Here is a 50,854-nt window from a genome sequence, read left to right as displayed (position 1 = left end):
GCATCCAACAACGACTCAAGGGCCTGACCCCGATGCAATATCGGAATCAGACCCTAGGACCCCTCACAGCCTAGAATTAAACCAGTCCAACTTTCGGGGGCCAGTTCAATCATGCGGAGGGGAACGGTTCTGGGGCAGCCCTTTTAGTGTGGCCTCTAGTGACCCTCAAAACGACGGCGGAAATTCTCTTCCATCCGGGAGCTCATGCCGTCACGGTTCAATTGCGGCCCAGCTTTTTGATTTCGCGTGGGAGCAACATCCGCAGCAGGGCCACGCAAGCTCCAAACGCCACCAATGAACATCACGACAAAGCCAACGATGCTCAGCGCGATGAACCACAGACTTTCTGATGCCAGCGCAACACCAGAAATAAGCAGCACCAGACCGAGCACGATAAGTGCCAGCGAGCGCATCGTCAGACGAAAACCAGAACCAGTCCCCTGCCCAGCGGATGGGGAAGCAACCGACGCCCCGAATTTCGGGTCGTCAGCCATCAGCGACTCCTCGATCTCGCGGAGCAACTTCTGTTCTTGCTCAGATAAAGCCACTTTCACTCCCAGCCTGGTTCTATCGCCATCTTCTCTGAACTATCAACGCTCAATGACAGTGAATTGTTCCCGCCATCATACCGTCAAAATCCAGCAGCCAAATAGCTTCAACAGACTATGCAGCGCTGAGCGTATCCTGCCCGCCCGACACCTCCAGGAAAAACTGCTCCGCAAAATCAATCAAACGCTCAACTTCCCGTTTGCTGGGCCGCAACTCGATCCCGGATGCGACACGACCACGCAAACGCGAAAAGCCGCTGAAGGTGTCCGCCCAATGAGCACCACGGGCACCAGTGAGAGAAAGCTTCTCCCAGGCACTCGATGGCAAACGCTTCCGCTTTGCCACCGCCGCGGATTGCGAAATTGAAGCACCTGCGGTGCGCAGTGCCGACCGGTAAGCACTTTCCAAAGCCAGATCAGCATCCCCCGCCTGAAACTGCTCTTGCGCATCCTCAAGCAAGACACGCGCCGACCCAATGAACTCCTCATGCTGCGATGATGTGGGCACCGCCCCGTACACAGCACCTGTCGTTGCCGAGATCACGCTTGCCATGTTTCGTCCCCTCCCCAAAGGGCTCGTGGTTGTTTTCTGTTTCACTTACTGGCTTTGAGCGTAGAAACCACCCTGGACACAACCCTTCAAAATTCGAACACTTGTTCGTACCTTCGTTCGAACGGAAAACTTACGCTCACTCGACCCGGAGAAATGCCCACGCGCTGTCACTGCACGTGGTTCGATAGAGGCCGTGTCCGTGACTATCCGCAAGCTCTCCCCGCATGAGTTCTCTGCCATGGCCCCAGAACTGGTGGACCTATATATCAAGGCCATGCGGTACCCACTGACGATCCGCGATGGCCGGGTCGCAGTATGGCGCAAAGACGCAATGGAGCAAGACTTCGCAGCAGTCGGCGCATTCAACAACGACTCACTCATCGGAATTGCGTACGGTTTTCGCGGCAACCCGCGGCGGTGGTGGGACCAGCAGTTACGCCGGGGCTTAGTGCATAGCCACGCAATGACACCAGAGATGATCAGTCTCCTAGGCAACTACTTCGAGCTGGCAGAAATCCATGTCTCTCCCCACATCCAAAGCCGCGGGATCGGGCGAGCTTTGCTCGAGCAGCTCTTTACAGAAGTGCCGCAGCCCTATGTTCTGCTTTCAACGCCTGAAGTACCGCGAGAAAACAACGCCGCTTTCGGCCTTTACCGCTCGATCGGCTTTAGGGATGTACTCCGTAGTTTCTACTACGACGGGGACGCACGCCCCTTCGCTATTCTCGGCCGGAGTCTGCCTCTGTAGAGTGAGTTCTAATTGTGTTCCCCACTGCTGCTAGAAGGAGCATTCACTCTTGAGCGAGCGCACATACGACCTTTCCATTGCTGACGTACCGTCCACTGTGGAAAAAGAGCTGCAGGAATTCATCGACGATAATGCGGCGCGAATCAATGACATCGGTGCGCCGGTAGCTGAGGCAGTTGGGCATCTCCGTGATTTTGTTCTCGGTGGCGGAAAGCGAATTCGGCCAACCTATGGCTGGGTCGGCTTCACGGCTGCTTCAGGTGCCGCGAATGCTGCCGAAAACACTGAAGATCCGCACGCAGTCCTCCGCGCTGTAAGTGCTCTTGAGCTGATCCAGGCATGTGCGCTCGTGCATGACGACATCATCGATGCTTCTGATACCCGGCGCGGCCGGCCGACGGTTCATCGCGCAATTGCTGCACATCACGCAGAGCACGGCTGGCGGGGAGATGCTGACACCTATGGCCAGAATGTCGCCATTCTGATCGGCGATCTTGCGCTGGCATGGGCAGATGACATGTGGCGCTATTCCGGCGTGAGCGATGCTGCACTGCTGCGCGCCGCCGAACCGTGGCGTGGTATGCGCTCCGAGGTTATTGCCGGGCAGATCTTGGACATCACGCTCGAGGCGTCGGGAAGCGAAAGCGTGGAGATGGCTGGCGCGGTCAACCGCTACAAAACCGCTGCTTACACGGCCGAGCGTCCGCTCCATCTGGGTGCCGCGTTGGCCGGTGCGAGCGAGAAGACCATCGAAGCACTACGCGGTTATGGCCGCGATATCGGTATCGCGTACCAGCTACGCGACGACCTGCTGGGGGTCTTCGGCGACCCAGCTATCACGGGCAAGCCGGCAGGCGATGATCTCCGCGAAGGCAAGCGCACGGTGCTCTACGCCGTTGCTCTCCAAGCCGCGGATGAAAATGATCCGGAGGCAGCGGAAAAGCTGCGCTCAGGAATTGGCACCGCCACTGATCCAGCGGAAATCGCTGAGCTCAGCCACATCATTGAGGTAAGTGGCGCCGTGGAGGATGCAGAGGCCCGGATTGAGCGTCTGACGCAGTCGGGTTTGAAGCACTTGGAAAACGCAGACATCACCGACGAGGCTGTTGAAACACTCACCGCGTTGGCGATCAAGTCCACGGCTCGTCGTAAATAAAGTGCCTTTAAGCTCCATGTCACGCAAACTTTCACCTCAAACCGCGCTTTGTCTCGGCACCGCCGGCGCGGCATTGATGTTCCTTGGTTCTTTCGGCGCGGGTGCCACTCGTAACCGCGGCGGGGTACTCGACTATTTCGGGCTTTCTTTCCTTTCATACGGGCACGCCCGCGGGCTTCTCGACGTCGCGTTGACCCTCGGGCTTTTCCTTTTAGTCCTCGGTTGGATCACTGCCGGCTGGCACATCTTGTCGCAGCATTCCGCAGTGAAGAATCGGTTTGAGTTCGCGCGGGCCTCGTTGTGGTCCGCCACTGCCCCGCTGCTTTTGGCCGCACCACTCATGTCGCGTGACGTGTATTCATATCTGATGCAGGGCGCCATGGTGCGAGACGGATTTGATCCGTATTCCGAAGGTGCCGCGATCAACCCTGGTCCCTACCTGCTCGAGGTGTCGCATGACTGGCGGAACACCACGACGCCGTACGGTCCGCTGCACCTGTGGATTGGCAATGGTGTGACCACTGCTGTCGGTGACAATGTGATGGCCGGCATCATCATCTACAAATTCATCTCGCTCGCTGGCTTCGCGGCAATCGCCTGGGCGATCCCCCGCATCGCACGTCGCTTGGGCGGCGATCCTGCCCTTGCCTTGTGGCTCGGCGTGGGCAACCCCGTGATGCTCATTCACATGGTCGGGGGGATGCACAACGAGTCCGTGATGGTCGGTCTGGTCAGCCTTGGCCTCGTGGCATGTTTGTCGCGCCGTTTCTTGCTGGGCACTGCTCTCGTGGGCATCGCAGTGTCGTTGAAGGCTACCGCAGCCGTCACGCTGCCGTTCATCGTGTGGTTGGTCGTCCACCACTACGCACCGGAGAAAGCTCAGCTGCCTAAGCGCGTGGGCGTTCTCCTGCTTGGTGGCCTTTCGGTTGTGGCTGTGTCCGTCGCGGTCGTTGCTGGCGTGACGGTGGCGTCAGGCACATCCTGGGGTTGGTTGACGCAGATTTCCGGCAATTCGAAGGTGGTCAATCCCCTTTCCGGGGCGACCCTTGCGGCTGATGCAATCACGCCGTTCCTTCAGCTCTTTGATGAGGAATTCCCGTACAACACCGTGCTGGATGCGACCCGCACGGCCGGTTCGATTCTCATGCTGCTGGGCCTTGTCGCCGTGTGGTGGATCTTCCGACAATCGGAACGCCGCGCGGTGATGGGCATGGCGCTGGCGTACATGGTGGCGTTCCTCTTCAATGCGGTCACCTTGCCGTGGTACTTCGCCTCGTCTATTTCCGTTGCTGGAACATTCACGCCACGCCGTTGGCTGACCCGTCTGATCATCGGGGCATCAGTCGTTGTCGCACTCGCATTCAGCGGTAGCGGCAACCACCGTTTCTACGATGGATTCTGGATGTTGCTTGTGCTCATCATCGCGTGGTTCACCACTGCGTATGTTCTGCCGCGCTCGTCCACGAGTCCTGTCGTGGCTCGCGAGCCGGAAGGCACAAGGTCAACTAAACCACCGAGAGCCTGGCATCTAGAGAGATTCCAGGTACTTAGAACGCCATTGCTTGGGCGCGACGGATGACCTCACGTGCGCCATGGCCGTGCAGGGCATCGATCGGGCGGCCTGGCAGGCTCTCGTCCTCGGTGAAGAGATACGCCAAGATCTCATCCTGGTTAAAACCACCGTCGAGCATTACGGTGATCGCCCCAGCAATGAACTTGGAAAGCTCATTGCCATTTTCCAACATCAATTCGGGGATGTATTTCTTGCCGGCTTTTTTATAAGAGACGAGCTTGCCCGCGTTGACATAATCATGGACCTTGGTCACTGGAACGTCGATACGCTCTGCTACCTCGGGGAAACTCAGTAGCGTCTCGCCAGCGAGCAGGGCGTCGAGGTCGTGGTTATTGGGGTCATGCTCAGAAAAACTCACGCCAACTACTCTACGCACCACACACCCACTACCGTTTGCAGCCCGCGTTGCACCATACTGGGGTGCATGACCCACCTTGTATCCGGCGATGAACTTGAAGGCAGGTACGTCGTTGACCGCCCAATTGCCCGTGGCGGCATGTCCACGGTGTACCGCTGCCTGGATACACGGTTGGGACGCGAAGTCGCAGCCAAAGTCATGGACGGCCGGTATGTGAATGATCAGGTCTTCCTTGAGCGCTTCTCCCGTGAAGCCCGTGCGATGGCGCAGCTGAGCCATCCGAATTTGGTCAATGTTTATGATTTCTCCGCTGCTGGTGAGGATGTTTTTCTCATCATGGAGCTCATCACCGGTGGAACATTGCGGGAGCTTTTGGCCGAACGCGGCCCAATGCCGCCTCATGCAGCTACCGCAGTCATGCGGGCTGTCCTCACTGGCCTTGATGTCGCGCACCGCCGTGGTCTCGTGCACCGCGATATCAAGCCGGACAATGTGCTCATCAATGGTGATAGCACGGTGAAACTCGCTGATTTCGGGCTTGTTCGCGCTGCCAGCGAGTCCCGCCATTCCACTGACCAGATCGTGGGCACCGTCGCTTATCTCTCCCCAGAGCAGGTCGACGGAACCGAGATCACCCAAGCATCAGACGTGTATTCCGCAGGCATCGTCCTCTTTGAACTCCTCACCGGCACCGTCCCCTTCGATGGGGATAGTTCCCTGGCTCACGCGATGGCACGGCTGCGGCTGGACGTACCGGCACCGTCGTCACGCATGCGTGGCATCCCAATGCTTTTCGACGAGCTCGTTGCCACCGCCACCGCCCGCGACCCCCGCGAGCGATTCGCGGATGCCGGTGAATTCCTCGATGCCCTCGACGATGTCGCTGCTGAGCTGAGCTTGCCAGAATTCACTGTGCCAGTTCCAACGCAATCGGCGGCAAACCGTGTTGCTGCGATCCCGACCAGCATCACAAAGGTGGCAGAACCTGAACCCGCACCGGAAACTGCTTATGATCCGGCACCAGCCCCTGATGTGCCGCCACTCGCTCCCCCGGCTTATGCGCAGCCGGCTCCCGCATTTCCTGCCGTGCAGCCCCAAGGATTCCACGAGCCGTATGAGCCGCATGTTCCCCCGCTCGAGCGGGTGGAAGCACCCGTCGAGAGGCAGGAGCCTGAAATCCCTCCGGCAGAGACGAACCGCTCCCGAATCGCGACCGCTGTTGTTTTGCTCATCATGACAGCAGCCACCGCAGCTATCGCTGTCGGTGGCTGGTGGTTTGGCTCCGGATCCTACGGGGAGATCCCACAGATCATCCGGATGCCTGAAGCTCCGTACACCGGGTATTAGCCCGACGTACGAAACGAAGCATTAGTTGCGCAGCATCTCCGCAACCAGGAAAGCGAGCTCCAATGCCTGCTGGGTGTTCAGGCGCGGATCACATGCGGACTCGTAGCGGCCCGGCAGATCAATATCCGTGATGTCCTGTGCACCGCCGAGGCACTCGGTGACGTGCTCACCAGTCAGCTCGATGTGAATACCGCCCGGGTGGGTACCCAAGTGACGGTGCACCTCGAAGAAGCCCTGAACCTCATCAATGATCTTGTCAAAGTGGCGGGTCTTGTAACCATTCGATGCGGTGAACGTGTTGCCGTGCATCGGATCCGACTGCCAGATCACCTTGTGGCCGGAACGCTCAACAGCATCAACGATGCCCGGGAGAACATCGCGGACCTTGTCGTGGCCCATACGCGCAACCATGGTCAGGCGCCCCGGAACACGGTTCGGGTCCAGCTTCTCCGCGTAAGCAACAGCCTCTTCCGGTGTCACGGACGGGCCGAGCTTCAGACCGATCGGGTTATCAATCAGCGCGGCGAAGTTGACGTGGAAGTCCTCCATGCCACGGGTGCGCTCACCGATCCACAGCTGGTGTGCGGACAGGTCGTAGAGCTTGGTCTCGCCATTCTCGTCCTCGGCGAGACGGAGCATTGCACGCTCGTAATCAACGAGCAGGGCCTCGTGGGAAGCGTAAATATCAGAGGTGCGCAGCTCACGGTCGTTGACACCACAGGCATCCATGAAGTGCAACGAACGAGAAATCTCGCGCGACAGTGCCTCATAGCGCGCACCAGCAGCGGAATTAGCCACGAACTCGCGGTTCCATGCCTCAACGCGGTACAGGTCAGCCGTACCAGAACTGGTCAGTGCACGAACAAGGTTCATTGCTGCCGACGAGTTCGCGTACGCACGGATCATACGAGCCGGGTCATGGCGTCGGGATTCCTCAGTCGGCTCCACACCATTGACAATGTCGCCACGGTAATTCGGCAGACCGTTGCCATCCAAATCGGAGGAGCGCGGCTTCGCGTACTGGCCAGCAATGCGCGCCAGCTTCACCACTGGGGTGGACGCGCCGTAAGTGAGCACCACTGCCATCTGCAGCAGAGTCTTAATATTGGCACGAATGTGCGGCTCCGTGTTGGACTCGAAAGTCTCAGCGCAATCGCCACCCTGCAGCAGAAAAGCCTTGCCATTGGCAACATCAGCCAGCTGGCTTTTCAGCTTATGAATCTCAGGTGCAACGACGACCGGCGGGACCGATTCAAGAATTTTGCGTACATATAGAGACGCGTTTTCATCCCACTTCGGCTGCTGCTTCGCATCACGGTTGACGACGTCCATAAACGCCTCATTGATGTCACCGGGAAGCGGCGGCAGATCTGGCAATACTTCTTTAGGGATGTCTACTGTCCAACTCACCCCTTTACTTTTAGCACGTTAGCCAAGGAATTTGTGTTGGATGGTAGAAATGCGCAGAGCTAGTCCGCCTTCGCGGTGGCGTGACCGCGACGATCGAGTGGCAAGGCCCGGGAGCAAATCTTGAATTTAAGAAGATTATGCCGTGCATCGACTAGCGCATCGTGGTTGCCTTTGGGCGCTGGCGGCAACGTCGGCCGCCCCGCCATGTCCCAGTACTGGCGCAATTCGCGCGTGTAGCGCGGCATCTCTTTCGGCAACTTGGCCATGTCGCCCCACAGCTGTGCGAGGACCACATGGTCATAGGCACCGACCCACGCCCACAGTTCCGGTTTCGAGTCTGTCGCGGTGAGGAATGCAAAGACCTCTTCCCGGATCTTTCGCTTCGGCTTCCACTCGGAGCGCTGCGGATTAGGGAGCTTTTCCAGGACATTTTCACGCACCCACGGGTTCGCGCGAGATGCGTCAAAATCGGTGGACACGGCGTAATACTCGCGTCCATCTTCGGCGACGATGCCGATTGAGATCAGCTCAATCGTCGTGCCGTCCTCGATGAATTCGGTGTCGTAGAAGTACCTCACTGCATGCTCTGCCAGTCAGGCTCCGTGCCCTCCGGGTAGCCGTTGCCCGCTTCAAGCGACTTCTTCACATCAGCGGCGTACGCATCGACGTAGTCGTAGCCCGTCAGCTCAACGAGCTGCTGCGTGAAGAAGTCGGTGAATGGGCGCCACACAGCTGAATCATTCGGGTCATAGCCGTTGTCACGAGCCCACTGATGCGGGTCAACCGGCTTGCCGATCTTCACGCGCACCTTCTTCGGCCGCGGAATCCACGAACCGATCGGGTTCGCTTCACGCGTACCGATCATGCCGACAGGAATGCACGGCACACCAGATTCCATCGCGATGCGCGCCATGCCAGTCTTGCCTTTATAAATACGACCGTCCGGTGAACGAGTTCCCTCCGGATAGATGCAGAACAGGTCGCCATTATCAAAGACTTCTTGTGTGACTTTGAGCAGGTTCGCACCCGCGTCCTTCGACTCACGGTCAATGGGAACCTGCCCCACCGCCGTCATGAAGAATTTCTGCACCGCACCAGAAAAACCAGGGGAGGTGAAGTATTCCTTCTTCGCCGGGTGGACCAGCTGACGCGGACATACGAGCGGGAAATAGAACGAGTCCATCACCGCTTGGTGGTTGGACACCATGAGAGCCGGGGTGCCCTCAGGCGGAATATGGTCCAACCCTTCCGTTTCGGGGCGGTTCCAGATCCGCAGCCAGGGCCCGATCAGGATGTACTTGAAAAACTTGTACCACTTGTTGTTCATGTGTCCTCTACATCAGGTGTCGAGCCAAATCAGCAACGCCAATCATACCTGCCTGCGCGCCGAGCTCAGCCGTTTCCAGTCGCGGCGTGGGACGAAATCCCGCACCAACGACCCCAGCTTCCATTCCTTCGCGCGCAGCATCGATGAACAAGTCCGCGTCCCGGCTCACTCCCCCACCGAGCACGATCAGCTCAGGGTCCAGCACATCGCACACAATGGAAAGACCCTGGCCAAGCCATTGAGCGAAATGCTTCATCGTGGCAATTCCAAGCTCATCGCCCTTGCGCGCCGCAGCCACAACATCAGTACCAGAAGCACGCTTATCGACGACCCGTCGGTACAGCCCGCAGTCCCTAAAACCACCGCGCTCCGCGATTTCTACCGCGGTGTCGACCAGTGCTGTGCCCGATGCGTAGCGCTCCAAACAGCCGCGCTTCCCACACGAGCATGCACGCCCACCAGGAACGACGGTCAAGTGACCGAATTCCGGCGCAGTACCGAATGAGCCACGGTAGATCTCGCCGTGGTGCATCAGAGTCGCACCAATACCGGTTCCTACTGCGAAAAGCACCCAAGTCTCCGCATCCTTCGCCGCACCGAAGCGGTATTCGCCCCATGCTGCGGAATTCGCATCGTGTTCAAGCCGTACAGGCAGGCCAAGCGCATCCTGCAAGACATCTCGGACTGGTTCATTGTCCTTCCACGGAAGGTGCGGGGCGAAACGCACAACTTCACATGCCGGATCGAGGAATCCAGCGATGGCCAGGCCAACGGCATCCACCTCGTGGTGGCTACGAAGCTGACCCACCAAGTCGACGATGGCGCGAGTCAAGCCTTCTTCGTCTTCTGGTGTCCGTGTTGCCACGGTATCCACTACAACGCCGTCAGCATCTACTACTCCCGCCCGAGTATTCGTTCCACCGATATCGAACCCGATGGTCAACGGGGAGGTGCTTTCGTGCGTAGGCATGGCTCAATATTCTAGCCCCGCACCGAAAAGAACCGAATCCCGGCTAGTACCCGCCAGTGCGCATGGTGAGCGAGCTACGGACCCTACAGGGTTTCTACAAGGCGGTCACCGAGCCTCGACCAGGAGAACTTATCGGTAACCAGCCGTCGTCCAGCCGCCCCCATGCCGTCTCGTCGTTGCGGGTCTGCCAAAAGCTCAATCACCGCGTCCGCGACCTCGTCGACGTTTCTTCCTTCAACGACGAGACCGGTATCTGCCGCTACGGTTTCTGGCGCCCCACCGGAGTTGCCCGCGATGACGGGCACACCGCAGGCTTGTGCTTCGAGGTAAACAATGCCCAGGCCTTCGACATCCAACCCACCTGCTCGCGTACGCGCTGGCATAGCCATGATGTCCGCAGCCGCTACAAAATCCCGCATCTCCTCGCGAGGAATACGGCCCAAAAACCTCACCGCAGTTTCAACCTGATGATGCGTAGTCATTTTCTTCAGCCGTTGCTCATAGCTTCCTTCACCGATGACGGCGAGGCGAGCATCCGGAAACGCACTCTGCACCCGCGGCCACGCACGAATGAGCGTGTCTTGCCCTTTGCGCGGTACAAGACGCGACGCCACGACCACCAATGGTTCTTCGCCCAGCCCATAGCGGTCACGCGTCAATGTTCTCTGCGCTGAAGAAGCAGGCCGGAAATAATCGGTGTCCACGCCCGAAGGCAGATGAACGTACTCGGGGTGCGAACCGAACGCTGTGCGGAAGCGGTTCAGCGTGTAGTCCGAAATGAATGTGACCACATCAGAGGCATTACCGATTCGCCGCAAAATCTGGCGCGCTCCCGGCAGCATCGACCAACCGACCTCATGCCCATGGGTCGTGGACACGATCCGTGTTGCTCCTGCCTTACGCGCGGCTGGCGCCATCGCGGCCAAAGGAGCTGCCGCACCAAACCAGACCGTGCTGATCTGATGGTGTGCAATCAATTCCCCCATCCGACGCACCGTGGCCGGAGTTGGGAGCATCACGCGCGCGGGCCAACGGTGCACGGCGTAGGGCAACGTGTCGTCGAAAAGCGCTGCCTCTTTCGCATCCTGTGTGGACGCAAAAACCACGAGCGAATCCGCTCCCCGCCTGTCCACGAGTTCAGCAGTGAAATCACGCAAATACGACTGAATCCCGCCAACCGTGGGCGGGAAATCATTCGTGACAAGCAGAGTGGTCATGCGCGCTTAGTAGCGGACCGCTCCTTGCACCGGCATAGAATTCAGCGGCACGACCTGAACAGGAATGCCGTAATCAGATGCGTGAACAACCTGACCATTGCCCACATACATGCCAACGTGGGTAACGCCCGGGTAATAACCAATGATGTCGCCCGGCTGCAGCTCCGACATCGAGACCGGAGTACCACCAGCGAGCTGTGCCTGCGAGGTACGTGGAATCGACTTACCGTTCTGCGCGTAGGCCCAGAACATCAGACCAGAGCAGTCGAACTGGCTCGGGCCGGCAGCGCCCCAACCGTACGGAGAACCGATCTTCGACAGTGCGGCACCGGCAACGCCATCAGCGCTTGCCGACGGCGGCACGTTCAGCGCCACCGGACCGTTTTTCGCCTCCCAACGAGTGCGCTCCTCTGGCGTGAACGCATTGACACGGTTCTCAACTTCCTTGACCTGATCTTCAAGCTCACGACGCTCACGATCGAGCTTCTTGCGCTTCGCTTCCAGTTCAACCTGACGGTAATTGGCAACTGCAACAGCGATATTCGCATCAGTTGCGCGCTGTGCGGCCTTGCGGTTCAGTTCCTGCGACTCGCCCAAGGTGCGCTGCGCGGAGCGCGACAGCGACCCCAAGTAGGCAGCGCGGTCAATGGCTTCTTGTGGGTTGGCCGACTCAAGCGCATTCACATTCGCGTCATTAGACAGGTTTCGATACTGCGCACGTGCGTGACTATCCACCTCGCCCTGAGCACCAGACTGAGCATTCGCGGCCTTGCGTGCATCATCCTGCGCGACCTTCGCCGTCTTCTTCAGGGAAGCGACCTCGCGCTCGCCCTTCTTGATCTCGTCCTCGATCTCCTTGACCTCTTCGACCTTCGCGGTCGCCTTGTCAGAGATATCACTCATCTGCTTGATCAGATCATCAATCTCATCGGCCTGGGCCGGAACGGCACTCCCAGCGAAAACCATCAACGCAGCGACGCCCGCGACCGAACCAGCCTTGAAGGAAGCAATACGAGATGGAGCACGATGCTTGGCCACTATGAAACCTCTTTCAGAGAACAACACACAAACGCCCTCGAAGGAGCGCGGGGAGTTGAAGAAGATGGATTACAAACTTGTAACAAAACTAATCGCTCTAAGATCGCTGGTCAAACACACTAAAGCAACCAAAAGAACGCAGTTACACGCAAGTGAATGGTGTGAAGAGAGCGACCAAAGAAAAACGGCCACACCCCGTCCACAATGACAGGATGCGACCGATCACAAGCTAGCGCTTGATCGCCTCTGAGATTAGAAGCGGACAGCCGAGTGAATCGGCATGTAGTTCAGCGGACGGTAGCCCACCGGGGTACCAGAGTTTAGAGCATCGATGATCTGACCATTGCCAGCGTAGATACCAACGTGGGATGCGCCGCCGTAGTAGACAACGATGTCGCCCGGCTGCAGGTCGGAGATAGCGACGTTACGGCCAGCGGAAGCCTGTGCACCAGAGGTACGCGGGATCTGCTTACCAGCCTGAGCGTAAACCCAGGAGGTGAAGCCGGAGCAGTCGAAAGCGTTCGGGCCAGCAGCGCCGTAGACGTACGGGGAGCCGATCTTGGACTTAGCGATGGACACAATGCGCTCACCCTGGGTGCGCTTCGGCTGCGGAGCCGGAGCTGCCTTCTTAGCAGTGGCCTTGTACTGCGCCGGAGCCGGAGCAGCGGCGTACTTCTTCTCAACGCCCTTGATCCACTCGTTGAAACCCGGAACGTTGTTGATGCCCGGAACATTCTTCACGGTTGCGATAGCTGCGCGGACGTCAGCGTTCTTGTCAGCCTTGCCCTTCAGGGAAGGAATCCACTGATCGATACCCGGGACGTTAGCAATACCCGGAACGTTCTCGATGCCCGGAACCTCAGCGGTGATGCCGCTGTTCGGAACGGTCACCTGAGCGGCATTAGCGGTAGCGGGCGCAAACAGGGCTGCGCCGGCGACGATGGCAGAGGCAGTAGCGATGCTTCGCTTAGCGGTCGCGGTCTGACGGCGGTGCTTAGCCATTGACAATCTCCAATATCTTCCAGTGACGCCTACCGGGTTAGCTGTCGGGTTTGGTGCGGGAATTCACCTAGAGGAGCTCCAGCGCCTTTCACAGCGCCCCTTGCCCTCATTCACCCCAGGAACGTTTATGGTTCCCCGGCTTCCATCCACTCATTTCTTTTCCAGAATGGAATTCGGCTAGTTGTTCAGATGTCTTATCGCTTGAGCCTCTTGGCTTCAAGGTCTCAAGTAGGTTACGAAACGGAAACGGATCTTGTCTAACGACGCGCCCGTTATTATTTCGTAATTTTTGACTATGTATGACTACAGCCACTTTAGAAGTCTCAACACAAAGTTGAACAATCGACTAGCCCGCCTTGCGAAACGCACACTCATCAGGGAAAACGTGGCTAAAAAGAAGGCCTATGCAAACAAGACTTAAAGCCAATAAATAGCTAAGAATCTTTGTGTGATCCTCATCACACCGTTATCAAAACGCTATAAAACAAGGAAGCCCCCTCTCCTCCTCGCTTGATTGCGATGTTGGAGAGGGGGCTTATTTAAGCCGTGGAGGCTAACTACTTGCGCTTGCGCTCGATTGCGCCTGCATCACGATCGGAAGCGTCCTTCTCAGCCTCGAGGGCACGGAGGGTCTCAATTTCCTCGTGGTGGTTAGCGCGCTTGATCTCATTGCGCTTAGCGGTGATCGCAGGATCATCCGGCGAGAAGATGCCAGAGGTCTCCGAGTCAGCGTAGCCGAGCTCGTTGAGCTGCTTCGGCACGCGAGCACCTGCGTACTCCAGCGGGATCTGGTGACCATGCTCGTCGACCGGGCCAAGCGGCTGGTGGACACCAACGAAGGCACCGTTCGGGAGCTTCTGGATGATGCCGGTGACCAGACCGTGCTCCAGCACCTCGCGGTCGCTGCGCTGCAGACCAACGCAGATGCGGTAGGTGGTGAAGTATGCGATCGGAGGCAGAACGATCAGACCGATACGACCGATCCAGGTCATTGCGTTCAGCGAGATCTGGAAGTGGTACGCGAAAAGGTCGTTACCGCCAGACAGCGTCAGCAGCAGGAAGAAAACCAGAGCCATGACACCGATACCGGTACGAACCGGAACGTCGCGCGGGCGCTGCAACAGGTTGTGGTGTGCATCGTCGCCGGTGACCTTCTTCTCAATGAACGGGTAGGTCAGCAGCAGGACGACCATGATGCCTGCCATGAGCGCGACCCAGAAGACGCCCGGGATGGTGTAGTTGCCCAAGTAGAGCTCCCATGCCGGCATGACACGAGCAGCACCGTCAGTCCACAGCATGTAGATATCCGGCTGGGAACCAGCAGAGACCTGCGACGGGTTGTACGGGCCAATATTCCAAATTGCGTTAATGGTGGTGACACCAGCCATCAGCGCGAGGATGCCGAAGACCAGCATGCCGAAGCCAATAGCCTTGACAGCGAAGACCGGCATGATTCGGATACCCACGACGTTGTTCTCAGAACGACCCGGTCCAGGGAACTGGGTGTGCTTCTGGAACCAGACGAGCAGCAGGTGTGCTGCGATCAGCGCGAGGATGATGCCCGGCAGGATCAGCACGTGGAGGATGTAGAAACGATCCAGCATCAGATCCGACGGGAAGTCGCCGCCGAACATTGCCCAGTGCAGCCATGTACCGATGATCGGCAGGCCGACGATGATGGCGGACATGATTCGGAGACCAACACCGGAGAGCAGGTCGTCCGGCAGGGAGTAACCCATGAAGCCTTCAGCCATGCCCAGCAGGATCAGGGTGACACCGATGATCCAGTTGGCCTCACGCGGGCGACGGAATGCACCCGTGAAGAAGATGCGCAGCATGTGGGCGAACATCGCCATCATGAACATCAGGGCGGCCCAGTGGTGCATCTGGCGGACAAAGAGACCGCCACGGACCTCAAAGGAGATGTCCAGTGCCGTTGCGTATGCGCGGGACATTTCGACACCGTTGAGCGGCAGGTATCCGCCGTCGTAGATCACCTTGGTGATCGACGGGTCGAAGAACAGCGCCAGGTAAACACCGGTCAGCAGCAGGATGATGAAGCTGTACAGCGCCATCTCACCCAGCATGAACGACCAGTGGGTCGGGAAGACCTTATTCAGCTGCGGGCGGAGAACACCCGCGATTGTGAACCGCGAGTCAACATTATCCGCGGCTTGTTCCAGTTTCGTGCTCATTATGACTTACGCTCCCAGAATGCCGGGCCGACGGGCTCAATGAAGTCCCCGCGGGCGATGAGGTAACCATCTTCGTCAATTTCGATAGGCAGCTGCGGCAGTGCGCGGGCTGCTGGGCCGAAGACCGGCTTACCGTGCTCCAGAGCATCGAACTGCGACTGGTGGCACGGGCACAGGATGCGGTTGGTCTGTGCCTCGTAGAGAGAGGTCGGGCAACCGATGTGCGTGCAGATCTTGGAGTACGCGTAGTAATCGCCGTAGTGGAAGTCCTCCTGGCCCTCACGCTCGATGACCTTCTCGGCATCGGAGGAGCGCAGGCGGATCAGCATGACAGCGTTACGCGGACCGTGGATGGAGTGCATGTGGTTTTCGTACACATCGCGCTCCGCGTCGTACTTATCGCCATCGTTGACGTCTTCCTCGAGAAGCGGGAAGACAGTCTCCATGGACGCTGCATCGAGATCCTCCGGGCGCATACGCACCAGGCGGGAAACGCCGGCGGTGCTGTAGTGCTTACCCGCATCGGTGTCGTGCAGCTCAGCGATAGCAGAGGTATCGCGACCCAGGTAGAGCTTCTTGCCCTCGCGAGCAAGCGACCAACCCTGAGTCCACAGAGTGCCATCGCCGTTGTAGTTCATCTGGTGACGAACGCGCCACGGGTTCTTGATGATGCCACCCAGCGGGGCGATGATGACCAGACCAGCCATCAGACCTGCGCCACCAAGCAGACCCTTCATGACATTGCGGCGACCAAGGGTGGAGGTCTGCCATGCATCGTTCAGCAGTGCAGTCGTCGTGCGACGATCCAGCTCCGAAGAACGGCCATCGTGACGGCGCTGAACAGCGACCTCTTCCGGAATGAACTTCTTGACGTACTGGACGATTGCAACACCCAGTGCGACGAGAGAAAGACCAGAGGTCAGACCAAGCAGCGGGGTGTAGAAGCTGAACGTAAGCAGGCCTTCCTCACCGTGGAAGCGAGCTTCCCACGGCCAGAACAGGTACACACCCAAAAAGGCAAGACCCGCGATGATCGAGATAGCGAGCCAAATATTGATGCCAGTCTCAGCACGCTTTTCAGCCGGATCATTTTCGAGCGGGAAGCGTTCCTTGCGGTACGCCACCGTGACGTCGTCAAGCTCCGTGCCCAGTGCAGCGAGCTCAGCGTTGCTCATCTTGTCCAGCTCTTCACTGGTGTAATTCTTCTTTACTTCATTGCTCATGAGCGCGATCCAATCCACATTGCGGCTGCACCGACGAGGGTGACGCCAATGATCCACATAGCCAGACCCTCAGCAACCGGGCCGATACCGCCCAGCGACCAGCCACCCGGGCTCGGGGTCTCCTTGGAGGACTTGATGAAGGCGATGATGTCGCGCTTCTCATCTGCAGTCAGCTGACGTTCAGAGAACTTCGGCATGTTCTGCGGGCCGGTCAGCATCGCCTGGTAGATCTCCTGCTCATTAGCAGGGTCCAGAACCGGTGCGTACTTACCGGAAGACAGTGCGCCGCCACGGCCAGTGAAGTTGTGGCAGGAAGCACAGTTCAGACGGAAGAGCTCGGAGCCACGAGCAACGTCAGCGGCCTGAATGTCGCCGTCGAAGTTCTTGCCACGGAGCTCTTCCATAGCGATGGAGCCGTCCTCGTTGTAAACGAGCTCCGGGCCACCGCCGTTAGCTGCAACGTATGCGGCCATAGCCAGAGTCTGCGCCTCGGAGTAACGCGGCTTCTTACGCTCAGCCTGCGCATCGTTAGACATCATCGGCATACGACCAGAGTTCACCTGGAAGTAAACGGCACCTTCACCGGTACCGATCAGGGACGGACCGCGGTCCTTAACGCCCTGCAGGTTCGCGCCGTGGCACGTAATGCAGGCCTGTTCGTAGAGGTCTTTGCCCTCCTGGATCAGCGCTTGGTCATCGCGTTGGGCGGTGGCCACCTGCGCATCCGGAGTCAGGGCCGTTGCCAAAAGGCCGGCACCCGACAGACCGATGCCGAGCGCCAGAGCGCCAGCTGCGGTACGCCGCATCTTGCGGCGGTTCCGCGCCTTCTTTGGGGTGTTATCCATGTTGTTCCCTTAAGCGAAAATCAGTGGTTCTTGCAGTGTTTCCGTAACCGGAATGCGCTACTGAACCAGGTAGAGAGTAACGAACACGCCGATCCACACGACGTCGACGAAGTGCCAGTAGTACGAGGTCACCATGGCAGCTGTTGCCTGTGCCGGGGTGAACTTCGCCTTAGCAACGCGGAGCATCACCACAATGAAGGCGATGATGCCGGCAGTCACGTGAGCCATGTGGAAGCCGGTGATGATGTAGAACACCGAGCCGTACACGCTGGACTGCGGGGTGACTCCCGCCAAGACCATCTCAGTCCACTCAAACGCGACGAGACCCAAGAAGATCACGCCGAGGACGATGGTGACGGTAAACCACTTACGAAGACCAAAGACGTCACCCTTCTCAGCAGCGAACACACCGAGCTGCGAGGTGACAGAAGAGGTCACCAGCACAACGGTGATGATCGTGCCGAAGAGCACGTTGAGGTGGTCAGTCTGGTTAGACCAGTCACCGGCGGACATGCCGTTTGCGCGCGAGGTGAAGTACATCGCGAACAAGCCGGCAAAGAACATCAATTCTTGGGCGAGGAACACGATCGTGCCCACGCTGACCATATTTGGACGGTTCAGCACTGGGAGACGGTCGGGCGCTGTCGCCATACCTGGGTTACTTGTTGCAGTCGTCACGCGTATCAGTATCGCCTTTTTCAACCATAAAGTCACCTTGTTCACCCCCGAATTTTTCGTGTGAGCATGACAAGGACCTGCCAATACTTAAAGATTTTTTCGCGTGTCGGTACACATGAAATTCACGGGAACTATTTGGCACTGCTTTACGACGGTCATCGGTGCAGGTCATAGCAAAGACAAAAATCCCGTCACATTTTGGAGGCGATGGCACTGCAATTTCGTCGGGAGATTTTCTCGGTTCCTACGAAAGATAGATAGTTCCCTGATGTGACTGAACTCACACATATCTTTGGGGTGATCCTCTAGTTTCACCTACTTTCGTATGACCCCCGGATATCGCGACACTATCCCCTTCCCAGACATACCGGCCGGTAGAAAACGAAAACCCCGCTCCATTACGGAGCGGGGCTGGCGGGAAGCGGAAGGCTTTAGTGCTTCTCGCGCGGTGTTGCGTACTGAAGATTCAGCTTGGTGGTTGCCCAAATCAGGATGACGGCGCCAAGAGCCAGCAGCCACAGCTGCCAGAAGGCGATGCCGAATGCCATGAGGCAGATACCGCCGGTCATAGCGAGCGGCCAGATGGATCCCGGCGAGAAGAAGCCGAGGACACCAGCGCCATCTTCAACCTCTGCCTCTTCCCAATCCTCAGGAAGGACATCGCTGCGCTTTTCGGTGAAGTTGAGGTATCCACCGAGCATGAAGGAGAAGGCGGAGGCGAGGATCAGTGCAACGCCACCTGCCCACTCGTATCCGTAGAGGTAAGCGTCATCGCCGATGAAGTTCGTTGCGAAGGCGTAGATCACCGCCATGATGGTCATGAAGACCCCGTTGGCGTAGAAAACTTTTGCTCCAGCTCCCATTGGTTTTTCCTAGCCTTCCTTAGACGTTCTGCACGGCATTGTTGCCGTCGCGGGTTCCGGTTCGGTCAGAGTTGAACGGACGCGTGCTCGTTGCAAACGGCTCTTCACCGATGGAGGCGAGTGCCTCAGAGTTAGCTGCATCCGGGTTCTGCTCGCGGAAGCGCATGTAGTCACGGAACTTCTCCGGGGAGACCGCACGGATCTCGAAGTTCATCATGGCGTGGTAGGTACCGCACATCTCTGCACAGCGACCGACGAATGCGCCCTCCTCGGTGATCTCCTCGATCTGGAAGCGACGCTCCTGCTGGTTCGCCTCCGGGTGGGAGTAGACGTCACGCTTGAACAGGAATTCCGGAATCCAGAATGCGTGGGACACATCGCCAGATGCCAGACGGAACTCAATCGGGGTGTTGGTCGGGAGAACCAGAACCGGAACTTCCTCCGTGGTACCAACAGTCTCGATCTTGTTGAAGTTCAAGTAAGACTTGTCAGACATCGAGCGACCGTGAATCGGGTTCGCATTCTTGATGTCCTCGTCATCATGCTTGGACTGATCGTTGAGCTTCTGACGCTCCTCGTCAGTACCGTCGTAGTCCGAGCCAGTCGGGGAGAGATCTGCACCGACCTGTGCGTAGCCGAACTTCCAGTTCCACTGGAAACCGGTGACGTCAACGGTGACTTCCGGGTTCTTATCCAGAGCAACAACCTTGGTCTGCGCCTGAACGGTGAAGAAGAACAGCACCATAACGATGATGATCGGCACGATCGTGAGCACGAGCTCAAGCGGCACGTTGTACTGCAGCTGCTTCGGGAACTCGCCAGCACCCTTCTTCTCGCGGCGCTTTCCACCCCACGCGAAAATCGCGTAAAGGAAGAGGCCCCACATGATGATGCCGATGATCCAGGCCGCAAGCCAGACCCAGATCCAGAAGTTGTACATGCTTGCACCCTCAGGGGTGACTGGGTCCGGCCAGCCCATGTCGAGCAAATTCGACATTGCGCTCGGCGGTTCAGCCTCACAGCCGGCAAGACCGAAGCCGCTCAGCGCGAGAGCGCCTGCGACACCGATCTTCTTGGCCAGGCCACGGTTCTTTGCCGTATCCACGTGTGTCTGCCTTCCTGTCCACACAAACGAAAAAGCTGTGAATAATCTCCAATCCTCTCCCCCAGCTGTGCACCAGCCGGAGGTGAGCAGAGCAGAATATTCCTACCAAGTCAGAATAGATTATCTACGGGCCACACTTAACCTGCACTGAGGAACGGTTCCACGGCTCAAATCCAGCAATTTCCACACGCGAACCAAACCGCGTCGTTTACCCGCTGGTTACCGGCATCGTCGCTGAATTCTGACGATCACCTCGCCGCAAATATGTAATCGCCATCACATTCTATTCCAGATAAATCAACCGGAAGTTGCACCCCTATTGGGGACCGGCTAAAGGTTGGGCCACACCACCGAAGATTGTGTCGAGTTGGAATGCTCACAATGCCACGCGGGTGCGCGCTAATTCCGTTCACAGACTATCCGGCTTCTATTGTGGGTAGAGCTAAAACTCTTTTCCTTAAATGATGTTCTAAGGAGCCATTCCCATGTGCGGTCTTCTGGCCATGCTGACGAGTTCTTCTGATGCGTCCCGTTACGCCGAAGCAGCCGAGCGCGCTCTCCCCTGCTTCTATCACCGCGGTCCCGATGCTGCGGGCACGTGGCATGACGATGATGCCCTTTTCGGCTTCAATCGCCTCGCGATCATCGACCTCGAACACTCGCATCAGCCATTGCGTTGGGGCCCTGCCGAAAACCCGGAACGCTACGCGCTGACTTTCAATGGTGAGATCTACAACTATGTGGAGCTCCGCGAGGAACTCACCGCAGCTGGCCTGAGCTTCAATACTGAAGGCGATTCCGAAACGATCGTCGTGGGCTACCACCACTGGGGCGCAGATGTGGTCAAGCACCTTCGTGGCATGTTCGCGTTCGTCATTTGGGACACCGAGACCCGCACGATGTTCGCCGCACGCGACCAGTTCGGCATTAAGCCGCTGTACTACGCCACCACCGAGGCAGGTACTGTTTTCTCCTCTGAGAAGAAAGCCATCCTGGAGATGGCCCCGGAGCTCGGTCTAGACCTCAGCCTGGACCGCCGTGCCATCGAGCACTACGTCGACCTGCAGTACGTGCCAGAGCCGGAGTCGCTGCACACATCCATCCGTCGCCTGGAGTCGGGCTGCACCGCCACGCTGACCCCCGGCGGCAAAGTCGAAGCAAAGCGCTACTTCAATCCTCAGTTCAACGTCATTCCAGTCCCCAAGGACAAGGAAGACGAGCTCTTTACCAAGATCGCTGAGGCCCTGGAGGATTCCGTCGCTAAGCACATGCGTGCCGACGTCACCGTGGGCTCCTTCCTCTCTGGCGGCATTGACTCGACTGCGATTGCGACGCTTGCCAAGCGCCATAACCCGAACCTTTTGACGTTCACCACTGGCTTTGAACGCGAGGGCTATTCCGAGGTCGATGTCGCTGCAGAATCGGCTGCGGCGATCGGCGTCGAGCACATCGTGAAGGTCGTTTCCCCTGAGGAATACGCCTACGCGATCCCGAAGATCATGTGGTACCTCGACGATCCGGTCGCGGATCCATCTCTCGTGCCGCTGTACTTCGTTGCACAGGAGGCGCGAAAGCACGTCAAGGTCGTTCTTTCTGGCGAGGGCGCCGATGAGCTGTTTGGCGGTTACACCATTTATAAGGAGCCGCTTTCCCTCGCACCGTTTGAAAAAATGCCGGATCCGCTGCTTAAGGGCCTGAACAAGCTAGGTCAGATCCTCCCGGAGGGAATGCGCGGCAAGTCCTTGCTTGAGCGTGGCACCACCCCGATGGAGACCCGCTACTACGGCAATGCCCGCTCCTTCAATTACGACCAGCTGCGTCGCGTCCTGCCGTGGGCGAAGCCGGAATGGGATCACCGTGAGGTCACCGCTCCGATCTACGCACGCTCGCAAGACATGGATCCGGTGGCGCGTATGCAGCACCTCGACCTGTTCACGTGGATGCGCGGCGATATCTTGGTCAAGGCCGACAAGATCAATATGGCGCACTCCCTTGAGCTGCGTGTGCCGTTCTTGGATAAGGAGGTCTTCGCCGTCGCGGAGACCATCCCGCACGATCTGAAGATTGCAAACGGCACCACTAAGTACGCATTGCGTAAGGCAATGGAGAAGATCGTGCCGCCGCACGTGCTGCACCGCAAGAAGCTCGGCTTCCCGGTCCCCATGCGCCACTGGCTCGCAGGCGATGAACTCTACGGCTGGGCTGAGCAGACCATCCGCGAATCCCAGACCGACGAGATCTTCAATAAGCCGGAGGTTTTGGAGATGCTCAAGGAGCACCGTGACGGCGTCTCCGACCACTCCCGTCGCCTCTGGACCGTGCTCGCATTCATGATCTGGCACGGCATTTTCGTCGAGCACCGCATCGACCCGGGCATCGAGAAGCGCGAGTACCCAGTGAACCTCTAGGCGCTCTCGTCTAGCCCCTACCCCGCCACCTGGCTCAACACAGGCCAGTGCGCGGGGTAGTGCTGTCTCTACCTCTTTTTCATATAGAGGTCTACTGACTTCACGCACCGTTGTCGGTTCAATGTGAACCATGACGACAACACGCAAAGTACTGACCGCTATCGCAGCCACATTCAGTGTGATGCTAATAATCGCCGGCATCGCCGCCTACGTCTACGGGCCCACGCTGACCGCGATGACCACCGGCACCGCACGTTTCGCGGGCACGGACACACCGAAGCGCTACACAGCGACAGTGCTCGCGCTCGCCGAGCAGGGCATCTACGCCGATTCCGAGGAATTCACGTCCGCCTCCGAGCACGCCAAGGAAGTAGCAAAGCAAGCAGATTCGCTTGACGACGTCCGCCCCGCCCTCATCGACGCTGTCACCGCCGCCGGCGGAAAGCACTCCCGGCTGATTCCTCCAGATGAATCCGCGGGGCACACCGAAGAGGCTACCGATGACGCTGAAAACACCGATACCGCCACTGCCGCAGTCAATGTGAATGGTGGCATCGCACATGCAACGGTGCCGGGGGTTTCCAGAAAAGATGATGTCCAGAATTACGCCAATACCCTGTCAGATGGCCTGATCAGTGCGCGTGATGGCGGTGCGTGCGGCGCGATCGTCGATCTACGCGGCAACGATGGCGGCGATATGGGGCCAATGCTCGCAGGCCTATCCCCGATCCTCCCGGACGGAACCGCGCTCGAATTCGTTTATGCCGGAAACACCAGCGCCGTCACTGTTGAGGGCAATTCTGTCCAAGGCGGAGGCACTCCCCTAGAGACCTCCGGCGGCAAATGGGAAGTGCCCGTTGCAGTTCTTGTCGATGATCAGACAGCATCCTCCGGCGAAGCCACCATGCTCTCCTTCCGTGGCTTGGATAATTCCCGAAGCTTCGGCACACCTACTGCTGGTTTCGCCTCCGCGAACACTGTCTACGACTTCCCCGATGGCAGTGAACTGATGCTCACGATTGCGCAGAACCGCGACCGCACTGGCGAAACCTACACTGAAGATCCGGTTCAGCCCGACACAAAAACTGAATCAGGTGACGCTGCACTCGCCGAAGCACAGAAATGGCTACGAAACGCGCACGCCTGCCAGTAGCTGCACATTCGCAGGGCTGTGGCCAAAAGGCACTTTAGTCAGCACAACTAACAAAAATCACTAACAAAAATCGCGCCCCGTACAAACGGGACGCGATTCTTTTCGCTCAACAAGAGCGCGCCTGGCGAACTCTTAGTTGAAGGAGTCGCCACAAGCGCAGGAGCCGCCTGCGTTCGGGTTGTCGATGGTGAAGCCCTGCTGCTCAATCGTGTCAGCAAAGTCGATCTCCGCACCCATGAGGTACGGGACACTCATCTTGTCCACCACGAGGCGGACGCCACCGATGACATCGGACTTATCACCCTCGAGGTCACGGTCGTCGAAGTACAGCTGGTAGCGCAGACCAGCGCAACCACCCGGCTGAACGGCGATGCGCAGAGACAGGTCGTCGCGGCCTTCCTGATCCAGCAGCGCTTTCGCCTTGGCGGCGGCTGCCTCACTGAGCTTGACGCCAGTTGCGGAAGTCGGTGCAGTCATGAACGTTTCTCCTTGCCTACGTATCGTGTCGGGCACCGAGCCTACTCTGGGACGGGGCCCGGATGCTAGTACACCCTAACTTGTGCAGGTCACACCGGTTAGAGGCGAGACCTTGCATAGCTGTCTAAAACAACAACGCCAGCCACACCCATATTCCCACCAGGGCACAAGTGTTTTGTAGCCTAGAGTGCGTGAAACTTCCCTGGCAGAAATCCGATGCCCCTGCGGCCGACAACGCAGCCGCTAAGAGTGGCTCCACCAACCTCGACCTGGCCGATTCTTCTTCCGTGAAGAATTCCGCTGAAAAGACAGGTGAGAAACTGCCGAAGGGCTACACCCCGCCGAAGGGCCGCCCCACCCCAAAGCGCCATGACCAAGAGGTCAAGCGCGGTGTGGTGCGCGACCCGAATGCGATGTCTAAGGCGCAGGCCGCGCAGAAGCGCAAGGATCTCAAGTCCTCCATGTCCAAGGAGGAGTGGAAGGCGTATAAGAAGCGTGAGCGTGAAGAACGTCGCGCAAAGAACAAGGAAATCCAGGCGCGCATGGACGCAGGCGATGAGCGCTACCTAATGGATCGCGATAAGGGCGAGGTCCGCCGTTATGTACGTGATTGGGTGGATTCCCGCCGGTTCATTTCCAATTACATCCTGCCGGCCGCTTTCGTGCTGTTGCTGATCATGCTGCTGGGCAATTTCCTGCCCCGTGTGGCAGAGATCCTGTCGGTGGTTTCCATGGCATTCATCCTGGCGATGATCGTGGAAGCCTTCATCATCGGCCGCCGCGCGAATAATGCGGTGCGTGCGAAATTCCCGGACACCACTGACACTGGCTTTGGTTTGGGCATGTACGCCTACTCGCGTGCGTCCCAGCCGCGTGGTTGGCGCACACCAAAGCCGCAGGTGGAACTCGGTTCCAAGGTCTAGTTCACGGGAACACACAGCATGAGCGTGTCGCTGGAATTCGGTCCTATTCCCACCCCTGATGCTTCGGTGGAGTCAGCAGTCAAGGCTGCCATGACGCAAAATCCGCGCGGGGTGTCTTTCGGCCGGCTCGCTGCGCTCGGCGCATGGGTCGCCGGCCGGCAAAGTGAGGCTCCCCCACGGCCGATCACTCACCCTCGGGTAGTCGTTTTCGCTGGCGACCATGGTGTCGCAGCACGTGGAGTTTCTGCGTTCACCCCGGAAGCATCGGTGGTCCAGGCCGATGAGATTGATGCTGGTGCTGCTCCGGTAAACACTCTGGCTCGTCTCGCAGATGCCCCAGTTGAGCTGGTTCGAGTGAGCCTGAATGAACCTACTGCTCGGATTCGTTCTGGCGCAGGCGCGATTGATGTTGAAGACGCGATGAGTGAAGAGGAATTCCGTCAGGCGGCGGAACTCGGCATCACCACTGCGGATAAAGCGATTGATTCGGGCTGCGATTTCGCTGTTGTCGGCGATATTGGGGTTGGAAACACCACTGTCGGCGCGGCGATTCTAGGCGCACTCACATTCACTGAACCAGTCGCTGCGGTCGGTCGCGGCAGCGGAATCAATGATGAGACGTGGAAGGTCAAGGTCACGGCTGTGCGCGATGCGATGTTCCGCGTCCGCGATCTTCATGATGATGTGGCCGAGGTAATCAGGCGCATTTCGTCGCCCGATTTCGTTGCGCTCACCGCGTTCATCGCACAATGCGCCACGCGCAAAACGCCAGTGCTTATCGACGGCGCATTCCCCGCAACCGCCGCCTACGTCGCCGAGCGTCTTGCCCCCGGTGTGAAGGAATGGCTGGTCGCGGGCCAGCTCAGCAACGAGCCGTGCCACATTGTGTGCCTACAGGCTCTCGACCTGACCCCGGTGGCTGCTCTTGACATGACCACGGGACAGGGCGCAGGTGGTGCCGCTGTTCTGCCTCTGCTCACCGCGGCTGTTGATCTTGTGTCAGATGAAATGTGCTCTCAAGAACAAAACCCCGCAGGGCAGAACTAGGTCTGAGCTGCGGGGCCCACGTCGCTAATAAGCAATGCTTACCTACTAGTTAGCGGGAACCAGGGTGTGCAACCACCCGTGGGTGTCTTTGAATTCGCCGCGCTGGATCTGAGTCAGGCGCTCACGCAGCGCCATGGTGACCTCGCCGGCCTCATTGCCGTTGACGGTGAAGTCAATGTCATTGCCCACGACGTGACCAACCGGGGTGATAACAGCTGCGGTGCCACAAGCCAAGGATTCGGTCAGCTTGCCGTCGGCGACATCGTTCTTCCAATCGTCGACAGAAATGCGGACCTGCTCGGTGGCATAGCCCATGTCCTCAGCGACCTGCAGCAAAGATTCACGCGTGATGCCCGGCAGCAAGGAGCCGGACAGTGCCGGGGTGACAACCTTGATGTTGTTTGCATCCGAGCCGTAGACGAACATGAGGTTCATGCCACCCATCTCTTCGATGTAGGTGCGGTCGATCGCATCGAGCCACACAACCTGATCGCAGCCCTTTTCCTCTGCCTGAGCCTGTGCGAGGAGGGAAGCTGCGTAATTGCCCGCGAACTTCGCGGCACCGGTTCCGCCCGGCGCGGCACGGACATAGTCTTCCGAGATCCACACCTTGACCGGTTTGATGCCGCCTGCGAAGTAAGCGCCAGCGGGTGAAGCGATGAGATAGTAGGTATAGGTATGCGCTGGGTGAACGCCCAGGCCAACCTCAGTCGAGATCATAAATGGACGCAGGTACAGCGCTGCTTCGCCGCCTGCTTGCGGGACCCATGCCTGATCAATATCAACGAGCTGACGCAGGGACTCCAAGAAGAGGTCCTCCGGCAGCTGCGGCATGGCAAGACGCTCTGCGGAATTCTGCATACGGCGAGCGTTTTCCTCCGGGCGGAAGGTCGCGATCGAGCCATCCGGCTGGCGGTAGGCTTTCAGGCCCTCGAAGATTGCCTGGCCATAGTGGAAGACCATGGAAGCCGGGTCGAATTCGATGGTCGAGTACGGCTCCACGCGAGCGTTGTGCCAGCCCTTTTCTTCCGTCCAGTCAATGGCGACCATGTGGTCGGTGAATTTCTTGCCAAATTTTGGGTCAGCAAGAATTTCTGCGCGCTGTTGATCAGTCGCCGGGTTTTCGTTTTTCTGCACGGTGAATTCCAAATTCGTCATGCTGTCTAAGCATACGCCCGCACTCCGACGCCGCGGCCGGTTTGCTCCCCCGCTCACGTAGGATCGGCCCCGAATAACAGTCGCGTTGAACAAATTCGCAAAGGAGTATGTAGTCAATGCTTCCGCACACCACCGGTGTTCTTCCCTCCCACGGCTCATTGCCAAACGTGGAATTCGCTACTTCCGCTGATAGCACGCTTATCGACGGTGCAGCGCGCATCATCCCCATCGCCCAGGGCGACTCGCTGGAGCTGCCGGTATCGGTGCTCACTCCAAACGGTCTGCTCGAGGCCCTTGAAGCAGTTGGCGCGAAGGGCTCTCACGGTGAGCTCACCAAGGTAGCCGTGGACGGCGAGGTGTATCTCGCTATCGGTCTGGGCGAGGAGACAACAGCTACGTCGGTTCGTCGCGCACTAGGTGTTGCTTCACGCTCGCTGAAGGGCGTTGACCGCGCTGTCATCTCCGGCGAGTTTGGTGTCGGTGCCATTGTTGAGGGCCTTCTGCTTGGTGGCTATGTTTACTCCGGCCTAAAGAGCCGGGCTGACAGCGACGAGCAGGATGGACAGGAAACTACTGCTTCGACTGCCACGATCACCGTGATCGGCACCGAGGACGACCGTGAAGAATTTGAAACTGCAGCCACTCTTGGCCACGCAGTCGCACTTGCCCGTGACCTCGTGAATACCCCGTCGAATCTGCTTTACCCGGAGGTCTACGCCAACTACGCGGAACAGGTAGCAACCTCGGCTGGCCTGGACGTGGAAATTCTGGATGAAAATCAGCTGGCTGAGCAGGGCTTTGGTGGTATCACCGCTGTTGGCCAGGGCTCTGAGCACCCGCCGCGGTTGGTTCACCTTTCCTGGGCTCCAAAGACTGCCTCGGCGGATTCTTCTGTGGCGCTGGTGGGCAAGGGCATTACCTTCGACTCGGGTGGTATCTCCATCAAGCCGTCCTCCGGCATGGAACAGATGGTCATGGACATGGGTGGCTCTGCTGCGGTGCTCGCCACGGCGTGCGCTGTCGCTGCCCTCAACCTGCCGGTGCGCGTGGAGGCATGGATGCCGATGGCGGAGAACATGCCGTCTGGTTCCGCGCAGCGTCCGGGCGATGTGATCACTCACTACGGCGGAATCACCAGTGAGGTCATCAATACTGATGCGGAGGGCCGCCTCGTGCTTGCCGACGCGATTGCCCGCGCCTGCGAGAACTCTCCCACCCACCTCATTGAGACTTCTACGTTGACCGGCGCGCAGATGGTCGCACTGGGCAAGCGCACCTTCGGTGTGATGGGCAGCGATGAGCTACGCGATGCGATCGCTGCGACCGCCCGCGAGCTTGATGAGCCAGGTTGGGCAATGCCGCTGCTTGAAGAGCATGAAGAAGAAATCGCGTCAAAGGTTGCTGATTTGAAGAATGCCAACAGCGATCGCTTCGGGGGCATGGAATTCGCCGGCACCTACCTGTCCCGCTTCGTCGGCGAGGACATCGAATGGGCGCACGTAGATATCGCCAGCCCAGCCTGGAATAGCGGTGGCGCCTACGGCTTCACGCCTTCTCGTGCTACTGGTGTTCCGGTGCGAACGCTGGTGGAAACCATCCGTTCACTGCAGAATCCACAGAAGAACTAGAACTCTCTAGCCTTCTAAAGAACTAAAGGATCTCTCCCGCTTGAGATCTACTCGCCGCGCTCAAACCGGGCGCGGCGTTCTCTTTGTTCAGCACGCTTGCGCAGGATTCTCTCCTGCTCCATGCGTTTGCGCATGCGGTCGGGGTAACCGGTCTCCTCGACGTCGTAAAGCGAAATGCCCAATAGCTTGCTCACCGCATCAATGCCTTTGGGCCCGCCGATGCGACGGCGCGTGAATTCCCCGTTCTCGGCGACGAGCACGACGGACATCTCGTTGACCAGGGTCTCCGGCTCAACATAGCCCTCAACGAAGTCGTAGTTTGCTGCCCATTCCTTCAAATACTGGGCATCTTCAGGCCGCACGGTCTCGCCGGGGCCGCGTGGTGGCTTGATCGGCGAGTTCTTTTTGCGAGATCCGAAGAGATTGAACACGCACCACATCATATAAGGACCAGTAAGCGGTACTCCTATTCCAAATTCTTTTTCCACTCTCAGTGTGAGAGTGCCCACAACTAATGGCGAATAACCACCAACAAGGCATCACCGAAACGCGGATCTACGATCAAGCGGGTACGCTGGTGTCGAATTAACGTCTGCAAGTTTTAGAGGAGACTCAACAACCATGGCTCACTCTGTAGAGATGCCCGAGCTGGGCGAATCGGTCACCGAAGGCACAATCACGACGTGGCTGAAGGAAGTCGGCGACACCGTCGAGGTCGACGAACCCTTGCTCGAGGTCTCCACCGACAAGGTTGACACCGAGATCCCATCGCCCGTTTCGGGCGTTCTGCTGGAGATCAAGGCAGAGGAAGACGATACCGTCGAGGTCGGCGAAGTCATCGCCGTCGTTGGCGATGAGGGCGAGAAGCCGGCAGAGAGCGGCTCCGCTGATTCTGCCGAGGAAGCCCCGGCAGAGAAGGAAGAAAAGGCTGAAGCTGCCCCGGCGAAGAAGTCCGGTGGCTCGGGCTCCGCAACTGATGTGGAGATGCCGGAACTGGGTGAGTCCGTCACTGAGGGCACCATCACCACCTGGTTGAAGGAAGTCGGCGACGAGGTTGAGGTCGACGAGCCGTTGCTTGAGGTCTCCACCGACAAGGTCGACACCGAGATCCCGTCCCCGGTCGCAGGCACCCTGGTTGAAATCCTCGCCGAAGAAGACGACACCGTCGAGGTCGGCGAAGTCATCGCCCGCGTCGGTGACGCTGATGCTGTCGCATCCGGCTCCGCCGATTCTTCTGACGATGTTGAAGAGGAAAAGGCTGAGGCTCCGAAGCAGGAAGAGAAGCCTGCTTCCGCGCCGAAGAAGTCCGGAGGTTCTGCTGCAGGCACCAAGGTTGAGATGCCGGAGCTCGGCGAGTCTGTCACCGAGGGCACCATCACCACCTGGTTGAAGGAAGTCGGCGACACCGTCGCAGTCGACGAGCCACTGCTTGAGGTCTCCACCGACAAGGTCGACACCGAGATCCCGTCCCCGGTCGAGGGCACCATCATCGAGATCCTGGCTGAGGAAGACGACACCGTCGAGGTCGGTGAGGCCATCGTGATCATCGGCGACGCTGACGCAATCGTCGAGGAAGAGCCGGCAGAAGAGCCCAAGGAAGAGGAAGCTCCGGCACCGAAGCAGGAGGAGCAGAAGGAAGAGAAGAAGCCGGAGCCTGCTGCTCCGAAAGCTGAATCCACCTCCTCTGCTACTACCTCCACCAAGGTGAACAACGGCGGCAAGGTCCCGTACGTCACCCCGCTGGTGCGCAAGCTGGCTGACAAGCACGGTGTTGACCTGAACAGCGTGGAGGGCACCGGCGTCGGTGGCCGTATCCGCAAGCAGGATGTCCTCGCAGCTGCTGAGGGCGGCGCTGAAGCAGCAGACACCAAGGCTGCTGATGCTTCCGCTTCCGCAACCTCTGCACCGAAGGCATCTGGCCCGCGTGCACGTTGGTCCACCAAGGCTGTTGACCCGGCTAAGCAGGAGCTCATTGGCACCACGCAAAAGGTCAACCGCATCCGCGAGATCACCGCTGCGAAGATGGTCGAATCCCTGCAGACCTCTGCACAGCTCACCCACGTGCAGGAAGTTGATGTCACCCGCATCGCGGAGCTGCGCAAGCAGGTCAAGCCGGCGTTCGTCGATAAGCACGGCGCGAACATCACGTACCTGGCGTTCTTCGTCAAGGCTGTCGCTGAGGCACTGGTCTCCCACCCGAATGTGAACGCGTCCTACAACAAGGACACGAAGGAGATCACCTACCACGAGGACGTCAACATCGGTATCGCTGTTGATACCCCGATGGGTCTGCTCGTGCCGGTGCTGAAGAAGGCACAGGACATGTCCCTGGCTGACATCGCTAAGGGCATCGCTGATCTGGCTGCTCGCGCCCGTGACAAGAAGCTCCGTCCAGATGACCTGTCCGGTGCAACCTTCACGGTGACCAATATCGGTTCGGCTGGTGCCCTGATGGACACCCCGATCCTCACCCCGCCGCAGTCCGGCATCCTGGGTACCGGCGCTATTGTGAAGCGCCCGGTCATCGTCACCGAGGATGGCATTGACTCCATTGCTATCCGCCAGATGTGCTACCTGCCGTTCACCTACGACCACCAGATCGTGGATGGCGCGGACGCTGGCCGCTTCGTCACCACCATCAAGGATCGTGTCGAGGCAGCTGACTTCGAGGACGACATGGACCTCTAAAACCAGCGGAAACGCACAAAGTTTAACGGCCTCGCACTGACTTTCGCAGTTGGTGCGGGGTCGTTTTTCACTGGGTTGAAGCCCCAACGGCATTTCGGCCCAGTCGATACACTGGGCCCTATGTCGAAAGCTCCGAACGAAAGAACGAAAAGCGATCAAACATTCAAGTCTCTTCGAAATAACACCTCCGCCTTCATGGAGGAAGCGCTCGGTGGCTTAGTCGCTGCACATCCGCAGGCGACGTGGCACGATGGGGGCTTCATCGGGCTGTCACGCGAAACCGAAGACAACGCCCCCGCTGACCGGGTCGCCGTGATCTCCGGTGGTGGTTCCGGCCATGAACCGATGCACGCGGGATTCATTGGCGAAGGCATGCTTGATGCCGCCTGCCCTGGGTTGCTGTTCACCTCCCCCAATGCTGTCCAGATCACCGCTGCAACGAAGTGGGCTGATCGTGGTGCAGGTGTCGTCCATGTGGTGAAGAACTACACGGGTGACGTGATGAATTTCTCTGTGGCAGCCAACAGCGTTGATGGAGCCGTTGCCACTGTCACGGTCGCCGATGATGCGGCTACTGAGATCGATGACGATGATGACTCGCCAGGTCGCCGTGGAACTGGTGCGACGATCATCGTGGAAAAAATCGCCGGTGCGGCGGCTGCTCGCGGTGATGATCTGGAAAGTGTTGCGAAGACTGCCCAGCGCGCAGCGGATCAATCACGCAGCATGGCTGTAGCACTCATGCCTGGTCACCTGCCCACCAGTGACCGCCAGACTTTCGACCTTGAAGAGGGCGAAATCGAAATCGGTGTTGGCATCCATGGTGAGCCGGGTGTGGAGCGCCGTGATACGTCGACGGGCGAGCCACCGTCAGCCCGCGCACTCGTAGGTGAGCTGCTAGGCGGGATTGCGGAATCTTTGCAGAATGCTGATGTCAATCTGAAGGGCTCTGATGTTCTGCTGCTGGTCAACGGACTCGGTGGCACGAGCGAACTCGAACTTGATCTTGTATTTGGTGAAGCGCTGCGCCAGCTTGATGAGCTGGGTGTGACAGTACGTCGCGGGATCGTCGGCACGCTGGTCACTTCCCTGAATATGGCTGGTGTCTCTCTGACAGTCACGGTGGTTGATGATGAGCTGCTTGAACTCATCGATGCTGAGACGAATGCACCTGCCTGGCCCGCGGTTGTGGCTGATCCCTCCTATGCGGCCGCGCACATGGTCGATGATCAGGAAGCTCCTGATGAGGGCGCCGAGAATGAATGGCTCAGCGCTTTCGCCGACCGGCTTGGTACGTCCTATGACGATCTGACCGAATTGGACCGTATCGCGGGTGACGGAGACTTTGGGCAGAACCTGGAGGCGGCATTCGGCGATATTGAAACCCCGTTGAATGGCACAGACGCAGAGGTTCTCGAGTTCTTCGCCCACCGCATGCTGGTCCGCGCCGGCGGCACATCTGGTGCAGTGCTGGGCACGATGTTCCGTGAAATGGCAGGTGCTTTCGCCGAGGCACAGGTTGATTCGCGCGAGGCGACAGCCACTGATTTCGCAGCAGCCTTGGCCGCAGGTCTGAATAATGCCCTTAACGCGATCACTGATCTGGGCGGCGCAAAGGAAGGCGACAACACACTCGTTGATTCGCTCGCTCCGGCCGCACGTGAGGCGAAGAAACTCGCTGAGAGCACTGATTCTGATTCCATCGCGGGTGTACTGGAGGGGATTCATACCCCCGCTGTCGAAGGAGCCAAGTCGACCCGCGGTATGCAAGCAAAGAAGGGACGCGCCTCCTACCTGGGCGAATCCGCTGCTGATGTGCCGGACCCGGGTGCGATCGCACTGACGTGGCTATTCGGCGATGCAGCCGTTAGCGACTTCTAAAAAAGGTTTTTCTACACTCGTATGCGAATGTGACGCACCGAAAATTTAAGGAGCTAGTTGCCGTGGATTACATTTCCCGACACATCGGTCCGACGGATAGTGAGCGCAAGCAAATGCTGGATGCCGTCGGCTACGGTTCGATCGATCAGCTTGTCGCTGCCGCGATGCCGCAGGGCATCTTGGCCAAGGCACCGCTCGATCTGCCTGCACCGCTAACTGAGCACGAGGCGCAGAACCGTCTGCGCGAGTTGGCCGGGAAGAACACGGTACTCAAAGCTTTTTACGGCCAGGGCTACTCCTCCACCATCACCCCGCCGGTGATCCGTCGCGGCGTGGTCGAGGATGCTGGTTGGTACACCGCGTACACCCCGTACCAACCGGAGATCTCCCAGGGCCGCCTTGAGGCGCTGCTCAATTTCCAGACGATGGTGCAAGACCTCACAGGTCTGCCGATCGCGAATGCTTCGCTTCTCGACGAAGCATCGGCAGTCGCCGAGGCCATTGGCCTTATGTCCCGCGCGGTGAAGAAGGGCCGTCGCGTGCTTCTCGACGCACGACTGCACCCCCAGGTCATCGCCGTCGCCGCTGAGCGCGCACGTGCTTTGGACCTCGAGGTTGAGGTCACCGCATTGGATTCCAACCTCGTCGGCGAAGACTTCGTCGGTGTGGTCCTGGCGTACCCGGGCACGGAGGGCGATATCGTCGACCCGCGCCCGGTGATCGAGGCGATCCACTCCCGCGGTGGTCTTGCCACCATCGCTGCTGACCCGCTGTCTCTGCTGCTCCTTGAATCCCCGGGCGAGCTCGGCGCTGATATTGCAGTTGGCACCACTCAGCGCTTTGGTGTGCCACTGTTTTACGGTGGCCCGCATGCCGCGTACATGGCTGTGACGGAGAAGCTCAAGCGTCAGATTCCTGGTCGTATTGTCGGCGTCTCCGTCGACGCCGAGGGCTACCCGGCTTACCGCCTGTCACTGCAGACTCGTGAACAGCACATTCGCCGTGAGAAGGCGACGTCCAATATCTGTACTGCCCAGGCCCTGCTGGCTGTCACTGCATCTATGTATGCGGTGTACCACGGCCCGGCTGGCCTGAAGGAGATCGCGGAGCAGGCACACGAGTGGGCGGGGCGCTTCGCGGCGTCGATTAGCAATGCTGGCCTGAGTGTCAAGCACGAGAACTTCTTCGACACTGTTGCTGTCACTGTGCCGGGTCGTGCTCAGGGCATCGTAGACACCCTCGCGGAGACTGGTTACCTCGTGCGCGCTGTCGACGAGGACACCGTTGCTGTGAACTTCGGCGAAGACACCGAGGAAGCTGATCTTGCAGCACTGCTCAGCGGCTTCGGCATTATCAACGAGCCCGCAGCAAAGGCTGAAAGCCACCTGCCGGAGGCGCTGAAGCGTCAGACTGAGCTGCTCACCCACGAGGTGTTCAACACCCACCACTCCGAGACCATGATGATGCGCTACATCCGTGCTCTCGGCGACAAGGACCTCGCGCTGGACCGCACGATGATCCCGCTGGGGTCCTGCACGATGAAGCTGAACCCCACCGCTGGCCTGGAAGCCATCACGTGGCCTGGTTTTGCCAATGTTCACCCGTTCACCCCGGACAAGTACACCGAAGGCTGGCGTGAGCTGATCGCTGAGCTGACCGACTGGCTGGTGGAGATCACCGGCTACGACTCTGTCTCTGTCCAGCCGAACTCCGGCGCGACCGGTGAGTTGGCCGGCCTGCTGGCGATCCGCCGCTACCACGTGGCCAATGGCGACACCGAGCGCGATATCTGCCTCATCCCAGCTTCCGCTCACGGCACGAACGCCGCATCTGCCACCCTGGCTAACCTGCGCGTCGTCGTGGTCAAGACTGCTGATGACGGCTCCATCGACATGGCTGACCTGGAGGCCAAGCTGGAGCAGTACGGCGAGCACATCGCCGCCATCATGATCACCTACCCGTCCACCCACGGCGTGTACGAAGACACCGTCACCGATGTGGCCGACAAGGTCCACGCTGTCGGTGGCCAGGTCTACATCGATGGCGCCAACATGAACGCCCTGACTGGTCTTGCCCGCCCGGGTGATTTCGGTGGCGATGTCAGCCACCTGAACCTGCACAAGACCTTCACCATCCCGCACGGCGGTGGTGGCCCAGGTGTCGGCCCAATCGGTGTCGGCGCACACCTCACCCCGTTCCTCCCGGCTGACCCGCAGATCAGCGGTGAGGAAGCAGCGAAGGAAGCTAAGGAAGGCACCGGTGTGCCGATCGCGGCAACCACCTACGGTTCCGCAGGTGTCCTACCGATCTCCTGGTCCTACATCGCCATGTCCGGTGCTGCTGGCCTGGCCTCTGCCACCCGCAACGCCATCCTGGGCGCTAACTACGTCGCCCACGAACTCAATGACTCGTTCCCGGTGCTATACACCGGCAACGCTGGCCTGGTCGGACACGAGTGCATCATTGACCTGCGCGAGATCACCGATGCCTCTGGTGTCACCGCTGCTGATGTGGCCAAGCGTCTCGTCGACTACGGCTTCCACGCCCCGACCCTGGCATTCCCTGTCGCTGGCACGCTCATGATCGAACCGACCGAGTCCGAGGACCTGGCTGAGTTGCAGCGCTTCATCACCGCTATGCGCTCCATCCGCGCCGAGATCCAGGACATCATCGATGGCAAGGTCGCCTATGAGGATTCCGTGATCCACCACGCGCCGTACACCGCACGCAGCCTGGTCACCTCCAATTGGGATTACGCATTCACCCGCGAGGAAGCTGCTTACCCGGTCGATTCCCTCCGCACCGCGAAGTACTTCCCGCCGGTGCGCCGCATCGACGAGGCTTACGGTGACCGCAACCTCGTGTGTGCTTGCCCGCCGCCGGAAGCATTCGATCTTTCCGCTGACACCGAAGACAACAGCTAGTAAAGGAGCCCACACATGCCACAGACCCCGCTGCACAGCAAGCACGAGGAGCTCGGCGCATCGTTCACCGATTTCGGTGGCTGGACCATGCCACTGAAGTACGGCAGCGAGCTTGAGGAGCACCGCGCCGTGCGCAATGCCGTTGGCATCTTCGACCTCTCCCACATGGGCGAGATCGACGTCACCGGCCCGGATGCAGGCGCGTACCTCGACTACGTGCTCATCTCTAACCTGTCCAACCTCAAGGTGGGCAAGGCCAAGTACTCCATGATCGTCGACGAAAATGGCGGCATCCTGGATGACCTGATCACCTATAAATTCGCCGACGACCACTACATGGTTGTGCCCAACGCCGGAAACACCCCGGCTGTGTGGGAAGCATTCCAGGCACGCACCGAAGGCTTCGACGTTGAGATCCGCAATGACTCCGAGGCAATCGGTCTCGTCGCAGTCCAGGGCCCAGGTTCGCTCGAGGCACTCACGCCATTGCTTGCCGACGACCCAGCGCCCCTCGCCTACTACTCCGGCGCCTGGACCACGCTGAAGGCCGGCGATGCCGACGTGGAGGTCTTCGTCGCCCGCACCGGCTACACCGGCGAGGACGGCTTTGAGCTCTTCTGCCAACGCGAGGACGCGGAAAAGGTCTGGGATGCCGTGATCGACTCCGGCGTGCCCTGCGGCCTCGCTTCGCGCGATTCCCTGCGCCTTGAAGCCTCGATGCCGCTGTACGGCAATGAGCTCTCCACCGAGATCACCCCGGTTGAGGCCGGTATGGGCCGTGCCTTTGCCAAGAAGGAAGCGAACTTTGTAGGCAAGGAAGCCCTCACCGGTCGCGAGCCATCCGTGGTCATCGCCGGCCTGACGTCTGATGAGCGTCGTGCTGCCCGCCAGGGCGCCGAGATCTACCTCGCTGATGGCTCTGACACCCGCATCGGCGTGGTCACCTCTGGCCAGCCCTCCCCCACTTTGGGCCACCCAGTAGCTTTGGCCCATATTGACCCCGCGCATGCCGAGCCGGGCACTAAGGTGGAGGCTGACATCAGGGGTAAGCGCTACTCCTACACCATCAGCAACACCCCGTTCTACTCCCGAAAGGACAAGTAACCATGTCTGATCTGCCCAAGGATTTTTCGTACTCCGAGGACCACGAATGGATTAACGCCGCCGCTGATGCCATCGAAGGCAACACCGTGCGCATCGGTATTACCTCCGTAGCTACCGAGCGTCTCGGCGAGATCGTCTTCGCCGAGCTGCCGGCTGTTGGTGACACCGTGGAGGCAGGTGAGACCTGTGGCGAGGTTGAGTCCACCAAGTCCGTCTCCGACCTGTATTCCCCGGTCACAGGTACCGTCACCGCTGTGAACGAGGAGATCGAAGACAACTACGAAGCGATCAACGACGATCCGTTCGGTGAAGGCTGGCTCTTTGAAGTCAAGGTCGAATCCGTCGGCCCGCTGATGACCGCCGAGGAATACGGCGCAGCCAACGGTCTCTAAGACACACCCATTGGGCGGGGTCTACCATGTAGGGCATGACAGCCCCGCGTGAGCCATTCTTCCCCGCCCACCTCTCCATCCGAGCCTCAGATTCCCCTCTAGACGTGCGGGAACTGGGGCTCGTGGACTATGAGGAGACATGGAAGCTTCAAGCTGAACTGGCCGCCCAGCGCGCTAACGATGTAATCGGTGACACTCTGTTGGTGCTGCAGCACCCAAATACCTACACTGCGGGCAAGCGCACCCAGCCGGAGGACATGCCGGACAACGGCCAACCCGTGGTCACTGTTGACCGCGGTGGCCGCATCACCTGGCATGGCGAGGGCCAGCTTGTTATCTACCCCATCATCAAACTGGCTGATCCGGTTGATGTCGTGGACTTTGTTCGCCGTATCGAGGAAGCGATGATCGCCACTATCCGTGAATTCGGCGTGGCGGATGCTGGCCGCATCGAGGGCCGTTCGGGTGTGTGGGTGCCTGCCGATGACCCGCAGGTGGGCGTGCGTCGCGACCGAAAGGTCGCACAGCTCGGTATCCGCGTCACCCACGGCGTGACTATGCACGGAATGGCCGTCAACTGCGACAACACCCTCGAATACTTCGGGCACATTGTCGCCTGTGGCATCAGCGATGCCGACGTGACCACGATGAGCCTTGAAACCGGCCGGGACATCACGCCGGAGACGCTCGCCCCCAGCCTTATCCAAAACCTCGACAAGGCATTTTCCGGCGAACTCGCGGTTGCTGACCACACGATTTCACCCAGCTGAAACTAAAGGCGACACTCCAGCCAGCGATATTCGCACCTTTGCCGGTACCCCATTAACGTTGAGGACGTGACTGTCGCAGAAGAAGGACGCAAGCTGCGCCGCGTCGAAAAGCGCAACGCGCAGACCCCCATCGAATCTAAGCCACGCTGGATCCGCAACGCCGTCAAAACCGGTCCTGAATACGAGGACATGCGGAAGAAAGTGAAGGGGGCTTCCCTTCACACTGTGTGCCAAGAAGCTGGCTGCCCCAATATTCACGAGTGCTGGGAATCCCGCGAAGCCACCTTCCTCATCGGTGGCGCGAATTGCTCCCGTCGCTGTGATTTCTGCCAGATCAACTCTGCTAAGCCGGAGCCGCTTGATCGGGAGGAGCCGCAGCGCGTCGCGGAATCCGTCCGCGAGATGCAGTTGAACTACTCCACCATCACCGGTGTGACCCGCGATGACCTCGAAGACGAGGGCGCCTGGCTCTACGCCGAGGTCGTGCGCAAGATCCACGAGCTCAACCCACACACCGGCGTGGAAAACCTCACCCCGGACTTCTCCGGCAAGCCCGATCTACTCCAGCAGGTCTTCGAAGCTGAGCCAGAAGTCTTCGCCCACAACCTGGAGACGGTGCCACGCATCTTCAAGCGCATCCGCCCTGCCTTCCGTTATGACCGTTCCCTGGACGTCATCCGGCAGGCCCGCGACTACGGGCTGATCACCAAGTCCAACCTGATCCTCGGCATGGGTGAGACCCGCGAGGAGGTCCTCGAGGCCCTGGCAGATATGCATGATGCAGGCACCGACATCATCACGATCACCCAGTATCTGCGCCCCGGCCCGATGTACCACCCGATCGAGCGTTGGGTGAAGCCGGAAGAGTTCATCGAGTACCGCGACGCTGCCTACGACATGGGATTCGCAGCCGTCATGTCTGGCCCGCTCGTGCGCTCCTCCTACCGTGCCGGCAAGCTCTACGTCGAGGCCATGAAGTTCCACGGCCGCGAGCTGCCCGAGAACCTCAAGCACCTTGCGGAGACCTCCCAGGGCGCGACGGACCAGGAGGCAGAGACCCTGCTGAACAAGTACGGCCCGTCCAAGGAGACGCCGGTCGTGTCTGCCGGTCGCCCAGCCGTCGGTCTGGGTATGCCGGGCATCGGCGCAGACTAGCGCTAGCGACTTGGCACCTCGCTTTGGTGCCAAACCCAGCTGTTTCGATCCGGCTATTTGCTTCCAACCGTGCGAATAGCTGGATCCAAGTAGCTGGTTTTGCTTATGCCACGCTTATCGACGACAAAACAACCCCCATCTGAGATTCTCAGATGGGGGCTGAACCGTTGGTAGGCCTACCGTCTATCCCTACTTCTTTCCAGTCGGGATGTTGGAGCTGATCTTCCATGCCTCCGGGTTGTCACGGCTGTCATCGGTACCGCCGTCCTTGAACAGCGGACGGTCCAGAACGACAGACGGGATAGCGAATGCATCCACGAGCACCTCAGACCACGGGCCGAGGGAGTCGACCAGGTCGTTGATGGAAGCGCGGGCTGCCTTCACGCGGCCAGAGGACAAAACATTGTGCTCCTGGTACCAGCCAGCGTTGCGCACGATCGTGTCGAGGACGAACAGGTGACGGACCTGCTCGAAGACCTCACGCTCGGTGGAGCCGACCGGCAGGGAGCGCTCTGCCTCGATCATGGCCTGAACCATGAGGTTCTCGATGTAAGCCCATGCTGCTGCGAGCATGTGGTCCTGAGCCTTGTCGATGACCTTTGCGCCCTCTTCACGGGACAGCTTGCGTGCGCCCTGAATACGACGGATCAGTGCGCGCATGACCAGCTGCTCGCGGAGCTGGACGACCTTCAGCTGGTAGTCCGCATCGAACAAGGATGCTTCCTCACCGGAGAAGGTGTCCACCACGGACTGGACGGTAGCGCCCAGGCCAGCGCGACTGCGGAAGATATCGGTCACGTTGGTGGCCGCGAACTTCACGATGTCCATTGCGGACGGATTAGCCATCTCGCTGGTGTATGCGGTGAGCAGGTTCTTGCCAGCCAGCTGCAGCAAGACGGTGTTGTCACCCTCGAAGGTGTTGTACACGTCGGTGTCAGCACGGTAGGTGGTCAGGAGGTTCTCCGACATGAAGCCTGCACCACCACATGCCTCACGGCACTCCTGGATGGTGTCGGTTGCGTGTTCGGTAGCAACAGCCTTGAACGCTGCGGCCAGAGTCTCCATCTCGCGGGAAGCAAGTGCCTGCGCCTTGGTCGGGTTGGTCACGGACCACTCACCGGATGCCTGACGCGCCGTCTGGTCAGCGTAACGCTGGGTCAGCTGGTTCTGAAGCAGCTGGATAGCGTAGGAGCGTGCCAGCGGAATGATCAGGCGACGACGGTGCTGACGGTAATCAATCAGCTTGTCTTCCTGACCAGTATCGCCGTAGTCGAACTGACGGCGCTGGTGAGCGTACTTCAGAGCGATCGCCAGGGAGGACTTGGTAGCACCTGCACCTGCTGCACCGACTGCGATGCGGCCACGGATCAGGGTGCCCAGCATGGTGAAGAAGCGACGGTTCTTCGAATCGATCGGAGAGGTGTAGTTGCCCTCCTCGTCCACGTCACCGAACTGGTTCAGAAGAGCCTCACGCGGGATGCGGACGTTGTCGAAGGTCAGGGTGCCGTTGTCCACGCCGAGCAGGCCGCCCTTGTGGCCGTGGTCGCCGATCTTGACACCCTCGACCGGGGAGCCGTCCTCCTCACGGATGCGAACGACGAAGCAGTGCACGCCGTGCGATTCCTCCACACCCGGGGTGTAGAGCTGAGCGAAGACTGCGGACCAGCGGCCGTCACGAGCGGTGTTACCGATGTAGACCTTGGTAGCCGACGGTGTCGGGGAGTTGATGATGAACTCCTGGGTCTTCGGGTCGTACGTCGCCGTGGTCTCCAGATCCTGGACATTGGAGCCGTGGCCGCGCTCAGTCATGCCATAGGAGCCGAGCTTGGACAGATCCATTGCGCCCTGCGCGTATTCGCGGTGACGCTCGGTGCCCAACACGTCAACAGCGCCGCCCCACAGGCCGAACTGCACGCCGGACTTAATCGCCAGCGAACCGTTGAACTGACCCAGCAGGTCCAGGCCCAGGATGCCAATGTGCGCTTCACCAGAGCCACCATTCGCCTTGGAGAATGCGGTCTGCATCATGCCGGAGGTGGCCACCATCTTGACCTTCTCCAGCAGTGCTGCGCGGATCTCCTCGACGGAGCCCTCGATCATCGGCAGTGCTTCTTCGCGGTTGAGCTGCTCGCGAATGTTGTCCTTCTCTGCGGCCCACGGTCCGTCGAGAAGCGTCTTCAGCTTGTCACCAACTACCGCATCCGGCGTGGTCGGCAGTGCCTTCGGGGAGCGGGATTCCGGCTTAGCCTTGCGGCTCTTCTCCTCTACAGAGGTCATAGTGTCCTTCTTTCCTTGAGGTGGTGTGAGTGAGGATTAACGCTCGACGATCGCGACGACGCCCTGACCGCCTGCTGCACAGATCGAGATCAGGGTGCGGCCGCCGCCGTTTTCTTCCAGCTTCTTCGCCGCGGAAGCAAGAATGCGTGCACCGGTTGCTGCGAACGGGTGGCCAGCTGCCAGCGAGGAGCCATTGACGTTCAGCTTGGAACGGTCGATAGCACCCAGCGGCGCGTCCAGGCCGAGACGTTCGCGGCAGTAGGTCTCGTCTTCCCATGCCTTCAGCGTTGCCAGAACCTGGGAAGCGAATGCCTCGTGGATCTCGTAGAAGTCGAAGTCCTGCAGCGTCAGGCCGTTGCGCTCCAGCAGACGCGGAACAGCATAGGTCGGAGCCATCAGCAGGCCGTCCTTGCCGGACACGAAGTCCACTGCGGCGAGCTCGGAGTCGACCAGGTATGCCTTGACCGGCAGGTTCTGCTCCTTTGCCCACTCTTCGGAGGCGAGGAGGACTGCCGCAGCACCGTCGGTAAGCGGGGTCGAGTTACCAGCGGTCATGGTTGCGGTGCCGCCGTGCTGCTCTGCGTCCTTCTTGCCAAAGACCGGCTTCAGCTTGGACAACTTCTCCACGGTGGAATCCGGGCGCAGGTTGGTGTCGCGGTTGACACCCAAGAACGGAGTCATCAGGTCGTTGAAGAAGCCCTCGTCGTACGCACGAGCCAGGTTCTGGTGCGACGTTGCTGCCAGCTCGTCCTGTGCCTCACGGGTGATCTCCATCTCGCGTGCGGTGATTGCAGCGTGGTCACCCATTGACAGACCGGTGCGTGGCTCGCCGTTCTGCGGCTGCTCCGGCGCCAGCTGGTTCGGACGGATGGAACCAACGAGCTTCAGCTGGTCCTTCGTGGACTTCGCGTTGGAGAGACGAATGAGCGTCTTACGCAAAGTGTCATTGACAGCCAGCGGAGCATCCGAAGTGGTGTCCGCACCGCAAGCGACACCGCTTTCAATACGGCCGAGCGCAATTGCGTCAGCGACCTGGATAGCGGAGGTCAACGAGGTACCGCAGGCGTGCTGAATGTCGAATGCCGGGGTCGTGGAAGCCAGCTCAGAGCCCAGAACGGACTCACGGACCAGGTTGAAGTCGCGTGCGTGCTTGAGCACCGCACCGCCGACGACAAGACCCAGCTCCTCATCCTGGAGACCGTAACGTGCCACAAGACCGTTGAGGGCCGAGGTCAGCATGTCCTGGTTAGAGGCGTTCGCGTACTCCTTATTGGAACGGGCGAACGGGATACGGTTTCCACCGAGGATGGCTACTTTGCGGGGTTGATTCATGCTTATCTCCTGCAGATCCGATCTACCTCACGGCGGGTAACTGCTGTTCAGTCCCTCACCGCAAGAATTTTGTTTGACACTTTACAAAGTTTGGACTTTGTAAGGTTCGTCACGATTGCGATCTTATAATAGTATCCGACACAGAGCTACCGAATTAGAACGGTCGCTGTTGCCAAAAAAGAAGGAGAAAATTGTGGCATCGAAAGGCCTCCTCGAACAGTTCATCAACTCCCCGCTCGCAGCCAAGGCTGGCGTCCCCCAGGGTTACCCCCTCCGCCGCTACAAGCAGGGTGAGGCTCTTCTCCACGGCCCCGTCGTCGTCGGCGGCAATGGCCGTCTGGCTGATCAGCTGACTCCGCTGCTCGACGGCCCGTACAAGCTGATCAAGGCTGAGGCTGACACCAAGCGCGCCGGCATCGTCTTCGACGCAACCGACCTGGAGAAGCCGGAGGATCTCGTTGGGCTGTACGACTTCTTCAACCCGCAGCTGAAGAAGGTGCTGGACAACGCACGCCTCGTCGTCATCGGCACGACACCCGAGCTTATCGACGATGCGGATGCACGCATCGCCGCTCGCGCTCTCGAGGGCTTCACTCGTTCCCTGGCTAAGGAAATGCGTAAGTCCGCTACCGTCCAGCTGGTCTACGTCGATCCGGAGATCGATGGCTCCAAGCTCGACAAGGTGGAGTCCACCCTGCGCTTCCTGCTGTCCGGCAAGTCCGCATTCGTTGACGCACAGGTCATCCGCGTCACCCCGGTTGATGTGAAGCTGCCGGAGAACTGGGACAAGCCACTCGAGGGTCGTCTCGCTGTTGTGACCGGTGCTGCCCGCGGCATCGGCGCAACCATCGCTGAGACCCTGGCACGCGATGGTGCGCAGGTCATCTGCGTGGACATCCCGCAGGCTGGTGAGGGTCTCGCCGAGACCGCTAACAAGGTCAAGGGCACTGCCCTGCCGCTGGACGTGACTGACCCGAAGGCTGCCGAAGAAATCGCTAAGCATGCCCAGGACCGCTACGGCCGCAAGATCGACACCATCGTCCACAACGCAGGTGTCACCCGCGACAAGCTGCTGGTCAACATGGATGAGGGCCGTTGGAACATGGTCCAGAACATCAACCTGGTCGCACCGGTCCGCATCACCGAGGCACTGCTTGATGCTGATGCATTCGCTGAGAACCCGGCCATCGTTGGCGTGTCCTCCATGGCAGGTATCGCTGGTAACCGTGGCCAGACCAACTACGCCACCACCAAGGCAGGCGTTGTCGGTTTCGTTGATGCACTGGCTGAGCGCATCGCTGCACTCGGCGGTTCCATCAATGCTGTCGCACCAGGCTTCATCGAGACCGACATGACCGCTGCTATGCCGTTCGGCCCGCGTGAGGTCGGCCGTCGTCTGAACTCCCTGAACCAGGGTGGCCAGCCGGTCGACGTTGCTGAGACCGTCGCGTACTTCTCCGCGCCGTCCTCTGTGGCTGTCAATGGCAACACCGTCCGCGTCTGCGGCCAGAACCTGCTGGGAGCGTAATACACAATGACTGAAGCTGTACGCCAGTACGAGACACTGAAGAATATCCCGGATCTGAAGGCGATCAACCGAAAGATCTTCCTCAGCGCCATCCCCGGTGTCGGCGGTACCCGCGAGGCAAAGCAGGATCCGACCTCCGCGATTCAGGTCAGCGGTGTGAAGGTAGACAAGAAGAACCTGGCTGATTACACCAGCGCAACTGGTCTGCGTTTGGGCAATGAGCTCCCGCCGACCTACTTCTTCGTCCTGTCCTTCCCGTTGGTCATGGAGCTGCTGTCCCGCCCGGACTTCCCGTACGCGGCTATGGGCGCGGTTCACGTGACCAACGTGATTGAGCAGACCCGCACGCTCACGGTGGATGAGAGCTACACCATCCGTTCCCACGGTGAGAACCTCCGTCCGCACCGCCGCGGCCTGCTGGTGGACGTAGTCACCGAGATCTTCCCGGATGGGGAGACTTCTGGTGAGCCCGTGTGGCGTCAGACCTCGACCTTTTTGGGCATGGGCGCGAAGTTCGCTAAGTCCGCAGATGTCAACGTGACCACTCGCGGTGAGGACAGCGGCAAGGTCCTGCCCAAGCCGGAACTGCCGGAGTTCAAGCCAAATGCACGCTGGCGTTGGACGGGCTCTGATGTCAACGCTTATGTTGAGGCCTCCAATGACCACAACCCGATCCACACCTCCAACCTGGGTGCGAAGCTGTTCGGGTTCCCGGCGCGCATTGCCCACGGCATGTACTCCGCGGCAGCTGTTCTGGCTCCGCTGGAGGGACGTCTGCCGGAGGCATTCCGCTACTCCGTGGAATTCGTCAAGCCCGTGGTTATCCCAACGCAGGTCGCGCTGTGGACCATCGAAGAGGAAGACGGTTCCTACGACATTCAGCTGCGTGGCTCGTCGAAGCCGGACAAACTGCACCTCAATGCTGAGCTGAAGCCGCTGTAAGACAATCGGTTTAGCCACCTCCCCCACCAACGGCCCGAAAACAATCAGGCGTGTTGGTGGGGTTTTCTCCTGGGTGCCATTGCTCGATGCCACCAGCTCTTCGATAATGTGGTGACCATGGCAAAGGACAAACAGGCAAGTGCCGCCGCTAAATCCATGAAGAAACAGCAGCGCGCGGCGAAGCGTGCGAAGCGCTCGCAGACCCGTAAGCAGATCTGGCAGGCGTTCAATCTTCAGCGCAAGCGCGACAAGATGCTGATTCCGCTGATGCTGCTCGCCATTCTGGGTGTGGGCTTGGTGTTCTTCCTCATCGGCCTGCTGTTCAATGGCCAGTGGTTCCTACTGCCGATTGGTCTGCTCTTTGGCTTCATGCTGGCCATGTTCATCTTCACTCGTCGCCTCGAAGGGTCGATGTATGACGAGGTGGGCGATACTCCGGGCGCTGCTGGTTGGACGCTTGAGAATATGCGCAACACGATGGGCATCGTCTGGCTGACTAAGACGGGCGTTGCTGCGAATCCGCAGATGGATACTGTTCACCGCGTGGTGGGCAACCCTGGTGTCGTGCTCGTCGGTGAGGGCGACCCGAAGCGTCTGAAGCCGATGATGGAGCGGGAGCGCAAGCGCGTCGATCGCCTCGTTGCTGGTGTCCCTATCCACGAGGTGCTCGTCGGTTCGCAGGAGGGCCAGATCCCGCCGAAGAAGCTGCAGCGCCATTTGCTGAAGTTGCCGAAGAATTATCAGAAGAACGAGGTTTACTCGATCAACGCCAAGCTCGAGGCGATGGATAATATTCGCGGTGGCCAGCGCGCAGGCCTGCCCAAGGGGCCGATGCCGCACCAGGCACAGAATATGGCGGGCATGAACCGCAAGATGCGCCGCATGCAGCAGCGCAAGGGGAATTAAAAAGAATTTCTAAGCTTCAAATCCGCTCGTTAGCCGTGCTGGCTACGAGCGGATTACTGCTGTGCCGGTCGCGCGGTCGTGCATGCCACGACCATCCGGATCGACGATCGCTGCCGGGAAGATGAAGCCAGTCAAGATAGTGCGCACTGCAGCACGCCAAAAGCCGACGGTCTCGCCAGGCTTATCGACGCGCGCAACGCCCATCCCCAGCACCGCCATTCCCGGCGTACGGGCGAACAGCCAACCACTGATAATGCCCAGCACCAACCACAGAAGGTAGGTCAACGTCGCTGTGCCGCCGAAAATATCGGTATTCATCACGATGAATCCGGCGATCGCCCAGCAGATGGCCCAGTCGATCAACACACCAATCGCACGGCGCATGACCGAAGCCATTGCGCCACTGCCCGACTGAGGCAAACCGAGGTGCTCGCCTGGCCAACGTCCAACCATGTACTCGGCATCAGAATTTCCTGCTGAGCGGGGTGAGGTGCCCGAAGAATCATTACCGCGCTGTGCGTTTCCCATGCTTGCCAAGGATAGATCAGTCGCTTTCTATTCCGAACTCTCGCTCAAAGCGTTGTGTCGGAGTTTGATGAATATCACGTGATTTGTTCGGCCCAACACCCCCACGGAGGCAAGGGTTTTCCATGTACGATCGTTTGAAGCACCCTATCTGTACTCAAGGAGTTTTACCCGTGGGCTTTGAAAACATCCAAGACACTATGAAGTTCATCAAGGACGAGAACGTTGAGTTCGTTGACGTCCGCTTCACGGATGTTCCCGGCATTGAGCACCACTTCAGCATCCCGGCTTCCATGTTCGACGAGGACGCTGTCGAGGAAGGCCTCGCATTCGACGGTTCGTCGATCCGCGGCTTCACTACTGTCGACGAATCCGACATGATTCTGCTGCCGGACCTCGCCACCGCGCAGGTCGACCCGTTCCGCAAGGCAAAAACCCTGAACGTGAAGTTCTTCGTCAACGATCCGTTCACCCACGAGGCGTTTTCCCGCGATCCGCGCAATGTCGCGCTGAAGGCGGAGGAGTACCTCGGGTCGACCGGCATCGCCGACACTTGCTTCTTCGGCGCTGAGGCGGAGTTCTACCTGTTCGATTCCGTCCGCTACTCTGCCGAGGCCCACAAGTCGTTTTACGAGGTGGACTCCATCGAGGGCTGGTGGAACCGCGACCGCGAGCTGGAAATCGATGGCACTCCGAACCTGGGCAACAAGACCCGCATGCAGGGCGGCTACTTCCCTGTCCCGCCGTACGACCAGACGCTAGATGTCCGCGACGACATGGCGCTGCACCTGGCAAAGGCCGGTTTCGAGATCGAGCGTTTCCACCACGAGGTGGGCTCCGGCGGACAGCAGGAGATCAACTACAAGTTCAACACCCTGCTGCACGCGGCGGATGACCTGCAGACATTCAAATACATCATCAAGAACACCGCCAAGAAGTGGGGCAAGACCGCGACGTTTATGCCCAAGCCGCTGGCAGGTGAGGCTGGTTCGGGCATGCACGCCCACCAGTCTCTGTGGAAGGACGGCGAGCCGCTGTTCTACGACGAGTCCGGTTACGGCGGCCTGTCCGATATCGCCCGTTTCTACATCGGCGGCATCTTGCACCACGCTGGCGCTGTCCTGGCTTTCACCAACCCGACGCTGAACTCCTACCACCGCCTGGTGCCGGGCTTCGAGGCTCCAATCAACCTCGTGTACTCCCAGCGCAACCGCTCCGCGACGATCCGTATCCCGATCACGGGCTCCAACCCGAAGGCGAAGCGCATCGAGTTCCGCGCGCCGGACCCGTCTGGCAACCCGTACCTCGGCTTCGCCGCGATGATGATGGCTGGCCTGGACGGTGTGAAGAACCGCATCGAGCCGCACGAGCCGGTGGACAAGGACCTCTACGAGCTCCCGCCGGAGGAGGCTAAGGCCATCCCGCAGGCACCGACCTCGCTCGAGGCTGCCCTGGCTGCGCTGGAGGAGGACCACGACTTCCTCACCGAAGGCGACGTCTTTACCGACGACCTGATTGAGACCTACATCAAGCTCAAGCACGACAACGAGATCACCCCGTCGCGCATGGGCCCGACGCCGCTGGAGTACGAAATGTACTTCGACGTCTAAAGCGCCGATAGCACCGTAGCGCTAAAACCTCGAGCGACCCGCGCTACTGCATGTGTTGCAGTGACGTGGGTCGCTTTGGTTTTTCCACCCCTATGACGCGGGATTAACATATCGCCCGTGACTGATAAGTTCCGCCAGCTGCCCCCACCTGGCCCGGCTTGGGGTGGCAGTCTCATGGGTACATCGATTGTGGCTCGACTGCTCGTCGAGAAGCACATGATGCTTGGAGCCGGCATCTTTGCTGCGATCGCGTGCGTGATTTTTGTTGTGCTCGTGGCGGGTTTTGCCCGTTACCGCACGCCGAGCTTCGGGCGCACCACGATGGCGGAATGGTCGATGTTCTTCATCGGTATTTTGGCGCTCGGCGCTGCACTCTCGGGCTTGACTGGTGAGGGTGTTTATCGCCTCATCGGGTTCTGGATCGGCGCCCCTGCCACCGTGATCACGTGGGGTATCCAGCTCACCCGGTTTGATGGCGCACCGCGTTTCACGTGGGGTTTGCCGCTGGTCGGACCGATGATTTCTGCGTCTGTCGCTGGTTGGCTCGCCCGTGATTATGGGCATGTTTACCACACGATGGGCACGGTGCTTTTCGCAATGTCGCTGTGTACGGCCGTGCCGTTGTTCATTCATGTGTACTGGGCAACGTGGCACCGCAAGGTGGATCTGCGCGGGCCAAATTCGGCGACCGCGTGGGTGCCTTTGGGCGTGATCGGGCAATCGACCACCGCGATGCAGATCCTCTATCCCGGGCAAGTCTCGGTCATCTACGGCCTGATCGCGCTGGGCATCGCGATTCCTTTGGCGCTGTTCGCCATGTTCACGTTCTATCCGAATGTCGCACGCTGGGTGGACTACTCCCCCGCCTGGTGGGCGTGCACATTCCCGCCGGGCACGATCAGCATGGGTGGCCACCAGCTGGCATTGGTCAACGGTTCGCATTGGCTCGATGTTGTCGCGCTGAGTATTCCCGCGCTGCTCATCGTCCACTGGTCGCTGTGCTCTGCCCGCTTCATCAGTTGGAGGATTGAAGGCCGCAAACAAGCTGGTACGAACTAGCTTCGGGGGCTCCCCGGTGTTGGTTCCACGCCTTCTATAGCATTGGGGAAGTCTTGTTTTCAGCGCTTAGGAGGCATTCATGACCACTCCGAATACGCCCGGGCAGCAGCCCGCCACACAACAGTGGGGTGCGCCGCAGCAGACCTCGTATCAGTGGGGGCAGCAAGCCCCGTACCCCGCGGCAGCGCCGGCACAGCCGCGCAGGCAGGTGTCTTTGCCGTGGTGGCCAACCTGGGCAACGCTCGGTCTGTTTTTGCTCACGCTGATTGGTAGCTTCTTCCGCTTCAGCACCGTGCGCACGTATATCGGGCAGACGCTTATCGACGAACTCGGCCTCGGCGACATCGGCCTCGACCTCGGCGACTCATTGGGCTCGGTGACGGTGGGTATGTCTTGGTGGGGCAATTTCACCATGGAAGGCTCCGGCATGGGCTCGCTGGCAATGGAGAACCAAGATGAGGTCCTCTCAGATCCTGATCTGCAAATGGTGATGGTCATGTTCGCCGTGATCACTGCCCTGGTTTTGGTGTGCTACGGCATCGCATTGATTCTGGGCTTCTTCAAGAAGAATCTGGCGATGGTCATCGTTGGCATGGTCGCGGTTCTCACGCAGGCGCTGGCGCTCGTCATGGTGGCTGTTGGCCAGGGCAGTGCGCTGGAAGAGGTAGGCGAAGCAGGCGAGGTTTCCTTGGAAGCTGGGTTCTGGATCTGGCTGGCAGCAGCCGTGGCAGGACTCGTGGTGTTCATCCTTGCTTTGGTGCTGCGCCGCGGCCAGAAGAACCAGCCGATGCAGCAGTACCAGCAGCAGCAG

The 50,854-nt window shown here is 59.4% G+C and carries 45 protein-coding genes and 1 riboswitch; of the genes, 23 read left to right on the top strand and 22 right to left on the bottom strand.

All coding sequences use genetic code 11. The features are described from left to right. The coding region (locus Q0X21_RS05265) for an IS3 family transposase (RefSeq protein WP_297850746.1) at positions 1-74 on the top strand (74 nt) is incomplete at its 5' end. An 81-nt stretch (positions 75-155) separates the two neighbouring features. On the opposite strand, the gene Q0X21_RS05260 is transcribed toward Q0X21_RS05265, so the two are convergent. Together Q0X21_RS05260 and Q0X21_RS05255 are read right to left on the bottom strand one after the other, a co-directional pair. Continuing rightward, a complete protein-coding gene (locus tag Q0X21_RS05260) occupies positions 156-548 on the bottom strand; it encodes a DUF3040 domain-containing protein (protein ID WP_297850739.1) in 393 nt (130 codons plus the stop codon). 115 nt (positions 549-663) lie between these two features. After that, the gene (locus Q0X21_RS05255; RefSeq protein WP_297850737.1) at positions 664-1,101 is read right to left on the bottom strand and encodes an SAV_6107 family HEPN domain-containing protein; all 438 of its coding nucleotides are present in this window, start codon (positions 1,099-1,101) and stop codon (positions 664-666) included. Between the two features lie 199 nt (positions 1,102-1,300). Here Q0X21_RS05255 and Q0X21_RS05250 point away from each other — a divergent pair, with 199 nt between their 5' ends. From Q0X21_RS05250 to Q0X21_RS05240, 3 genes are read left to right on the top strand one after another with little or no spacing between them, the layout of a single operon-like run. After that, on the top strand, positions 1,301-1,849 hold the full coding sequence (locus Q0X21_RS05250; RefSeq protein ID WP_367172732.1) for a GNAT family N-acetyltransferase: 549 nt from the start codon (positions 1,301-1,303) through the stop codon (positions 1,847-1,849). A 49-nt stretch (positions 1,850-1,898) separates the two neighbouring features. Beyond that, entirely contained in the window at positions 1,899-3,005 is a 1,107-nt protein-coding gene (locus tag Q0X21_RS05245) for a polyprenyl synthetase family protein (RefSeq protein ID WP_297850733.1), read from the top strand. Between the two features lie 16 nt (positions 3,006-3,021). Next, positions 3,022-4,584 (top strand): alpha-(1->6)-mannopyranosyltransferase A, encoded by a 1,563-nt coding sequence (locus tag Q0X21_RS05240; RefSeq protein ID WP_297850731.1) that lies wholly within the window; start codon positions 3,022-3,024, stop codon positions 4,582-4,584. Here Q0X21_RS05240 and Q0X21_RS05235 read toward each other — a convergent pair. Beyond that, complete coding sequence (locus Q0X21_RS05235) at positions 4,553-4,936, bottom strand: Rv2175c family DNA-binding protein (RefSeq protein WP_297850729.1); 384 nt, start codon at positions 4,934-4,936, stop codon at positions 4,553-4,555. The two genes, Q0X21_RS05240 and Q0X21_RS05235, sit on opposite strands and share 32 nt — an antisense overlap. 66 nt (positions 4,937-5,002) lie before the next feature. Between Q0X21_RS05235 and Q0X21_RS05230 the strand changes: the two genes are divergently transcribed. After that, on the top strand, positions 5,003-6,283 hold the full coding sequence (locus tag Q0X21_RS05230) for a protein kinase domain-containing protein (protein ID WP_297850727.1): 1,281 nt from the start codon (positions 5,003-5,005) through the stop codon (positions 6,281-6,283). Between the two features lie 21 nt (positions 6,284-6,304). Here Q0X21_RS05230 and Q0X21_RS05225 read toward each other — a convergent pair whose 3' ends face one another. The 13 genes from Q0X21_RS05225 to Q0X21_RS05165 all read right to left on the bottom strand — a co-directional run bounded on the left by Q0X21_RS05225 (position 6,305) and on the right by Q0X21_RS05165 (position 20,156). Then, positions 6,305-7,693: a class II 3-deoxy-7-phosphoheptulonate synthase gene (locus tag Q0X21_RS05225; protein WP_297850726.1), complete on the bottom strand. Its 1,389-nt coding sequence runs from the start codon at positions 7,691-7,693 to the stop codon at positions 6,305-6,307. 59 nt (positions 7,694-7,752) lie between these two features. Continuing rightward, complete coding sequence (locus Q0X21_RS05220; protein WP_297850725.1) at positions 7,753-8,271, bottom strand: polyadenylate-specific 3'-exoribonuclease AS; 519 nt, start codon at positions 8,269-8,271, stop codon at positions 7,753-7,755. Next, positions 8,268-9,020 carry a 1-acyl-sn-glycerol-3-phosphate acyltransferase gene (locus Q0X21_RS05215; RefSeq protein ID WP_297850724.1) on the bottom strand — a complete coding sequence of 251 codons (753 nt, stop codon included), beginning with the start codon at positions 9,018-9,020 and terminating at the stop codon, positions 8,268-8,270. Before Q0X21_RS05215 ends, Q0X21_RS05220 begins: the two co-directional genes overlap by 4 nt. A gap of 7 nt (positions 9,021-9,027) precedes the next feature. Next, a complete protein-coding gene (locus Q0X21_RS05210; protein WP_297850723.1) occupies positions 9,028-9,990 on the bottom strand; it encodes an ROK family protein in 963 nt (320 codons plus the stop codon). Between the two features lie 83 nt (positions 9,991-10,073). Then, entirely contained in the window at positions 10,074-11,207 is a 1,134-nt protein-coding gene (locus tag Q0X21_RS05205; protein WP_297850722.1) for a glycosyltransferase family 4 protein, read from the bottom strand. 6 nt (positions 11,208-11,213) lie between these two features. After that, complete coding sequence (locus Q0X21_RS05200; RefSeq protein WP_297850721.1) at positions 11,214-12,245, bottom strand: C40 family peptidase; 1,032 nt, start codon at positions 12,243-12,245, stop codon at positions 11,214-11,216. Positions 12,246-12,497: 252 nt separating this feature from the next. Next, entirely contained in the window at positions 12,498-13,247 is a 750-nt protein-coding gene (locus Q0X21_RS05195; RefSeq protein ID WP_297850720.1) for a C40 family peptidase, read from the bottom strand. Between the two features lie 11 nt (positions 13,248-13,258). Next, positions 13,259-13,436: riboswitch (cyclic di-AMP (ydaO/yuaA leader) on the bottom strand. Positions 13,437-13,804: 368 nt separating this feature from the next. Next, positions 13,805-15,442: a cytochrome bc complex cytochrome b subunit gene (locus tag Q0X21_RS05190; RefSeq protein ID WP_297850719.1), complete on the bottom strand. Its 1,638-nt coding sequence runs from the start codon at positions 15,440-15,442 to the stop codon at positions 13,805-13,807. Further along, a complete protein-coding gene (locus Q0X21_RS05185) occupies positions 15,442-16,665 on the bottom strand; it encodes a ubiquinol-cytochrome c reductase iron-sulfur subunit (protein WP_297850717.1) in 1,224 nt (407 codons plus the stop codon). The genes Q0X21_RS05190 and Q0X21_RS05185 overlap by 1 nt, the downstream gene beginning before the upstream one ends. Next, entirely contained in the window at positions 16,662-17,510 is an 849-nt protein-coding gene (locus tag Q0X21_RS05180) for a c-type cytochrome (RefSeq protein ID WP_297850716.1), read from the bottom strand. Before Q0X21_RS05180 ends, Q0X21_RS05185 begins: the two co-directional genes overlap by 4 nt. Before the next feature lie 57 nt (positions 17,511-17,567). Next, the gene (locus tag Q0X21_RS05175; RefSeq protein ID WP_297850715.1) at positions 17,568-18,188 is read right to left on the bottom strand and encodes a heme-copper oxidase subunit III; all 621 of its coding nucleotides are present in this window, start codon (positions 18,186-18,188) and stop codon (positions 17,568-17,570) included. Between the two features lie 431 nt (positions 18,189-18,619). Next, positions 18,620-19,051, bottom strand: coding sequence for a cytochrome c oxidase subunit 4 (locus tag Q0X21_RS05170; protein WP_297850714.1), 432 nt, complete (start codon positions 19,049-19,051; stop codon positions 18,620-18,622). A gap of 19 nt (positions 19,052-19,070) precedes the next feature. Then, positions 19,071-20,156: a cytochrome c oxidase subunit II gene (locus tag Q0X21_RS05165; RefSeq protein WP_297850713.1), complete on the bottom strand. Its 1,086-nt coding sequence runs from the start codon at positions 20,154-20,156 to the stop codon at positions 19,071-19,073. Positions 20,157-20,641: 485 nt separating this feature from the next. Here Q0X21_RS05165 and asnB point away from each other — a divergent pair, with 485 nt between their 5' ends. Together asnB and Q0X21_RS05155 are read left to right on the top strand one after the other, a co-directional pair. Continuing rightward, entirely contained in the window at positions 20,642-22,564 is a 1,923-nt protein-coding gene (gene asnB / locus Q0X21_RS05160; RefSeq protein WP_297850712.1) for an asparagine synthase (glutamine-hydrolyzing), read from the top strand. 130 nt (positions 22,565-22,694) lie between these two features. Continuing rightward, the gene (locus Q0X21_RS05155; protein ID WP_297850711.1) at positions 22,695-23,717 is read left to right on the top strand and encodes a S41 family peptidase; all 1,023 of its coding nucleotides are present in this window, start codon (positions 22,695-22,697) and stop codon (positions 23,715-23,717) included. A 132-nt stretch (positions 23,718-23,849) separates the two neighbouring features. Here Q0X21_RS05155 and Q0X21_RS05150 read toward each other — a convergent pair whose 3' ends face one another. Continuing rightward, a complete protein-coding gene (locus Q0X21_RS05150) occupies positions 23,850-24,194 on the bottom strand; it encodes an iron-sulfur cluster assembly accessory protein (protein WP_297850710.1) in 345 nt (114 codons plus the stop codon). Between the two features lie 191 nt (positions 24,195-24,385). Between Q0X21_RS05150 and Q0X21_RS05145 the strand changes: the two genes are divergently transcribed. Together Q0X21_RS05145 and Q0X21_RS05140 are read left to right on the top strand one after the other, a co-directional pair. After that, positions 24,386-25,117 carry a DUF3043 domain-containing protein gene (locus tag Q0X21_RS05145; RefSeq protein WP_297850709.1) on the top strand — a complete coding sequence of 244 codons (732 nt, stop codon included), beginning with the start codon at positions 24,386-24,388 and terminating at the stop codon, positions 25,115-25,117. A gap of 18 nt (positions 25,118-25,135) precedes the next feature. Next, positions 25,136-26,164, top strand: coding sequence for a nicotinate-nucleotide--dimethylbenzimidazole phosphoribosyltransferase (locus tag Q0X21_RS05140; RefSeq protein WP_297850708.1), 1,029 nt, complete (start codon positions 25,136-25,138; stop codon positions 26,162-26,164). Positions 26,165-26,209: 45 nt separating this feature from the next. On the opposite strand, the gene Q0X21_RS05135 is transcribed toward Q0X21_RS05140, so the two are convergent. Beyond that, complete coding sequence (locus Q0X21_RS05135; RefSeq protein ID WP_297850707.1) at positions 26,210-27,322, bottom strand: branched-chain amino acid aminotransferase; 1,113 nt, start codon at positions 27,320-27,322, stop codon at positions 26,210-26,212. A gap of 116 nt (positions 27,323-27,438) precedes the next feature. Between Q0X21_RS05135 and Q0X21_RS05130 the strand changes: the two genes are divergently transcribed. Next, entirely contained in the window at positions 27,439-28,950 is a 1,512-nt protein-coding gene (locus Q0X21_RS05130) for a leucyl aminopeptidase (protein ID WP_297850706.1), read from the top strand. Positions 28,951-28,997: 47 nt separating this feature from the next. Here the strand turns inward: Q0X21_RS05130 and Q0X21_RS05125 are convergent, their stop codons facing one another. Continuing rightward, on the bottom strand, positions 28,998-29,381 hold the full coding sequence (locus Q0X21_RS05125; RefSeq protein ID WP_297850704.1) for an oxidoreductase: 384 nt from the start codon (positions 29,379-29,381) through the stop codon (positions 28,998-29,000). A gap of 190 nt (positions 29,382-29,571) precedes the next feature. Between Q0X21_RS05125 and sucB the strand changes: the two genes are divergently transcribed. The 7 genes from sucB to lipA all read left to right on the top strand — a co-directional run bounded on the left by sucB (position 29,572) and on the right by lipA (position 39,864). Then, positions 29,572-31,638, top strand: a complete 2,067-nt coding sequence (gene sucB / locus Q0X21_RS05120; protein ID WP_297850703.1) for a 2-oxoglutarate dehydrogenase, E2 component, dihydrolipoamide succinyltransferase — start codon at positions 29,572-29,574, stop codon at positions 31,636-31,638. A 120-nt stretch (positions 31,639-31,758) separates the two neighbouring features. After that, on the top strand, positions 31,759-33,519 hold the full coding sequence (locus Q0X21_RS05115; protein WP_297850701.1) for a dihydroxyacetone kinase family protein: 1,761 nt from the start codon (positions 31,759-31,761) through the stop codon (positions 33,517-33,519). Positions 33,520-33,581: 62 nt separating this feature from the next. Next, positions 33,582-36,443, top strand: coding sequence for an aminomethyl-transferring glycine dehydrogenase (gene gcvP / locus Q0X21_RS05110; RefSeq protein WP_297850699.1), 2,862 nt, complete (start codon positions 33,582-33,584; stop codon positions 36,441-36,443). A gap of 15 nt (positions 36,444-36,458) precedes the next feature. Further along, a complete protein-coding gene (gene gcvT / locus Q0X21_RS05105; protein WP_297850698.1) occupies positions 36,459-37,547 on the top strand; it encodes a glycine cleavage system aminomethyltransferase GcvT in 1,089 nt (362 codons plus the stop codon). Between the two features lie 2 nt (positions 37,548-37,549). Next, positions 37,550-37,939 carry a glycine cleavage system protein GcvH gene (gene gcvH, locus Q0X21_RS05100; RefSeq protein ID WP_297850697.1) on the top strand — a complete coding sequence of 130 codons (390 nt, stop codon included), beginning with the start codon at positions 37,550-37,552 and terminating at the stop codon, positions 37,937-37,939. A 35-nt stretch (positions 37,940-37,974) separates the two neighbouring features. After that, positions 37,975-38,709, top strand: coding sequence for a lipoyl(octanoyl) transferase LipB (lipB, locus tag Q0X21_RS05095; RefSeq protein ID WP_297850696.1), 735 nt, complete (start codon positions 37,975-37,977; stop codon positions 38,707-38,709). A 66-nt stretch (positions 38,710-38,775) separates the two neighbouring features. Continuing rightward, positions 38,776-39,864 carry a lipoyl synthase gene (gene lipA, locus Q0X21_RS05090; RefSeq protein WP_297850695.1) on the top strand — a complete coding sequence of 363 codons (1,089 nt, stop codon included), beginning with the start codon at positions 38,776-38,778 and terminating at the stop codon, positions 39,862-39,864. Between the two features lie 189 nt (positions 39,865-40,053). Here the strand turns inward: lipA and Q0X21_RS05085 are convergent, their stop codons facing one another. Together Q0X21_RS05085 and Q0X21_RS05080 are read right to left on the bottom strand one after the other, a co-directional pair. Further along, positions 40,054-42,141 carry an acyl-CoA dehydrogenase family protein gene (locus Q0X21_RS05085; RefSeq protein WP_297850694.1) on the bottom strand — a complete coding sequence of 696 codons (2,088 nt, stop codon included), beginning with the start codon at positions 42,139-42,141 and terminating at the stop codon, positions 40,054-40,056. Positions 42,142-42,177: 36 nt separating this feature from the next. After that, a complete protein-coding gene (locus Q0X21_RS05080; protein WP_297850744.1) occupies positions 42,178-43,479 on the bottom strand; it encodes an acetyl-CoA C-acetyltransferase in 1,302 nt (433 codons plus the stop codon). 187 nt (positions 43,480-43,666) lie between these two features. Between Q0X21_RS05080 and Q0X21_RS05075 the strand changes: the two genes are divergently transcribed. From Q0X21_RS05075 to Q0X21_RS05065, 3 genes are all read left to right on the top strand, one after another. Further along, positions 43,667-45,001, top strand: coding sequence for a 3-oxoacyl-ACP reductase (locus tag Q0X21_RS05075; RefSeq protein ID WP_297850693.1), 1,335 nt, complete (start codon positions 43,667-43,669; stop codon positions 44,999-45,001). A gap of 6 nt (positions 45,002-45,007) precedes the next feature. Further along, positions 45,008-45,943 carry a MaoC/PaaZ C-terminal domain-containing protein gene (locus Q0X21_RS05070; RefSeq protein WP_297850692.1) on the top strand — a complete coding sequence of 312 codons (936 nt, stop codon included), beginning with the start codon at positions 45,008-45,010 and terminating at the stop codon, positions 45,941-45,943. Positions 45,944-46,060: 117 nt separating this feature from the next. Continuing rightward, positions 46,061-46,849, top strand: coding sequence for a DUF4191 domain-containing protein (locus tag Q0X21_RS05065; protein WP_297850691.1), 789 nt, complete (start codon positions 46,061-46,063; stop codon positions 46,847-46,849). A gap of 42 nt (positions 46,850-46,891) precedes the next feature. On the opposite strand, the gene Q0X21_RS05060 is transcribed toward Q0X21_RS05065, so the two are convergent. Further along, positions 46,892-47,302 carry an RDD family protein gene (locus tag Q0X21_RS05060; protein WP_297850741.1) on the bottom strand — a complete coding sequence of 137 codons (411 nt, stop codon included), beginning with the start codon at positions 47,300-47,302 and terminating at the stop codon, positions 46,892-46,894. A 245-nt stretch (positions 47,303-47,547) separates the two neighbouring features. Between Q0X21_RS05060 and glnA the strand changes: the two genes are divergently transcribed. From glnA to Q0X21_RS05045, 3 genes are all read left to right on the top strand, one after another. Continuing rightward, positions 47,548-48,984 (top strand): type I glutamate--ammonia ligase, encoded by a 1,437-nt coding sequence (glnA, locus tag Q0X21_RS05055; RefSeq protein WP_297850690.1) that lies wholly within the window; start codon positions 47,548-47,550, stop codon positions 48,982-48,984. 117 nt (positions 48,985-49,101) lie between these two features. Then, positions 49,102-50,043: a TDT family transporter gene (locus Q0X21_RS05050; protein ID WP_297850689.1), complete on the top strand. Its 942-nt coding sequence runs from the start codon at positions 49,102-49,104 to the stop codon at positions 50,041-50,043. Positions 50,044-50,122: 79 nt separating this feature from the next. After that, on the top strand, positions 50,123-50,854 hold a 732-nt coding region (locus tag Q0X21_RS05045; protein WP_297850688.1), incomplete at its 3' end, for a hypothetical protein.

This window comes from uncultured Corynebacterium sp. (assembly GCF_947253065.1).
Classification (GTDB): Bacteria; Actinomycetota; Actinomycetes; order Mycobacteriales; family Mycobacteriaceae; genus Corynebacterium.
The sequence above is the reverse complement of the archived record's forward strand: the minus strand, read 5'-3'. Positions and strand labels throughout refer to the sequence as shown.

What these genes read in the sequence shown, in the direction of transcription:
- lipB (WP_297850696.1), top strand. Translation starts at nt 37,975, where the DNA reads ATGACAGCCCCGCGTGAGCCATTCTTCCCCGCCCACCTCTCCATCCGA.
- Q0X21_RS05170 (WP_297850714.1), bottom strand. Translation starts at nt 19,051, where the DNA reads ATGGGAGCTGGAGCAAAAGTTTTCTACGCCAACGGGGTCTTCATGACC.
- gcvT (WP_297850698.1), top strand. Translation starts at nt 36,459, where the DNA reads ATGCCACAGACCCCGCTGCACAGCAAGCACGAGGAGCTCGGCGCATCG.
- gcvH (WP_297850697.1), top strand. Translation starts at nt 37,550, where the DNA reads ATGTCTGATCTGCCCAAGGATTTTTCGTACTCCGAGGACCACGAATGG.
- Q0X21_RS05085 (WP_297850694.1), bottom strand. Translation starts at nt 42,141, where the DNA reads ATGACCTCTGTAGAGGAGAAGAGCCGCAAGGCTAAGCCGGAATCCCGC.
- Q0X21_RS05130 (WP_297850706.1), top strand. Translation starts at nt 27,439, where the DNA reads ATGCTTCCGCACACCACCGGTGTTCTTCCCTCCCACGGCTCATTGCCA.
- Q0X21_RS05140 (WP_297850708.1), top strand. Translation starts at nt 25,136, where the DNA reads ATGAGCGTGTCGCTGGAATTCGGTCCTATTCCCACCCCTGATGCTTCG.
- Q0X21_RS05150 (WP_297850710.1), bottom strand. Translation starts at nt 24,194, where the DNA reads ATGACTGCACCGACTTCCGCAACTGGCGTCAAGCTCAGTGAGGCAGCC.
- Q0X21_RS05185 (WP_297850717.1), bottom strand. Translation starts at nt 16,665, where the DNA reads ATGAGCAATGAAGTAAAGAAGAATTACACCAGTGAAGAGCTGGACAAG.
- Q0X21_RS05195 (WP_297850720.1), bottom strand. Translation starts at nt 13,247, where the DNA reads ATGGCTAAGCACCGCCGTCAGACCGCGACCGCTAAGCGAAGCATCGCT.
- Q0X21_RS05060 (WP_297850741.1), bottom strand. Translation starts at nt 47,302, where the DNA reads ATGGTTGGACGTTGGCCAGGCGAGCACCTCGGTTTGCCTCAGTCGGGC.
- Q0X21_RS05135 (WP_297850707.1), bottom strand. Translation starts at nt 27,322, where the DNA reads ATGACGAATTTGGAATTCACCGTGCAGAAAAACGAAAACCCGGCGACT.
- Q0X21_RS05115 (WP_297850701.1), top strand. Translation starts at nt 31,759, where the DNA reads ATGTCGAAAGCTCCGAACGAAAGAACGAAAAGCGATCAAACATTCAAG.
- Q0X21_RS05210 (WP_297850723.1), bottom strand. Translation starts at nt 9,990, where the DNA reads ATGCCTACGCACGAAAGCACCTCCCCGTTGACCATCGGGTTCGATATC.
- Q0X21_RS05215 (WP_297850724.1), bottom strand. Translation starts at nt 9,020, where the DNA reads ATGAACAACAAGTGGTACAAGTTTTTCAAGTACATCCTGATCGGGCCC.
- Q0X21_RS05190 (WP_297850719.1), bottom strand. Translation starts at nt 15,442, where the DNA reads ATGAGCACGAAACTGGAACAAGCCGCGGATAATGTTGACTCGCGGTTC.
- Q0X21_RS05205 (WP_297850722.1), bottom strand. Translation starts at nt 11,207, where the DNA reads ATGACCACTCTGCTTGTCACGAATGATTTCCCGCCCACGGTTGGCGGG.
- Q0X21_RS05065 (WP_297850691.1), top strand. Translation starts at nt 46,061, where the DNA reads ATGGCAAAGGACAAACAGGCAAGTGCCGCCGCTAAATCCATGAAGAAA.
- sucB (WP_297850703.1), top strand. Translation starts at nt 29,572, where the DNA reads ATGGCTCACTCTGTAGAGATGCCCGAGCTGGGCGAATCGGTCACCGAA.
- Q0X21_RS05255 (WP_297850737.1), bottom strand. Translation starts at nt 1,101, where the DNA reads ATGGCAAGCGTGATCTCGGCAACGACAGGTGCTGTGTACGGGGCGGTG.
- Q0X21_RS05240 (WP_297850731.1), top strand. Translation starts at nt 3,022, where the DNA reads ATGTCACGCAAACTTTCACCTCAAACCGCGCTTTGTCTCGGCACCGCC.
- Q0X21_RS05070 (WP_297850692.1), top strand. Translation starts at nt 45,008, where the DNA reads ATGACTGAAGCTGTACGCCAGTACGAGACACTGAAGAATATCCCGGAT.
- asnB (WP_297850712.1), top strand. Translation starts at nt 20,642, where the DNA reads ATGTGCGGTCTTCTGGCCATGCTGACGAGTTCTTCTGATGCGTCCCGT.
- Q0X21_RS05230 (WP_297850727.1), top strand. Translation starts at nt 5,003, where the DNA reads ATGACCCACCTTGTATCCGGCGATGAACTTGAAGGCAGGTACGTCGTT.
- Q0X21_RS05155 (WP_297850711.1), top strand. Translation starts at nt 22,695, where the DNA reads ATGACGACAACACGCAAAGTACTGACCGCTATCGCAGCCACATTCAGT.
- Q0X21_RS05180 (WP_297850716.1), bottom strand. Translation starts at nt 17,510, where the DNA reads ATGGATAACACCCCAAAGAAGGCGCGGAACCGCCGCAAGATGCGGCGT.